Below are 57,671 nucleotides of genomic sequence, written 5' to 3'. Positions count from 1 at the left end.
CTGCATTCCTCACTCACCCAGAACCGAATTGTCGGCAGAAACGATGCGGAGAAGAAAAGAATTTTCAAGCTGGAGTTCATCGACATCCTGATTGCCATGTTCATTGCGGGCGCGGTTAATATGGCTATGGTGATCGTATCGGCGGCGACTTTTTTCAAGAACGGGCTTGCTGTCGAAGATTTGGATGCAGCCTTTCATCAATTCGGGCAACTGGTCGGTCCGGTTACGGCGATTTCCTTCGGCTTGGGTCTGCTGATTGCCGGACTCTCCAGCGCTTCTGTCGGCACAATGGCGGGCGACGTTGTCATGCAGGGGTTCATTAACAAGAGAATCAACCTGTATCTCCGCCGGGCGATTACAAGCATTCCGCCTCTTGCTGTTATCTTGTCGGGCGTCGATGCGACCCGAGCGCTTGTAATGAGCCAGGTTATTCTCTCCTTCGGCATCGCGTTTGCGCTGATACCGCTTATTATCTTCACCAGCGACCGCAAGCTGATGGGAGGGCTGGTTAACCGCCGGATCACTTCGGTGCTCGGCTGGGTTATTGCCGGTATCGTCGTCTCGCTGAACTTGTTCCTGATTGCCGAGACGTTGATTGCATAACACGTTGATTGCCAATCATCGAATTCGAGCTGCAATAGAAAAGAGACGGGTGTTGTCCGTAAAGGGCGGCACCCGTTTTTTGCTGGGGTGGGGTATAGCGCCGTTCGTCGTCGTGCAGGGGGATGTAGGGGGATGCAGGGGACGGCAGATTCGTCTCTTCAGTCTGCTTATGGCGGAACAAGCTGTGTTTCCTGCAAAACCTGCAGGCTTTTCCGATGAATTTCGCGGGGGAAGAAGAAAAGGCTGCAAATCTGCAGCCTTTCAGTGCATACGTGCCGGAACGGGGAGATAGGAGGTGAAATGCCTGCACTTTAGCAGGAAATGGGTTTTGGAGGAGGGTTTTCATGGAAAAAGATGTATGAACGCAGGAATTTCCGCAATCCACTAGCCAACCGACCAGCAACCAACCAACCAGCCAACCGACCAGCAGCCAACCAGCCAACCGGCAGACCAACCAGCAACCCAGCAACCGACCAGCCAATGAGCAACCCACCAGCCAACGAGCAGCCAGGCAGCCAACGAGCAGCCAGCCAGCCAACCGGCAGACCAACCAGCAACCCAGCAACCGACCAGCCAACGAGCAACCCACCAGCCAGCCAACCAACCCACCCACCAGCAGCAACCCACCAGCCAACCCACCAGCCAGCCAACCAACCCACCCACCAGCAGCAACCCACCAGCCAACCCACCAGCCCAACAGCCCACCGGCAGACCAACCAACTGTCCCCGCTGCCGAACGCCTTGCCTTGAATATGAACCGGTGTCCCGCTTAATTGTCATCCGCTCCAAGCTTCTTCAGCGGCCGCCCTAGTGACCTAATGGGAAATAAAATCCTCATTGCCCGTATTCCAGAATGCGTAAAAGCGCTGCGCGGTTTGAATCGGCGCTTGCAAATCACAGTCAGAGCAGGAGACAGCCCCACACTTACCCGGCTGTAGGGCCGAAGGAAGACGATTCCCCTTTTGCCACAGGAACCTGGATCTCCGTCAAATAATCCGCCGGATTCTTCTCCGACCATGGTCCCTTATGATAAATTGCCCGGGTCGGCCCCGCCATGCCATAACCGTTCTCCGACATCCACACGCCCAGCGCATGATAGGCCTTGCTCATCTCCTCAAATGGGCCGCTGTGAAACAGGACGGCCATTTGCGGCTCAGCTTCCAGCTCCTTCACACGGATGCGGTCCGTTTCGGCCGCTTCTCCCTCGATATGCAGCGTCACCTCGACATCCACATCATGCTCTTTGTACCCCTGATCGTGATAGATCGCGTAGCAGGGCTGGAGCATCTTGATGCCACTTACTTCCGCGAAACGCGAGATTTCCTCCCAGAGAACGCCTTCCGCGTTGTATGCCGGAATAATGTCTCTGAGAGACAGCACCCGGTAAGCCGGGACGCTTTTTAATGCGATGGTATAGTCCATAGTTGAATCCTCCTTGGTTAAATGTTCAAGCATTCTGCCGACGCGCAGCAGCTTCTCATTCTCTTGTTCAATCGCTTCCGCGATCTCACGCTTCCGTGTATCCAATAATTCAAGCAGACGCCGCGTGTTGCCGCTCTCCTTCAGCCATTCCCCGATTTCCGGAAAGCCGAAGCCCATTTCCCTGAGAGACTTAATGTGATGGACCGTTTCAATCTGGCCGGCGGAATAATAGCGGTATCCCGAGCTCTGGTCAATAGCCGCAGGGGGCAGCAGCCCAATCTCGTCATAGTACCTTAGCATACGAATGGAAACTCTTGTAAGTCTGGAAAAATCACCGATTTTTAGCATTAATCCTCCTTGTACCGTTATTCACAATCCGGATTGTACTCTAACTCTAAACCCTGCCACCTTGTGAGAGTCAATAGATTTGTGGAAATTCCTTATTAAGCTGCCGCGCTTGTACGTTAGCCGTCTCCCGCATGCTTCGCCCGCCATACTATGCAGGTATAAGAGAGGAGTTGATCTAATGGAAGCCTATTACAATTGTATGAGATGCAAGGGAAGAAAGGTTCGCATTTTGACGAGAGACGGCAAGGAGTATAGAGGCGTGATCAAGGACGTGGACAGAAATAACGTTTATCTGGAGACTGAGAGAGGCAGCATGAGAACATCGGGTTATTATCCGTATGGACCTTATTATTACAATAATGCTATTATCACCCTCAGCCTGTTTACTCTGCTCGCGATCGCGCTGATCTAACGTCAGCCGTTCTCCATTAACACCGAAGAGAGAATTATGCGAACCGTATATGAACTAAAAAAATGGCCTGACGTTATCTCCATATGGAGAAGCGCCGGGCCGTTTTGCGGATGGATAAAAGGAAGAGGCAGAGAACCGCTTATCCTTTGGTGTCTATGTGGTATGCGAACACACTGCCGAAACGTCCTCTATAGACGGGTTCGCCGAAAGCCTTTCTCCATTGTTCGAACAGCCGGGCGGAGGCGGTGCTGCGGACGATGATGTATTCGGGCTTGTCGTAGTCCGCAATGTCCGGCAAAATGTCGGAGAAGCCGTACATCGACCGCTCAAACGCGGTCCAGCCGTATGCGCCGAGCGATTCATCTGTAATGAACGGGTCCTGTCTGCCGTCGCACAGCACATCGCCGCCACGGTACATCACGTAGCCGGACGAGCCGTAAGGAGCCAGCACCTTCGGCCGTGCGGTTCCCGTATGGTTTTTTAGAATATAGGCCATTTCATCGACAGGATAGCTCCGGGTGTTCACGGCCGGCGGAGCGGTGAAGTTAATGATGCAGTTGACCAGCAGCCCCGCCGCCAGGGCGACGCGAATCGTACGGGGCTTCAGCCGGATATCTACCTTGCGCATCCAGGGAAAGGCTTCAAAGAATGCCCCCGCAAAATACGGAATGAACAGCCACATGAACAAATTCTGCTTGAAGTTCGACACCCCAAGGTACAGAATCCCCAGCATCAGGAAATACCGGAACGGCTTCCGGTACAGCGAGAAGGGCAGGGTCAGGGCGAAAAATAGCAGCAGCAGCGTTATGGCCGAGGTATCCCATTTGCCGAACGCAATCGGCTGCCATTCGTTAATCAGCATGTTGAAGTCGTTCTTGCTGACCGTCAATATGAACAGCAGGCTCTTGATGCCGCCCGGATTCGGAAGACCGGCGATCACCACCCCGGCAAAGACGAGGTTCCGGCGTTTATCCAGCTTTCCGGCGATCCAGGCTTCGAGAAAGGCCATGCCCGTAAACACGACGATGACGAGCCAGACGCCCGCATGGAAATTGGCGATTCCGAAGGAAAGGGCGATCATGGCCGCGGCGGTTTTTTTCATAGGCTGTATCTGGAATCTCCGCAAATACACAAAGAACCATACGATCATCCAGGAGGAGATCATCTGCGGTCTGCCCTTGAAATAGTTGTAGTAGATCCAGACCGAGATCAGCAGCACAAAAGGCAGAAGGAGGGGATGATCCTCCCTGAATCCCAGCTCCCTGCGCGATATCTTGGCCATTTGAAGCAGCCCGCAGATCAGGAGGAACAGACAGAGCGCCGTCAGCAGGTACACGCCCGGCCAGCCCAATGCTTCGTACAATCCGGCCGCAACGATCTGAAAACCGAATTCATGCGGGATATAAGGCAGCTTGTCTCCGTAAAACGTATGTATCGCGTGATGCAGCACCGTGTGATGCTCAAGCATGTACCGCCCAAGCTCGATGTGCCAGAAGGTGTCCGGATCATTATAGGAATACTTAGGGATCAGACCCAGGATCACCGCTGCAACGAGCAGGACGTAAGCGGATTTTAACCATTTTATTTTTCTCGGCAAAAGATTCCCCCCAATTCTCTGCATGAACGATAGCCGTTCCTTTATAACTATAACTGATAAAAGCTATAAGATGATACTAATTGACCTCTCTTCCGTACTATGATAGGTTCTAATGAGAGATACTTACATTGTGATAAAATTACTTGAAATTTATGATGAAAAAATGAGGCGGGTGCATATTGTTGGAACTTCATGTTACGAATAGTCCGTTTAGTCAGGAGCAGGCGGAGCTGCTGAACCGTCTTTTGCCAACGCTTACGGAGTCGCAGAGGGTATGGCTGAGCGGATATCTGACGGCTCTCGGAGCGGCTGCTGCTGCGCCTGTGGCAGGTGCTGCTGCAGGTCCGGCAGCCGTGCAGGCAGTGCCTGCGCAGGTAAGCGCAGCGCCTAAGGAAGTAACCGTGCTCTTCGGATCGCAGACAGATAATGCCCGCGGTCTGGCGAAGAAATTTGCCAAGAAGCTGGAAGAGTCGGGATACCTGGTAACCCTGTCCGCAATGAGCGATTTCAAACCGAATGGTCTTAAAAAGGCCCGGAATCTCCTTATCCTGGTAAGCACCCACGGAGAAGGGGAACCGCCGGATAACGCCATATCTTTTTATGAGTTCCTGCACAGCAAGCGGGCGCCGGAGCTTTCCGGGCTGCGCTATTCCGTGCTGGCGCTGGGTGATTTGTCTTATGAATTTTACTGCCAGACGGGCAAGGATTTCGATAAACGTCTGGAGGAGCTGGGCGGCAAGCGCTTGGTGCCGCGCGTCGATTGTGACGTAGATTTTAACGAACCGGCTGCCGAGTGGATGAAGGATGTCCTTTCTTCGCTTGGCGAAGGGACCGGTGTTCAGACTGCCGGAGCCGCTGCCGTATCGCTTGCGGATACCGGCGCCGAGCCGGAATACTCCAGAAGCAATCCGTTCTACGCCGAGGTGCTGGAGAATCTGAACCTTAACGGGCGGGGATCGGACCGGGAAACCCGCCATATCGAGCTGTCCCTTGAGGGATCTAATCTTAAATACGAGCCGGGCGACAGTATCGGGATCTTTCCCGAGAATCATCCAAGGCTTGTTGAGGAACTGATTCAGGCCATGGGCTGGCAGCCGGAAGAGAAGGTAGCCGCTGGCAAAAGCGGACAGCTTCCGCTTCGGGAAGCGCTGCTGCGCCACTATGAGATCACGGTGCTGACGAAGCCGCTGCTGGAGCAGGCGGCAGGGCTTGCGCCGGAGAGCGGACTTAAGGAACTGGCAGCGCCGGGCCATGAGCAGGAGCTTCGGGCATATGCCGAAGACCGGGACCTGCTCGATCTGGCGCAGGACTACGCATTAAAAGGAATTCCGGCAGGCGATTTCGTGAAAATTCTGCGGAAAATTCCCGCACGTCTGTATTCCATCTCCAGCAGCCCGGAAGCCTATCCGGACGAGGTGCATATCACGGTCCGCGCTGTACGCTACGAAAGCCAGGGAAGAGACCGGTACGGCGTGTGCTCCGTCGGGCTCGCAGAGCGGGTACAGCCGGGGGACAAGCTGCCCGTCTTCATTCAAAGTAACTCGAACTTCAAGCTTCCGGAGAATCCGGAAACGCCGGTCATCATGATCGGTCCGGGAACGGGCGTCGCGCCTTTCCGCGCTTTTCTTGGAGAGCGGGAAGAGACCGGAGCAGAAGGCAAGACATGGCTGTTCTACGGAGACCAGCATTTCGCCACGGATTTCCTTTATCAGGTCGAATGGCAGCGCTGGCTTAAGGATGGCGTGCTGACTCGGATGGATGTCGCCTTCTCCCGCGATACCGACAAGAAGATCTACGTCCAGAACCGTATGCTGGAACGAGCCGGTGAAATCTATCAGTGGCTGCAGGAAGGCGCGGCGGTGTATGTCTGCGGAGACGAGAAGAGGATGGCGCATGATGTCCATACCGCGCTTGCCACGATTCTTGAGCAGGTAGGCGGGCTCAGTTCCGAAGAAGCCGCCGAATATTTGACTCTTATGCAGCAGCAGAAACGTTACCAGCGGGATGTATACTAAGCCCTGTACCTAAAGAATCGCCGAGAGGAGTAAAGCAGCATGGCACTTAACGATAAATATCCGCCCCATGACGCTCCCCACAGCGATGTGGAGGATATTAAGCGCAGAAGCAATTATTTGCGGGGAAGCCTCGAAGAGACATTGGCAGATCCGATTACAGGCTCCATTCCCGAGGACGATAACCGTCTTATGAAGCACCACGGCAGCTATATGCAGGACGACCGGGATCTGCGGGCTGAACGGGCCAAGTCGAAGCTTGAGCCAGCCTATCAGTTTATGCTGCGCGTACGCGCGGCGGGAGGCGTGGTCACACCGAACCAGTGGCTGATGATGGACCGGATTTCCCACAAGTACGGCAACGGCACCATCCGCCTGACCACCCGGCAGTCTTTTCAGCTGCATGGCGTCATCAAATGGAATTTGAAAAAGACGATCCAGGAAGTGAACGAGTCGCTGCTGAGTACACTCGCCGCCTGCGGCGACGTGAACCGCAACGTCATGTGCAATCCGAATCCATACCAATCGGAGATCCATTCCGAGGTCTACGAGTTAGCGAGCAAGGTCAGCGATCATCTCGATCCGCGCTCGAGAGCGTACCACGAAATCTGGCTGGACGGCGAGAAGGTAGCGGGCAGCGAGGACGGAACCGAGCAGGAGCCGATTTACGGACCGGTCTATCTGCCGCGTAAATTCAAGATCGGGATTGCCGTTCCTCCGTCCAATGATGTGGATGTATTCTCCCAGGACCTGGGCTTTATCGCGATTATCGAAGATGGCCGCCTTGCGGGCTTCAATGTAAGCGTAGGCGGCGGTATGGGCATGTCCCACGGCGATCCGAAGACCTATCCGCAGGTCGCTAAAGTGATCGGCTTCTGTACGCCGGAGCAGCTTATTGATGTCGCCGAGAAGACGGTCACCATCCAGCGGGATTACGGCGACCGCGCCGTCCGCAAGCATGCCCGTTTCAAGTATACGATCGACGACCGGGGTCTGGATTGGTTCACAGGCGAGCTGACCGAGCGCCTGGGATGGGCGTTACAGGAAGCTAAACCGTACCATTTCGACCATAACGGCGACCGTTATGGCTGGGTTAAGGGGAGCGACGGCAAGTGGCATTTCACGCTCTTTATCCAGAACGGCCGGATCAAGGATGAGGAAGGCTATCCGCTGATGACGGGCCTGCGGGAAATCGCGAAGGTCCACACCGGCGACTTCCGTCTGACGGCGAACCAGAATCTGATTATCGGCGGCATCAGCAGCCATAAGAAGAAGAAAATCACCAGCTTGATCGAGGAGTACGGGCTGACCGACGGCATTCAATATTCGGCGCTGCGCCGGAATTCGATGGCCTGTGTGTCGCTCCCGACCTGCGGCCTGGCCATGGCGGAGTCCGAGCGTTACTTGCCCACGCTGCTGGACAAGCTGGAGCCGATGCTGGAAGAAGCCGGACTCCGTGATGAGGATATTGTCATCCGCATGACCGGCTGCCCGAACGGCTGCGCCCGCCCAATGCTGGCGGAGCTCTCGTTCATCGGCAAGGCCCCGGGCAAATACAATATGTATTTGGGCGGCGGGTTTGCCGGCAACCGGCTGAACAAGATGTACAAGGAGAACATCGGCGAAACGGAGATTCTGGAGACGCTCCGCCCAATCTTTAACCGTTATGCAAAGGAGCGGGAGAGCGGCGAGCATTTCGGTGATTTCGTCATCCGGGCAGGCTATGTCAAGGAAGTAACCGACGGACGGAATTTCCATTCCTAAGATGATTGGATGGGGGTTTCAATCAGCCGTAATTGGGGTAATGATAAGCAGGTGGGAAGTGGAAGGTATCAATTGTCAGATGGAAAGACATTCTGTGTAATTCCGAAAGGTAGTTGATTCACCCATGTACTATCTGAAAGGCAGAAGAAGATCTTTACGGAGATCCATTCTTCGTCGCTGGATTTCAGAAAATTACCCTAGAAAAAGGGTATTAGCATAAATCATTCACTTCTCACCTTGAATGCTCTGCGGCGCAGCCGCAGAGCTTGCTTTTTGTCTGGATAATGCCCTTTATCTTAACGCTGACGGTAGGCTTTTTTGTGGAATGATTCGATATATCGGAAAAGCGAGCGGCCGTCGTCCGTAACCGTCTCTCCGGGATTCAGCGGCAGCAGCATCGCCGTATACGGCTCGGGAACCCAAATATACTGATGGACGTACGCGGTCCGAATGAAGCCGCAGCGCTCCCAGAAATGAAAGCGTTCGGCATGCGCCGGTGTATCTCCGGCCTCCACCTCAATGATAATCGCAGAGACGCCGTGCTCCTTAACGGCCCAATCGCGGATTTTGCCGAGAAGCGTTCTTCCGATGCCCTGGCCGCGCAGATCCGCCCGGACGGCCATATAGTCGATGATCAGCTTTTTGTCCGGTTCAGACCCGGCCAGTCCAGTAACCGCCATAGCCCCGGCTTCCCCCTCGCACATCAAGACATGCATGGAAGCGATACCCTTTTCCAGCATATTTTTCAGCAGCCCCTCCGGTTTGGCCCCGCTTGGGAAAGCTTCCCGGTAGATCGGCCCGATTATGTTCCAATACTCATTATTCCAACCCGTCAGTGTGATAAATTCCTGCCTCATCTTAAGTGCCTCCGGCTTCAATCTTTGTTGACCGTATTCACTGCATAAAATATGATCTATTTATATCATACACAACGATACGGAGGAGAAGATGATGTACAATTCCATTATTTTTGATATTGACGGAACTTTGATTGATACCGAGGAAGCTGTGCTTAGAGGGCTGCAAACCATGCTCGAAACCGACTACGGCAGAGTGGTGGAGAGGGAGAAGCTTACATTTGTGTTAGGTCTTCCCGGCAAGGATTCGCTGCCACAATTGGGTATTGAGGATGTGGAGCGGGCGCATGACCGGTGGAATCATTTTATCCAAGAATTTTTTTATACGGCGAAGGTGTTTGACGGGATAGCCGAGCTGCTTGAAGGATTGAAGCTAAAAAAGGCGACTTCAGGGGTCGTGACATCGAAGACCTCTCAGGAAGTCATCGATGATTTTAACCCGTTCGGCCTTACGGAATACATGGCATATACGGTATGCTCAAGCGATACGAACAAGCACAAGCCGAATCCCGAGCCGCTGCTGAAATATCTCGAAATTTCCGGCGCGGACCCCAAAAAATCGATTTATATCGGCGACACCATCTATGATTACAAATGCGCCAGAGATGCAGGAATTGACTTCGGTCTTGCTCTGTGGGGCTGCATTAATCAGGAGAACATTGACGCCAAATACAAATTCGAAAAGCCTACGGATATCCTTGAGTTTGTCAAATCCGTAAAATGAGCGCAAAATAAAAAGGAGGCAGCGCATGAGTAAATTTTGGAGTGAAACGGTTAAGGGGATTACGCCCTATGTACCCGGAGAGCAGCCCGGAGCCAAAAAGGTCATCAAGCTGAACACGAACGAGAATCCCTACCCGCCTTCGGAACAGGTGCTCAGTGCCATGAAAGCCGCCGTATCCGGCCGGCTTAAACTGTATCCCGACCCGGAATGTGTGGGACTTCGGCAAGCCGCCGCCGACTACTATGGTCTGTCTATGGAGAATATTTTTGCCGGGAACGGCTCCGACGAAATATTGGCTTTTTGCTTCAAGGCTTTTTTCAACCCCGGAGAGACCATTTTATTTCCCGATATCACTTACAGCTTCTATGAAGTGTATGCCAGACTGTTCGATATCTCATATCAAAAAATTCCGCTGGACGAGCAGTTCGGCATACCGCTGGAACCTTTCTTTGAACAGAACGGCGGCATACTGATCGCCAACCCGAATGCGCCTACCGGCAAATTCACCTCCGTGGACAGCATACGGCAAATTCTTGTACATAACCCGGATAAGGTCGTCATCATCGACGAGGCGTACATCGATTTCGGCGGAGAGTCCTGCGTACCGCTGATTCCGGATTATCCGAACCTGCTCGTTGTCCATACATTCTCCAAGTCGCGCTCGCTTGCCGGGCTGCGTATCGGACTTGCTTTGGGGCAGAGCGAATTGATTGAAGGCTTGAACCGGGTGAAGAACAGCATTAATTCCTACACTCTGGATGCCGTTGCCCAAGTTGGGGGAGAGCAGTCCCTGCGGGACACGGAAACGTTTGAGCTCAATGTGGGCCGGATCATCAAGACCCGGGAACATACGGTCGAGGCGCTGCGGGCTTTGCAGTTCGAAGTGGTTGACTCGCGGGCCAATTTTATTTTTGTGACCCATCCTGTTATTCCGGCAGTGGAGTTGTTCGAGGCGCTCAGGCAGCAGGATATTATCGTCCGCTATTTCGCCAAGCCCAGGATCGACAATTATTTGAGGATCAGTATCGGGACGGATGAGGAAATGGAGGCTCTTTACCGGGCGCTGGAAGGAATATTGGCAGAACAGGCCGGTTGACGAAGAACGGACGCATAGCCTTGCGCGGAAAAATACGGCGTCCCCGTGGCGGTTCGTCCGCAGGTTAGCCGGATTCATAGAGGGGTTCAGGTCTTGGTGATGGCGCCAAGGCCTTTTTTGATTTGTGCTCAATGCGGGGAAAAACTAGCGTTCCTCCGAATAACCGCCGCCGCTTGCTCATATAGTCAGGTTATGGGAACGGTCGCTCATACCTTTGGAGAGCAATTACTGCGGCGAGAAGCGGTGCTTATAGTTGACAGTCGATTAGGGGGCTGTGCCTGGAAAATAAGCTTTCCCGGGCATAGCCTCTTTTGTCTTTCCACTTCCTAAGCGTGAAGGAGGGTTTCCGGTGATACGTCTCGATGGCGGGAGTCTGGCGCTGGAACAAGTCGCACAGGTGATTTACTCCAAAGAGCAGGTGGAAATCCGTGATGAGGCCTGGACCAAGATTAAGCGCTCAAGAGCGGTAATCGATTCCATTGTGGAGCAGGGGCAAAAAGTTTACGGCGTAACCACGGGCTTTGGGAAATTCAGCGACACTGTCATATCGGCCAAAGACGCCGAGAGGCTGCAAATCAATCTGATTCGCAGTCATGCCTGCGCGGTGGGCGAGCCGCTGCCGCCGGATACGGTCAGAACGATGCTGCTGCTGAGGGCCAACGCGCTTGCTAAGGGGTACTCCGGCATTACAGCTAGCGCACTGAAGCTGTTGGTTGATGTGCTGAACGCCAGAATCGTTCCGCTCATTCCGTCCCAAGGGTCGCTTGGGGCAAGCGGCGATCTGGCGCCGCTCTCGCATTTGGCTCTCCTGCTTGTAGGGGAAGGCGAAGCGATATATCAGGGAGAGCGATTACCTGGGGCAGAAGCGCTGCGCCGCGCCGGCCTGAAGCCTGTCACGCTGAAAGCCAAGGAAGGACTGGCGTTAATCAACGGCACCCAGGCGATGACGGCGATTGGAGTCATGGCTTATTTGGATGCGCAGCGGCTTGCCCTCCTGGCGGATGGCATTGCGGCGCTGACGCTTGAAGCTTTAAGAGGCATCACGGACGTCTTCGCGCCGGATTCTCATTTGGTTAGGCCTTACCCGGAGCAGTGTTTGGTCGCCGGGCGCATTTTAGGCATATTGAAAGGCAGTTCGCTTACGACTGTCCAGGGTGAAATCCGCATACAGGACGCCTATTCCCTCCGCTGTATTCCGCAGGTTCATGGCGCTGTACAGCAGGTGCTTACCTACGTTAAAGAGAAGCTGCTGATCGAGATTAATTCAGCCACGGATAACCCGCTTGTGTTCCCGGATACCGGGCAGGTTATTTCCGGGGGGAATTTTCACGGCCAGCCTATTGCTTTCGCAATGGATTTTCTGGGCATCGGCATGGCTGAAATTGCCAGTATTTCGGAACGCCGGATAGAACGGCTGGTTAATCCGCAGTTAAATGATTTGCCGGCCTTTCTGAGCCCCGACCCGGGGCTGCAGTCCGGCATGATGATTACCCAATATACCGCAGCTTCCCTTGTCTCGGAGAATAAAACGCTGGCGCATCCCGCAAGCGTTGACTCGATTCCCTCATCCGCGAATCAAGAGGACCATGTGAGCATGGGGACTACGGCGGCGCGGCAGGCGGCTGCTATCGTCGACAACGGCTATAAGGTGCTGGCGATTGAAGCGATCTGCGCCGCCCAGGCCGCTGAAATAAGGGGCGCTGAGCTGCTCGCTCCGGCAACCCGCAAGCTGCTGAACCTGATTCGTTCTGCCGTGCCTCCGCTGACGGAAGACCGGTCTATGAGCGGGGATATTGAGCGGCTGGCGCGCAGTATGAAGACGCAGGATTGGTTGTTAGAAGAAATTCAGTCGTAGCACGGTTACCAATTAGTGGGTACCAATTACATCATGTTGCCAAATTACACGAATAAGGGAGATCTATAAATGACAGACCATGACAGCATAATCCGTGCCCCGCGCGGCCGGAAATTAAATACGAAAGGCTGGGTGCAAGAAGCCGCTCTGCGGATGCTGATGAACAATCTGGACCCGGAAGTGGCGGAGCACCCGGATAAGCTCGTCGTATACGGCGGCATAGGGCGGGCGGCGCGCAACTGGGAAGCCTATGATCGAATTATTGGTTGTCTCAAGGAGCTTGAAGAGGATGAGACGCTGCTGATCCAGTCGGGCAAGCCCGTTGCCGTGTTCAAGACAACTAAAGATTCACCTCGCGTCCTTCTTGCCAACTCCAATCTGGTTCCGGCATGGGCGAACTGGGATACTTTCCACGAATTGGACAAAAAGGGGCTCATGATGTACGGCCAAATGACCGCCGGAAGCTGGATTTACATCGGCACGCAGGGAATTGTCCAGGGAACCTATGAGACATTCGCGGAAGCAGCACGGCAGCATTTCGGAGGCACATTGAAAGGCACGGTTACGGTAACAGCCGGTATGGGAGGCATGGGCGGGGCTCAGCCGCTGGCAGTCACCATGAACGGAGGCGTTGTTATCTGTATAGATGTAGACCGCACAAGTATCCTGAAACGAATCGGGACGCTGTACTGCGACCGGTTGGCGCCGGACCTTGACGAAGCGCTTGCCCTGGCTGCCGAAGCGAAGGCGCGGAAACGGCCTCTTTCCATCGGAATTGTGGGCAATGCTGCGGAAGTGCTGCCGGAAATGATCCGACGCGGCTTTATTCCCGAGATCATTACCGACCAGACCTCGGCCCATGATCCGCTTAACGGCTATTTGCCGGTAGGACTGACGCTGGAAGAAGGGCAGGCGCTTAGGAGCGTTAAACCGGAACTCTATATCAGGCAGGCAAAAGCGTCTATTGCGGTTCATGTACGCGCCATTCTCGAAATGAAGAGACGGGGGGCCGTCGCCTTCGATTACGGCAATAACATCCGCCAGGCAGCTTATGATGAAGGCGTTAAGGACGCTTTTACTTATCCCGGATTTGTCCCGGCTTATATCCGGCCGCAATTTTGCGAGGGGAAAGGGCCGTTCCGGTGGGTGGCGTTGTCCGGCGATCCCGAGGATATATACAAAACCGATCAAGTGATTCTACAGGAATTCGCGGGCAACGAAAGGCTGTGCAAATGGATTCGCATGGCACAGAATCGGGTGGCGTTTCAAGGTCTCCCCGCCCGCATTTGCTGGCTCGGCTACGGTGAGCGCGCCCGCTTCGGAAAGATCATCAATGAGATGGTCGCATCCGGTGAGCTTGGGGCGCCGATTGTCATCGGCCGCGATCATCTGGACGCCGGGTCTGTAGCCTCGCCTAACCGGGAGACGGAGAGCATGAAGGACGGCAGCGACGCCGTAGCCGATTGGCCGATCCTGAATGCCCTCGTCAATACCGCAGCGGGGGCGAGCTGGGTGTCGGTTCATCACGGCGGCGGAGTGGGCATGGGGTATTCGCTGCATGCGGGCATGGTTGTTGTAGCGGATGGAACGGAAGATGCAGCGAAACGGCTTGAACGCGTGCTGACAACAGACCCCGGTATGGGGATTGCGCGCCATGCGGATGCCGGTTATGAGCTTGCCGTGGACACGGCGAAGAAGAAGGGTATTAATATCCCGGGATTGCATTAAGGGGGGCCTAAAGTATGGGGAAATTAACCTATGTGAAATCTGCTTCCCAGCTGATTTGTATGGATGGAGGCCTCGGGCCGAGAACGGGCAGAGGCATGTCGATGCTGGGAATCACCGCGAACGGCAGCGTTGTTATTGAGGATGGTATCATCGTCTTTTCCGGTTCCGATACGCTGGCAGAGCACTATTTAAGTACACGCCAAGATGATGTTGAAATCATCGACGCCCGCGGAAAGGTGGTTACACCGGGGCTTATCGATCCTCATACTCATATCGTATTTGCCGGAAGCCGCGAGAATGAACTGGAACTGCGGCTGCAGGGGGCAAAATATATCGACATTTTGAAGCGGGGCGGAGGCATTCTGAATACGGCGCGGAGCACGAGAGAAGCTTCCGAAGAAGAACTGGTACGGCAATCCAAAGTCCGGCTGGACCGTTTCCTTCTGCACGGCGTCACCACGATTGAAGCCAAGAGCGGATACGGGCTAACTGTAACAGATGAACTGAAACAACTACGCGCTGCGCGGGCGCTTAACGACAGTCACCCCATTGATGTGGTTTCGACATTTATGGGAGCCCATGCGGTTCCCGAAGAGTACAATAATAATCCTGAGGGTTATGTCGATCTGGTTATTAACGAAATGCTTCCGGCAGTCGCCGAACAGGAATTGGCCGAATTCTGCGATGTGTTCTGTGAACAAGGCGTGTTCAGCATCGCTGAGTCCCGGAGGATTCTGGAGGCCGCAGGAAGACTCGGTTTCAAGTTGAAAATACACGCCGATGAAATTGCGGAGAATTTCGGAGGCGCGGAGCTGGCCGCGAGGTTGGGGGCCGTTTCGGCCGAGCATTTGCTGAAGGCATCGGAGGAAGGAATTCAAGCGCTGGCGAAGAGCGACACGATTGCGGTACTGCTTCCCGGAACAGCCTTGTTTCTGATGGAGCAGGCAGCCGCCGCCCGGAAAATGATTGCAGCGGGGGTAGCTGTCGCTTTATCCACTGACTGCAACCCGGGTTCATCGCCCACCGTTTCCATGCCCTTTATTATGAATGCCGCTTGTCTCACGATGAAGATGACCCCGGCTGAAGTATTGACGGCAAGTACGATTAACGCGGCTTATGCGATTGGCAGAGAGAAAGTAATGGGGAGTATAGAAATCGGCAAGCAGGGAGATCTGGTCTTGTTCGATGCCGATAATTACCGCCAGCTTCAATATTATTACGGGATGAACCTGGTGCACACGGTCATTAAGAAAGGGCAGGTGGTTGTAAAAGGAGGGGTCCTCGTTGATCGACAACAGCCTGCGTATTAACCCGGACAGACTTGAACGAAGCATTCAAGAACTGGCTGTCTTCGGACTGAATGAGCATGGAGGGCTGGACCGGACCGCCTTTACTCCCGCCGAACTGGAGGCAAGGGAGTGGCTAAAGGCGGCTCTTACAAGCGAAGGATTTAGCGTAAGGATTGATGCGGCGGCGAATATCTGGGGAAGAAGAGCCGGAGAGAATCTGGAACTGCTGCCGCCAATCGTCTGCGGCTCGCATATGGATACGGTTCCGAATGGAGGCAAATATGACGGAGCGCTCGGGGTGTTAATGGCGCTTGAAGTATTAAGAACGTTGGATGATGCGGGGATAGCTACCCGTCACCCCTTTGAACTGGTCTCGTTCAGCGCGGAGGAACCGAATCCGTTCGGACTGTCCACCTTCGGCAGCCGGGCTGCTGCGGGCAAGCTCACACGGGAGCAGATCATCCGGGTGAAGAACCCCGAAGGCAAGCTGCTCACGGAAGCTTTGGAAGAGGCAGGGGGAAGCCCGGAATGCTTTGAACAGGCGGCGCTTTCTAAGGAAGCCTTAAGTGCCTTCGTCGAAGTGCATATCGAACAGGGAAGACGCCTGATTAGCCGGAACATTCCGATCGGCGCAGTTACGTCAATAACCGGCATCTACCGTGAGGAGGTCACGGTTCGGGGAGAAGCCAACCATGCAGGAACCACGCTTATGGAAGACCGCAACGATGCCCTGACCGCAGCCGCTGAAATGATTCTCGCCGCCGAGAGCATCTGCCGGGCATTTCCCGATCGCGAGGTGGTCGGGACAGTCGGGCAGCTTAAAATCATTCCGAACGCCCCTAATATTATTCCGGCGGAAGCGGTATTTCTCGTAGAGTTCCGCGGGGAGTCCAAAGAGCAGATCGGGCAGGTCTTGACGGAATGGAATCTTCGGCTCGAATTATTGGCGAGACGGCGTCCGTCTGTAGTGACCCGAAAGGTTATCCTGGATCAGGCCCCCTCTCCCATGGACCGGACAATAATCGAAGCTATTGAAAGGCAGGCAGGGCTGCTGCATATTCCCTATCAGCGCCTTGGAAGCATGGCCGGTCATGACGCGGCCCATCTTGCTTCCATTACCCGAAGCGGAATGATATTCGTCCCCAGCGTAGGCGGCAAAAGCCATTGCCCGGAAGAAGAAAGCCGCATCTCCGACATTGAGCAGGCGGCTAATGTGCTGCTGCACACGCTGCTGGATTTGGATGCCGGCCTGGATACGGGAGGAAGACAACTTTGAAGCAGCTGTTCAAAGCGGACCTAGTCTATGCAGACGGCCAGTTCCGGCAGAATTGGGCGATTTACACCGAAGAAGGCAGGATCATCGAGACAGGTGAACAGTCCCTGCTAGAGCGTAAATATAACCATGCGCTGCCTGTTGACTGGACAGGAAAAGCCATACTTCCGGGTACGGTTAATGCGCATAATCACTCCTTCCAAAGCCTGCTGCGGGGAATCGCGGCGGACCGGCCTTTTTTGGAGTGGAGAGATCAAGCGCTGTATAAATATACGCCGCTCTTGGATGAGGAAGCGATCTATATCGGCGCTCTGTTTGCCTTTGGCGAAATGCTCAAGTACGGCGTCACGACGGTCAGCGATTTCTTTTATGTGCATGACGGGGGAACGGCCATGGACGAAGCCGTGATCAAGGCGGCCAAGGACCTCGGGATTCGGCTTGTGCTGGCGCGGACGATGTATGATTGGGCCGGAGCTCCGGCAAGCTACCGGGAAACGGTGCCGGATGCGGTTAAGCGTACCCGGGAGTTAGCTGTAAAATATCAGGGGAATCCCATGGTGGCCGTCCACCCTGCGCCGCACAGCCCTCACGCCGCTTCGCCGGAGATGATCCGGGCCGGTTACAAGCTGGCTGTAGAGCTGGATACACCTTTTCATATCCATGTTGCGGAGGAACCGTTTGAGGTAGAGGAGACGCTTGCCAAATACGGGCTGCGGCCGGTCCATTATCTGAATAAGCTCGGCATCTTGGATGAGCGGATGATCGCTGTCCATCTAGTGTGGCTGGAGGATTCGGAAATCCGCCTGCTGGGAGAGAAGCGCGCGGGGCTGGCTTACTGTCCTTCCAGCAATATGTTCCTATCGGATGGTGTTACGAATATTCCCGGCCTGCTCGCGGAGGGTGTACGGGTATCGCTGGGTACGGACGGCGCCTGCAGCAACAACCGGATCAGCGTTTTGGAAGAGATGAGAATGTGCTCCTTGCTCCAGAAAGTAACCAGATTGGACGGCACCTGCATTAACGCCGGGCAGGTCTTTCATATGGGCACCCAAGCCGGCGGTGAGCTGCTGCGGCTTCCCACAGGGGACATCCGGCCGGGAAATTACGCGGATTTTGTCTCTGTGGACCTGTATGATCTATCTCTGTCACCCGCTGCCGAGCTGTTCGCCAATGTCGTGTATTCCATGCAGCCGACTGCGATCAGGGATGTGGTGGTTGACGGCAAAATCGTAGTCGGCGGCGGCCGGCTTCTAACTATAAAGGAATCGGCAATCGTTCAGAAAATCAATGACCTTATAGGCAAGTGGCAATAAAAATTCGGCGCGTGATCGGACTTGATGGTTTATTTCATAGCCATATTCGGGTAGTATTATCCGAGTGTGGTTTTTTTGTTAATTTTAAGTTCTTTTTAAGGAAATGGGCGTATACTGTTTGTTTAAATGAGCTGAGGAGAGGGTAAGGATGCGTCATTATTTGCCCGGCAAACGGCTGGGAATCATGCTGCTGTCTTTTTTGATCGGCGGATTTATATTGAATTTCATTATGCAGGCTGCTTCGTTCAGCATGGATGTCGGAAGCGTTTTCGCTTGGATATCGAACTACTACTGGCTGTATGCTGCCGGCAGTCTGTTCTTTTTCTTCGTGCTGCTCGCTTTTGCGGCGGTTATTCCGAATTTGTACGCAGGTCCTTTAATTGCCTTTATCGCTTGTGTCATTCTGGGCATTGCTAATTATAAAAAGCTTACAACGACAGGGGAACCGCTGTTTCCGTGGGACCTTATGCTGGTCAAAAATGCTCAGGAGATGAGCAAGATTACCAAAGGCATGATTTCGCCGCTCACGCTTGTGCTGGCTGTGGTTCTCATTGCGGGTCTGATCTATCTGCTGCGCAAGCTTCCCAAGATCAGAATCGGACTGCCGCTGCGGGCAGGATTTACGATTATTTCGGCAATCATGATTGCCGGGTTTATCCTATTGGTCGACGGCCAGTCCACGCTTGCAACCTCCATTCACTATCAGAATATTTACTGGAACCAGAAAGTGAATTATACACAGAACGGATTTTTATTCGCTTTTACAGGCAATCTGAAACAGAATCTGATGGAGAAACCGGATAATTACAGCAAGGAAGCCATAACTAAAATCGCAGAAAAATACAGCGCGCTTCAGGGCAACAGCACTGCCGCAGCGCCAGCCGAGTCCCCCAATATTTTGTATATGATGGACGAAGCCTTCTTTGACCCGACGCGTCTTCCTACCTACACTTTCAGTGAAGACCCTTTGAAATTTATCCATCAGGAGCAGCAAAATACGCCGTCCGGCTATATGCTGTCACCCGAATTTGGCGGCAATACGGCCAATATCGAGTTTGAAGCGCTGACGGGCTTGTCGATGTATTTTCTCAATGACGGCTCCATTCCTTACCAGCAGCGGATCGTGAAAATGTCCTCACTGCCCTCGATCGTCAGCATCCTCAAAGATCGGGGATACCGGGCGCTCGCGCTTCATCCGTTCGATGAGACATTCTATAACCGGAACAAAGTGTACCCTGTTCTCGGGTTTGACCGGTTTACAAGCCAGGATCAAATGGCAAATGCCGAGCGCATCACACCGGACGGATATATCTCGGATATGGCCGCTGTTAAGGAAGCGGTGCGCGAGTTGGACAGCTCCGATCAGCCGACGTTCCTGCATCTGGTTACGATGCAGAATCATTTTCCGTTTGTCAAAGGCAATAACGGGCCGAATACGATAACGGTTAGCGGCGTGAAGCCGGAACGGAAGGACGAGCTTGAGACGTACGTCCAGGATGCGAAGCTGACCGACGAGGCGCTCGCCTATCTTGCCAAGGAGCTAAAGTCGTTGAAGCGGCCTACGGTTGCCGTATTTTGGGGCGACCATCTTCCAGCGCTCTCTGGGGACATCTATACGCAGGCGGGCTGGGATACGAATCCCAGACTGAAGCATGAGACGAAGCTGCTCTATATGGCCAATTTCGATATCGGCAAGCAGCCGTTGGGTACGCTCAGTCCCGCATTTCTCGGGCCGACTGTATTTGAACTGACGGGGCAAAAGATGCCGGCTTACTACAAGCTGCTGGACAAGGTGAAATCGGAGCTTCCCGGCTTAAGCAAAAGTGTACTGATCGGGCCCTCCGGCGTTGTCACCGGATTGAACGCGGAGCAGCAGGAGCTGTTGGATGATTACCGTTTAGTGGAGTACGACATGCTGGAAGGAGATAATTACTCGCAGGATTTGCTTTTTTAAAAAGGTAACCGGCAAAGCCCGCTGCCAGAGCTCTTACAATCCGCATATCCGCTGACGCTGCCTCATATTATGTTTTGGGGGAGCGCGGCAATTGTCCTTGGGAGAGGAAAACCGTCCGAACAGCCATCCTTGCTGAGGAATGGAGGCGGACGTAATGAGTCTGGACCAGCTCATTTCATTGCTCGTTCTTGTCGTTATGATTATAGAACTGGCTAACGGTAGGAAAAAATCATAACGCCATGCCCTTTTTGAAACCCGCAGCTATTGCGGGTTTTTCTTTTTGCAGGCTTTAGCATGAATACGCCATAAGAGCAAGATAAAAGCGCATATTCTTATTCTCCCAAGCTATAGTACGATAAAAAAGATTGTATCTAAATTTGGAGAAACGAGGGAGCGGAAATGATTAATGTAACGAAACTGCTTACCGGTATGAAGGGAGAAGGCGATGACCTTCGTTATACCGTTAAGCCGGGGCACAAACCGCATGGCGTTTCCGCGGGCAGAGGACCTGTCGTCGTATGGAATTCGACACGGGCATGCAACCTGACCTGCAAACATTGTTATGCAAATGCCTGTCCTGCCCATGATCCCGATGAAATGTCGACAGAGGAAGCGAAGGCGTTTATTGACGACCTGGCCGCATTCCAGGTTCCTGTCCTGCTTTTTTCCGGGGGAGAGCCACTGATCCGTAAAGATATTTTTGAGTTGATCTCTTATGCGTCAAGCAAAGGGCTGCGGCCGGTAATATCGACCAACGGCACTCTAATAACCAACGACAAGGCGAAACTGTTAAAAGAAGCAGGAATTAAATATGTCGGTGTAAGCCTGGATGGGCTGGAAGAGCGCCATGATGAGTTTCGCGGACGAAAGGGTTCCTTCGAGCAGGCGCTTCAAGGTATCCGCAACTGCTTATCCATCGGCCAGAAGGTAGGAGTCCGGTTCACCATCAGCAGACATACATACGAAGATCTGGATGGAGTCCTTGATTTGATCGAGCGGGAAAATATTCCACGGGCCTGCTTCTACCATCTCGTCTATTCCGGCCGCGGGAGCGCCCTGCAGCAGGAGGATGTTACCCATGAACAGTCCCGGCATGCTCTTGAACGGATTATGGCCAAGACGATAGACCTGCATGGTAAAGGCAAACAGGTTGAGCTGCTTACCGTAGATAACCATGCGGATGGAGTTTACTTATACCAGTGGATGAAGGAACACGACCCTGAGCGTGCGGATGAACTGCTTGGACTGCTTCGGAGAAACGGCGGCAACCGTTCCGGAATTGCCATCGGGTGTGTCGATTGGCACGGCAATGTCTATCCCGATCAGTTCACCAGAGATATCGAAATCGGCAATATCCGCAAGCAGAAATTCAGCGAGATCTGGCGCGACGCCGCTCATCCGCTAATGGCGGGCCTGCGCGACCGCAAACCGCTGCTGAAAGGACGCTGTAGTGAATGCAAATGGCTGGACGTCTGTAACGGAAATTTCCGCGCCCGGGCTTCGGTAAGCGGTGATTTCTGGGCGGAGGACCCATCCTGTTATTTAAGCGACCGCGAAATTGGAATCGTATAACACGGCAAAGGAAGGCTGATTACGCATGCTCGTTTCCTGGAATGTGACCAAGAAGTGCAACTTATACTGCGAACACTGTTATCGCGACTCTGGACCGGAATCTCCCGTAGAAGACCAGCTGACCACAGAAGAAGGCACCCGGCTCATTGATCAGATCAAGCAGGCCGGATTCAGGCTTCTCATCTTCAGCGGCGGCGAGCCCTTGATCCGCGAAGATCTTTGCGAATTGATCGCATATGCCTCATCCATCGGCCTTCGTCCCGCACTTGGCAGCAATGGCACACTTCTGACCGCCGCCAAAGCTGCCGAGCTCAAGGAAGCGGGGCTTGGGGGCATCGCGATCAGCATAGACAGCGCCACGCCGGAGTATCATAACCGGTTCAGGAATGCGCCGGAAGGCTGGCAGCAAGCATTGGAGGGCATTCGTTATGCCCGCGAAGCCGGGCTGAGAGTGCAAATTAACATGACGCTGACCGAGGGCAATATGGATGATTTCGAGCAGGTGGCTCAGCTTGCGGAGGAGCTGAAGGTTTCCTCTCTGCACCCGTTCTTTCTTGTTCCAACCGGACGAGCCGTCAATATTGAAGAGGACGGCTTGAAGCGGGAACGGTATTATTCGGTTCTGCGCAGTGTACTGTCCAAACAGAAATCAACCTCGCTTGAAATCAAGCCGACATGCGCTCCCCAGTTCATGCCGCTTGCCAAGAGCATGGGGCTTGAAATGCGGTACACGCGGGGCTGTCTCGCCGGGGTTGCCTATTGTTCGGTACTGCCGAATGGCGAGGTGCATATTTGCCCGTACCTGCCGGTCAAGGTGGGGAATGTTCGCGAGCAGCCTTTTGATGAAATATGGAGGGACAATCCGGTATTCCGGGATTTAAGGAACTTTGAGAAATATGAAGGAGAATGCGGCTCCTGTCCGGATGTCGGTATTTGCGGCGGCTGCCGGGCGAGATCGTACTATTACAGCGGCGGCAATTTCATGGCTGAAGAGCCGTGGTGTTACAAAAGATCGGCGGTGCTGTAGGCCGGGGAGGTGGAAACAGTGGAACTGGATGCGAAGGACCGGAAGCTGCTGAATCGGGTGCAGATCGAGCTTCCTCTGGTCAGACACCCTTGGAAGACTATTGCGGAGGAACTGGGATTACAGCAGGAAGATGTGCTGCTAAGGCTGGAAAGGTTGAAGAAAGAGGGATTCATCCGGCGGATCGGCGGGGTATTTAATCCGGCGGGGCTTGGATTTAGAGGCTGTCTGTATGCGATGACAGTACGGGAAGAGCTTTTTTATCAGACGGCTGCCGTTGTCAACAGCTTCAAAGGCGTTACTCATAACTACCGCCGGCGCAGCCGGCTCAATATGTGGTTTACGCTGACTTCCCGAACCGAGGAGGAACGGGGAGCCATTCTTGAAGCAATCTCAGAAGCGGCGGGCGGGCCGCGCCTCTACGAGTTTCCCTCCGAGCAGATATTCAAGCTGAAGGTCTTTTTGAATATGGAAGAAAAGGCTGCCGTATCAACCATTGCACCAGGTCCGAACCTAAATGGAGGCACAACCTTCAAACAGGAGCATTGTAAAATAGAGATTATGGATGTGCAGCTGATCCGCGAACTGCAGGGAGATCTTCCGTTGTCGCCCGAACCGTATACCGAGATTGCTTATAAGACAGGATGCAGCTTGGAGGAGTTGTTTCTGCGTTTGCAGACGCTGCAGGCAGGAGGAGCGCTCAGACGAATCGGAGCCGTTCTGAAGCATAGGGAAGCCGGCTTTTCAGCCAATGGCCTGTTCGTCAGCGTACTTCCTGAGGAGCAAATACCCGGGGCAGGGAAAAGGCTGGCCGGTTATGCGGAAGTCAGCCACTGCTACAAACGCCGGGAGCATCATGATTGGCCGTATAATCTGTACGCCATGATTCACGGATCAGACGAAGCATCTGTCCGGAAAGTTGCGGAGCATTTTGTACAGCAGGAAGGCATCAAGGATTACGACATTCTGTTCAGCACGGAAGAACTGAAGAAAACGAGCTTTTCGATCTAACCGCTGCATTTTAAAAAGGGCGAGGGATATCCATTATTATGAAACGCGGAGATCTGTACATCATATTGCTGGGACTGCTAATTGCCGGTTCCATTTACGGAATCAAATGGCTCCACATGGACCACAGCGCCTACAAACCGGGAGAGCTGATGGCTCGGATTACGGTGAACGGGAAGCTTTACAAGAACGTGGCATTAACCAAAGAAGTGCAAATTATCGACATCCAGACGGAATTTGGCCATAATACGCTCAAAGCCTTCGATTACGGGATTCAAATGACTTATTCCGATGCTCCAAAACGGATCGCGCTGGATATGGGGTTCATCTCCAAGCCTTATCAGCAAATTATCTGCATCCCGACCCGGGTTTATGTGGAAGTATTCAACCCGCACAAGCAGCCTTCAGACGATGAACTTGACGCAGTGATATGACGGGATCGTTTTACGCTTATTAATGGCTTATTATTTCTGTGAGAAACGACTGCCTTCTTCCCATGAGAACGGCGGAGCCGTTTCTTTTTACTTTTAGGACATATGTCCTTCCCAAAAAATCTCAGATATCATTTAATTAGGATCAGAGCTAACATCAGAGGAGAGGTTAAGAAATGAGAGGGCTGTTCTTTGCATTGTTGGGCGGGGCGTGTATTACGCTGCAGGGAGTGGCCAATTCCCGGATCAGTCAAGATATTGGAACCTGGCAGGCTGCCACAGTTACCCAGTTAACCGGGTTTATTATGGCCTTGCTGATCTTACTGTTCGTCCGGGACGGTAGACGCCAGGGGCTGGGGCAGGTTAAGCCGTTATATCTTATTGGCGGCGCGTTTGCGGCTGTCATTATTTTCAGCGAAGTGACGGCAATTCGCAAAGTCGGGGTTACTTTAACAATATCCGCGGTGCTGATTGCCCAGTTATGTCAGACCTTTTTAATTGATTCGAACGGATGGTTTGGCGTGGTGAAGCAAAAGATGAAGCTGCCGCAGTTCGTTGGCCTTGGAATGATGATCGCTGGTGTAATCATACTTGAATTTTGATAATATGATTACGCCGTAATTTAAGGACCACAAGGTCACAGGCTGGAGGTGAATGCGGATTATGAAAGAAATCCAGGATCATGAGCAGCTGCACTCTTTTTTACAAACTTATCAGTTGGAAACGATATTTAATGAGGCATTGATGCCGCATTTGTCGCTGTACCGCTTTGATCAGGGTGAACTGATCTGCTCCCAGGGAGAGCCTTCACAGGTTATGTACGTGCTTGTGAAAGGCAAGATTAAAGTATATACCACCTCCGAGGAGGGCAAAACCCTGATTATTTCGTTCAAGAAGCCGATTGAGGTGATCGGGGAAATTGAGTATATCCAGCATATCCCGATTATCCATACGGTGGAGGCGGTGTCGCCGGTCTATATGGTTGGCGTTCCTTATCGCATGCTTGAAAAATATGGATCAGACTACCCGCCGCTGCTGAACTTTTTACTGAAAGTCATCACCCGGAAGTTTTATGTGAAGTCTAACTTTTTAAACTTTAATATGATGCATCCGGTGGAGGTGCGGCTGGCCAGCTATCTGCTGTCGGTTTCCTATGACGATTCCGATTCCGAGATTCCGGGGCAGCTTAACAGCTTCCGCCTAATTGATGTAGCGAACTTTATTGGAACCAGCTACAGGCATCTAAACCGGATCATTCAAAAATTATGCACGGAAGGCCTGATTGAGCGCAGCAAAGGGTTTATCGTGGTTAAAGACAAGGATGGCTTAAGCGCGCTGGCCAATCAAAATATTTATGAATAGGAGGTATACGCGTAATGATTCAAGGGCTGTTACTCGCGCTCGTCGCAGGTTCGCTTGTAAGTATGCAGAATGTGTTTAACAGTAAAGTCAATGAACATACAGGGTCCTGGGCCACAACGGCTTTGGTGCTGGGAATGGGCTTTGCGGCTTCGCTGACTTTTGGCCTGATCTTTGAAGGGGGCCGGCTGTTCAGTCTGGAGAATATGAAGCCCTGGTACTGGATCAGCGGCGTAATCGGGGTGGGGGTCGTTATCTGTCTGACGCTGGGGATCCGGCTTCTTGGTCCTACGTATGCCATCTCCATCGTTCTGATCTCACAGCTCGGAAGCGCCCTATGGTGGGATTCGATGGGCTGGCTTGGCTTAAACAAAGTTCCTTTTACATTCAGACAGCTGCTCGGGGTGCTGGTCATTGTCGGCGGAATTTTGGTATTCAAATTAGGAGGCGGGCGTGTGCATCAGTCGGCTTCGGAAGAAACAAACGAGACTCCGCCATGCAAAATAAAGAATGAAGCGAGAGGCGCATAGGATGACAACCGTAATCGATAAAATCGCCTGGATATCCATGAATCAGGGCAAACTGTTATGCGCCCGTTCCCGAGGGAAGGATATCTACTACTTGCCCGGTGGAAAAAGAGAGTCCGGCGAGAGTGATACAGATACGCTGCTGCGGGAAATAGAGGAGGAGCTATCGGTTCGGATCAATCCCGAAACCGTCGCCTACTTCGGGACGTTTGAAGCGGAGGCTCACGGCAAGACTGGGGGGGTTCAGGTGAAAATGTCATGTTACACGGCCGAGTTCGAAGGAGAACTGCGTCCGGCTTCGGAAATCGGGGAATTGGCCTGGTTAACCTATAATGACCGGGGCCGTGTATCTGAAGTTACACAGATTATTTTTGATAAGCTGCATGAGATGGAGCGGCTGGACTGATCCTTCTGACATTGCAGGAGTAAAAACAAGACTTCGGAGTTCGGCTCCGAAGTCTTGTTTGTCTTTTGATTAATGATTCATACCAGCCATTCCCCCCATGATTTCCGGGTTGACCATACCAAATATCATCGCAATATGGGCCACAACGAGAAATCCGCTGACGAGGATAAAGTGAAGCTTCAATTTTCCTTCTGAGGAACGGTTGCGGGCGATTAGACCAAGATCAAGAAGGGCGAGGGGCAGTAAGAAGAATACACCGCTCAGGTAAAATCCTACAGCGACAACGTCCACCCAAGTGTGCCATTCTCCATTTACGGTTAAAGGAATAAACGCGGTGGGGAACAAGTAGAGAAAGATTCCTGTGAAATACAGTCCTGCGAGAATGCTGCAAATGCGGTTAAAGCTTCTCAGTCCGCCCTGCGTGTTTTTGCCAAAGAGGATAAAGAATTCGGTTACAGTGATCGTTTCGGCAAAGATCACGGGAATGGCCATGAATATAATCAAATTCCATGGCTGATTGTCCGCAAGCAAGGACATGTAATGCGTCATGCTCATTTTTTGATACTCCCCCAATAGAGATAGATTTAACTTATCCGGCTCATTGTATAAAAAATGTATGTGGAATTTATGAAGAACAAAGGATGGAGTGCGCTGATTGATTCGGGTTGGATTCTTTGTTAAGAGATATTCTTCACATTTTTGAGTGCCTGTTTTTGTCAGAATATATTGTATTGGCTACAGTTAATGATCTGGTACATCAGCAGATTACGAATGCGCATAAGTCATGGGGAAGAGTACATATTTCGGATGACGGCAATATTCTCCAGTATAACGGAAGAACATACAAGAATTATTCGCAGCATCTGAAGACCGAAACCCATGGCAGGAAAATAGGAGCAGACGGAGAGACCAGAACTTCATTTTACGAAATACCGGATATGGAAAGCGGCAAGTGGCTGGCAGTTCAAGACGATGAGCTGGCTTTTGCTTTTATATATAAAGGATTGAATGTTCCCGAAATCAGCCTGAAAGAGTTTAGCCCAACCGCCGTAGAGTTTAATGAGAACGGGAAGAAGATTAGTGATTCGGAAACAGTGTCAAAAGTAATAACAATGATTGAGACAAACGCTGCTTTCAATACACTGGACGATTACCGGCTGACCGATTCAAATATTACTTCTATTGAGCTGTACTCCGATAAGTATCCAAGCTTAATATATTTACCATGAACATTTAGCCCCCGGTAAAAATCCTTGTCCGGTTGGGGTCCCCGAGTGGTTCGCGACCGGACCAATCACCCCTAGAACAACGGCGACAGCAGCCGGGCGAAAATAATCTGCATTTTTTGTAACGTGCTGCGCTGTTCGAATTTCGACTGCAAAATCTCCTCGCTCACGCCAAGATCCCGGTAAAAATCTTGTACCAGGCGGTTAACGACCTTCCCGTCAAAAAAGACTGCATTGATTTCGAATTGGTTGCAAAAGCTGCGTATATCCATATTTGCGCTGCCGGAGAGCGCCAAGTCGTCGGAAATAATCAGTTTGGCATGGATAAACCCTTTCTGGTAGCCATAAAACCGGCCTCCCGCCTGAAGCAATTCCTGAACATAGGACAAAGTAGCGCAATAAACAAGGTTTTTATCAGGAACAGCCGGTATAATGATGCGAACGTCGACTCCTCTTGAGATGGCTGTTTTTAGAGCCAATAAGATGCCGGGATCGGGAATGAAATAGGGCGTCTCGATAAAAATCCGCCTCTTCGCCGAAACGATGAGGGAGAAAATAAGTTCCAGAATCATCTCGTCCGGGCCGCTTTTTACAATTTGTACAAGCTCATTCCCGTGTCTTTCCTGAATCGGATAATAGACGGGATCGGTTATGACTTGTCCTGTAACCAAGTGCCAATCGGTCAAAAATGTATATTGGACCCACAGTACCGCATCGCCTTTAATGCTAAAATGAGTGTCCCGCCAATAGCCGAATTTCGGATCTTCCCCCAAGTATTCATCTCCAATATTCAAGCCGCCGAAAAAGCCGATTTTGCCGTCCACCACCACGATTTTACGGTGATTTCGATAATTGAGCCGCTTATTGAAGAAAGAGGTTAGCAGAGGGAAAAAACACCCCGTTTCCACCCCGGCATCCCGCAGCCGTTTCAAATAGGCTTTTCCTAACCGGCGGCTTCCGATCCCGTCATAAATAAATCGTACTTTCACCCCTGCCTGCGCTTTCCGGGTCAACAATTGCTCAAACCTGATACCGAGACGGTCGTCGCGAATAATGTAGAACTCCACATGAATATGATGCTCGGAGGCGGCTATTGCATCCATCATTGCTTCAAAGGCTTTCTTTCCTTCGACGATAACCGCCGTTTCATTACAAGCCGTAATGGGGGCGACCGGTATTTTTTTAAGTAATGCATGTAAATTGTCATCTTGGACAAGAGTCTTCCCATGCAGCTCTTTCCGTACTCGCTGTCTGCATCGTTCAATGAGTTCGTCCTTTAATCGGTCCCAATGCCCTTTGTCTGTCCTCGAAAGAGCAGGGGGGCAAAGGTATTCTCTCGCTACAAATAAATACAGCACGAAACCGATTACCGGAAAAATAAACAAAACGATAAGCCAAACCACCGCTTTGTTAGGACGTTGATATTCGAAGATGATAACGAATGCGATTTGGATAATAAACAACAAGAGAGCCAAAACGATCCAAAGCAATGGTTTACTTCACCTCCTTGAAAGGGCATAAGCGGAAAAAAGACTCATGCCCGCTTCTACAGCAAAGCAGAGTCTTTTTTTCAAAAAGCGCTTCTCATTGTGAGATTATCTGAGGTCAGCCGAGAAAAACAGCTCATTATATAAGAAACCTTTTCTAAATCGGTTGATGACCTGTGAAGAAAATTCATTCTCCCGAAACAATTGAATGTATTCTTCTTCTTTCCGGATATACTCCCCATTGTCATAAAGATTCATAAACCAATTACTTAACGGTTTCTTTCGGCATAGACAAGGTTCCATAACGATGATTTTTCCGGTTGGTTTTAATATTCGCTTAAACTCCTTCATGTACTCTGTAATTTCTTCGGACGAAATATGGTGCAACACAGCGATGATGAGTATGTAATCGACAGACTCATTATCAACAGGAAGCATGCCGTTTTCAAGAACAAGAAATTTGTGAGTCGGATACAGCCGTCTCGCATAATGAATCCGTCCGGCGTCCGGATCGATGCCGAGATAGTGGTTCGGCTGAAACATCGAACAATTAGCCCCTGTACCCGAGCCAAAGTCAAGCACGACTTTGCCGTTAAACGCGAATCGGGTTTGGATTTGATCATGAATATATTTTTTGGTAAACCATTTCGGACGAACGAACCAATGGTAAAGCTGGGGTGAAGACGAAGTATTCAAAAGCTGCCACCATCTTTCCTGAAATTGAAGTCAACGACAATAATCTACCCCTTCAATCCGGGAAAAATTCAATAAAATTTTACATAATCATATCCCTAATTGGGCATTTTTATTTTTATCTTGCTAACCATTCGAGAGGGGAAAATTCAGTATGAGAATAACCGTTATTTTGACAATCGGCCTAACTTTAATCATGTCACTTACCGGATGCCAAGCGAAATCGGGAATGAACGTTGATATGCGATCCGAAACCGAGTTCAAGACAGCATCAGCGGGCAATAAGCCCATCGTAGCCATTATCATCGATTCTCTGATGGACAAGCCTTTGCAGGAAGCACTGAAACAGGGTAAAGCGCCGGCCTTGAAATATCTGATTGATCACGGGCGATATTTTCCTAAAGTTGTCAGTTCTTTTCCAACCATGTCCGTAACGATTGACAGCACTTTATTAACGGGTGTGTACGCGGATAAGCATCATGTTCCGGGGCTGGTGTGGTACTGTGACCATGAAAAGCGGATGATCTTTTACGGCAATGGGCCAAAAGAGGCTTTGAAGATCGATCAACTGCAAGTATTAACGGACAGCGTATATCAGTTGAACCAGGTTCAAGTGAGCAAAAAAGTGAAGACCATTCATGAGGAATTGGCCGACTCAGGCAAACATTCGGCTTCGATCAACGCAGTTATTTACAGAGGAAGAACGGAACGGAATCTGCAAGTACCCCAAACGATGGCGAAAACTACACGGCTGCCGGAGCATTATAAAGTTAACACGCCGGAGTTGTTTTCGCTTGCCGCGTTCACTCATCTAAATCCGGAAAATTCCCTGCATACGGCCTTATGGGAAAAGTACGGTATGAACGACAAGTTCACAGCCCGGGACATTGCTTATCTGGTAAAGAACGGGAAGCTTCCGGAAGTAACGATCGCATATTTTCCGGGAAACGATAGCGTTCATCACCGAAAAGGCTCGATGGCGCTCCAAGGTATTGAAAGGGCTGACCGGGCGCTGCAGCACGTTCTCGATTCATACGGATCATGGGAGGAGGCGGTGAAAAGAACCACTTGGATGATTCTGGGGGACAGCGCTCAAAGTGATGTATTGGAAAATCGGGACGAATTCAAAGTGGATTTGCGCCCTCTTCTGAACGGGTACCGCATCGCCAAGCTTGACCGGCCGGTCGGACAAGACGACCAAATCGTCATCGCGGCTAACGAACGGATGGCCTACATTTACGCCCTCTCGCCCAGTCTAAAGCTTTCTGAGATCGTGAAAGGGTTACAAACGGAAGCCAAACTCGACATTATAGCGGTAAACCAGGATCATTCGGTACGGCTTACGGCTGGAGGACAAGGTGATAACGTTCTGTCCTATCGTCCAGGAGGACCATATTTGGATGAGTACGGGCAAAAATGGTCGCTGTCGGGCGATCCCAGGCTCGCGGACATTTCCCTCAGTGAACATCGGATTAAATACGGAAAATACCCGGACGTGCTGGCCCGATTATATGGTGCGCTCCATTCCCATGAAGGACGATATGCCGTCGTCACGGTGAAACCGGGATACGAATTGGCTGGTGAAAGCTCTCCCACCCATCGCGGAGGAGGAGCACACGGATCGCTGCATGAGGCGGATTCCATCGTCCCTCTCATTGTTGCCGGAACGGATTCACAGCCGAAACATCTAAGAATCGTTGACTTGAAAGACTGGATTCTCCAGATGGCTGACCGATATTCGCTTAGGCAGAGTTGACTAATCAATCTCTAGCTTATCCCTGTAAGCCTGAGGGTGGAGTTGCCAATTAGCGGCTTGGGGCCAAAGGTATAAGCATGCACCGAAGGTCTAGAGGAAATATTGGATGGATAGGGATGGAGAACTGTTCTATGCTTGTCGCATAATGTCGAAACATCCGTGGATTTTTCCGAACGGGATAACCGGGACTTCAGTGTGACATACTCTAGCCATATTGCGCATGAAAGCGCTCTCTGTTACTTTATCAATAGAATAGTATATTTTTACAAAAAATGCATCCGATTGATGGTCATACTCCAAAAGCCGGGAGGGATCGCTATTGATCGACAACAAGCCTTCAGGGGCAAATATGGGCGGCCAGCATACCTTTTCCGTACCCTCGATTTCGCTTCCAAAGGGCGGTGGAGCGATAAGGGGCATTTCCGAGAAATTTGCCGCCAATCCGGTCACCGGCGCTGCATCGATGGCCATTCCCCTTGCGTTCAGCCCCGGCCGCTCAGGCTTCGGACCTCAGATTTCGCTTCAGCACGACTCCGGTATAGGAAACGGACCGTTTGGTTTCGGCTGGACTCTCTCCATTCCTTCCATCTCTAGAAAAACAGACAAAGGTTTGCCTCGTTATCAGGACGCCGAAGAATCGGACGTCTTTTTACTCTCTGGTGCAGAAGATCTGGTGCCGGTTCTCCGTCCCGACGGAAGCCGCTATGAAGAATCGTCGGAGGGCTATACGATTCACAGGTACCGCCCCCGCATCGAAGGAACGTTTGCGCGCATCGAGCGATGGACTGACAGAGCGACGGGCCAGATTCATTGGTGTACCTATACTCCAGACAATGCCGCCGCTGTATATGGCCGAACGGAGAACAGTCAAATCGCCGATCCGGACGAACCCGCGCATGTGTACTCCTGGCTTCTTTGCGAAAGCCGGGACGACAAGGGGAATGCCGCCTTGTATGAGTATGCGGAGGAGAATGACACGAACGTTGACTTCACTCTGGCCAACGAGTCCAACCGCATGCGTACAGCCAACCGTTATTTGAAGCGTGTCAAATATGGCAACAGAGTTCCGCTTACGCTTCAGCCGGATTTGAACGCGGCGGAGTGGCTGTTCGAAGCGGTCTTCGACTATGAGGAAGGCCACTTTGAAGATCTCGGTCCTATAAATGCTTCGGATCACGCTGAAGAGAAGGATCATATCGGTGAACAGCGGCTGGTTCTCGCTTCACTAGATTCAGGCTCCGAATGGGCGGCGCGGCCGGACCCGTTCTCGTTCTACCGCGCCGGGTTTGAGGTGCGTACCTACCGCCGCTGCCGCCGCATGCTTATGTTCCACCGCTTCGCGGAGCTTGGCAGCGAGCCGTGTCTCGTACGCTCTACGGAGTTTGAATATGCGGACTTCGACTATGGCTCCGCGCAGATCGTGCCGGCCGAATCCGAGCTTGCGCATCAGGGCAGCACGCGCGCGGCGTCCTTTCTCCGCGCTGTTACACAATCCGGCTATATCCGTGATGAGAGCCGGCCTGTGACCATGCGAAACGGAGCTATCTATGTCTCCTATATTCAACAATCGATGCCTCCGGTAGAGTTCGAATACAGCAAGTTGGATATCCGGCAGGACATACGGGAACTGGAGCCGGAAAGCATAGAATACCCGCCGCCGGGATTCGGTGCTGCGCCCTCACGGTGGGTGGATCTGGACCGGGAGGGACTGCCAGGCATCCTGACGGAACATGGCGGCGGCTGGTTCTACAAGCCCAATTTGGGCGGGGGGCGCTTCGGCCCGCAGGAAATCGTTGCCCCAAGGCCCGCCGCTGCGGATCTTCTTCACGGACGGCAGGGGCTGCTGGACATCGAGGGGAACGGCCGGATCGGACTTGCTGTGCTGGACGGTCCCGCGCCGGGAGTGTACGAACGAACCGGGGATAGGAATTGGGAGCCGTTCTCGCCTTTCCGGCGGCGGCCGAATATCTCCTGGGATGATCCGAACCTCTGCTTCATTGATCTGGACGGCGATGGCCGCGCCGACGTGCTGATTACAGAGAACGAGGCTTTCACATGGTATCCGTCGCTGGGAAAAGAAGGGTTCGGCCCTGCCCGTTCGGTTCGGCAGCCTTCCAGCGAGGAGCCGGGTCCGCGGCTCGTACTTGCGGATGGGGAGCAGTCGATTTATTTGGCGGATCTGTCCGGCGACGGACTCACTGACCTTGTACGTATCCGCAACGGCGAAATTTGTTATTGGCCTAACCGGGGCTATGGCCGCTTCGGCGCAAAGGTAGTGATGGACGGCGCCCCCCGGTTCGACCTTCCCGGCCAATTCGATCAGGCGCGCATCCGCCTTGCCGATCTCGATGGTTCAGGCATTACCGACCTTGTCTATTTCGCGCGGGAGGGCGTGCGCCTCTACTTCAACCAGTCGGGTAATCGCTGGAGCATTCCGGTTCAGCTTGACGATCTTCCCCTGACGGGAGAGGAACTCTCCTCTGCAGCGGCCGTCGATTTGTTGGGGAATGGGACGGCTTGTCTTGTATGGAGCTCGTCCATGCCTGGAGAGGCACGCCGGAGCCTCCGCTACATCGATTTGACGGGCGGCCGGAAGCCGCATTTGCTGGTTAGGTCAATCAATAATCTTGGAGGCGAAACGGAAGTTCAATACGCGCCTTCAACAGCGTTTTATCTAGCTGACAAGCTCGCCGGGAGGCCTTGGGCTACCAAGCTTCCTCTTCCCGTTCATGTGGTCGAGCGTGTGGAGACCCGGGATCACATTACCGGTTACCGTTTTGTCAACCGCTACGTTTACCATCACGGTTATTTTGATGGCGACGAGCGCGAGTTCCGCGGCTTTGCCATGGTGGAGCGGCTGGATACCGAATCGTGGACCGGGAATGAGGCGGGAGAGGGGGAAGACGAGGGAAGCGGTGCCGCTGCAATCAACCAGCCGCCGGTTACGACGCGCACATGGTATCATACGGGCGCCTGCTTCGACCGGGAACGTGTTCTTCATCAGCTGCGGGGAGAATATTACCGGGGCGAGCCGTTTACGCCAGAGTCGATGCTGCCGCCGGAGCTGGATGACCGGGAATGGAAGGAATGCCTGCGGGCGCTGAAAGGGCTCCCGCTGCGGCGGGAGGTGTACAGCTTCGATGGATCGGAACAGGCCCCGCATCCGTACAGCGCGGAGGAACACAATTACGAGATTCGGTTGATTCAACGGCATGGGGAGCAGAGGCACGCGGTATGTCTCCCTATCGGCTGTGAGTCCCTTTCCGTACATTACGAACGCAATCCGGAGGACCCGCGCATCGCCCACATGCTGAATTTGGAGACGGATGAATACGGGAACTCACTCAAATCCTGCTCGGTCGTATATGGCCGCAGCACCGCTGATCCAGCGCTGCCTGCAGAAGTGACCGCCGGGCAGCAGCGCCTTTATATCGCTTACGCGGAGACGGATTATACCGCCGATATCGACCGGACAGTCCCTGTTTCCGCATACCGGCTGCGAGCACCATTTGAGTCGAGAAGCTATGAAATAACGGGCCTGGCCCCCGCTACCGGATTGTTCCGATTAGCGGAGATCAGGATGGGGATTGCCGGAGCTGCCGCGATTCCCTACGAAGCGCAGGCCAGCGGCTTGGCGCCACAGAAACGTCTGTTGTCGAGAACCCGGACGGTGTATGCCGATGATCATTTGAATCCGCTTCCGCCAGGGCGTCAGGACACGCTCGGGCTGGTTCATCAAAGCTTTAGGCTTGCTTTTACACCGGGAGCTATTGCAACCTGCTACGTGGGGAACGTAAGCGAAGCTGATTGTATTCAGGCAGGTTATGTGCACCTGGATGGGGATGAGAACTGGTGGATTCGATCCGGCACCGCGTTGTATCCCACCGATCCTGCCGCTCATTTCTATATTCCCATCGGAATGAAGGATCTCTTCGGAGTGGAGACGAACGCCGATTATGATGGGTATGATCTGCTCGTGGAGCGGGTTAAGGTCAAACAGGTAGCCTGGAATGAAAGCATCGCAGTCAACGACTACCGCGTGCTGGGTGCGGTGATGTTGACCGATCCCAACAAAAACCGCGCCGCCGTGGAGATGGACGCTCTGGGAGTCGTCGTCAAATCCGCTGCCATGGGGAAGGAGGGAGGCGGAGACGGCGATTCGCTGGACGATCCGACCATACGGGTGGAATACGATCTGTATCAATGGATGAAAGGCCGCAAGCCTAATTATGTCCGCATGCTTGCCCGCGAGCTGCACGGCCCAGCCAATCCAAGGTGGCAGGAAAGCTACGTGTACTCGGACGGGAACGGGAGCGTGGTTATGATCAAGCGGCAGGCCAATCCCGGCAAGGCCCTGCGGGCGAGTCCGGGCGGCATCATCTTGGAGGTGGACGCCAATCCGCGCTGGATCGGCAGCGGCCGGACGATTCTGAACAACAAGGGCAACCCTGTCAAGCAGTATGAGCCTTACTTCAGCGCGACGCACGAGTATGAAGACGAGCGGGGCCCCCGGGAAATCGGTGTGACCCCGATCCTCTATTACGATCCTCTCGGGCGCAACCTGCGGACGGAGTACCCAAACGGCACTTATACCAGGGTCGAATTTGATCCATGGCATCAGAAGATTTACGATGCCAACGATACCGTCACAGACAGCGGATGGTATGCCAAGCGGGGGAGTCCGGACCCGGCGGCCGAGCCGGAGCCGCAGAATAATCCCGAGCGGCGCGCCGCCTGGCTTGCGGCCAAGCATGCGAACACGCCTGGAATCATCCGCCTCGACAGCCTGGGCCGTCCATTCTATACGGTGACCGACTATGGAGGCGGCAGGACCGCGGCCGTCCGTTCGGAGAGCGATCTGACGGGCCGTCTCACCAGAGTGTTCGACCAACTGGGGCGAGAGGCCGCAAGCGGATTTGTCAGCATGGCCGGTTCTCCCGTCTTTGGAGAAAGCGCAGAGAAAGGGCGCCGCTGGATTTTTCAGAATGCGGCGGGCGCAATAGTAAGGACCTGGGATGAGCAGGGCCGTCATTTTCGCACCGAATACGATTCTCTTCAACGTCCCGTCGGCATCTATGTACAGGAAGCAGGACAGTCGGAAATTCTGTTCAGCTATATGGTATATGGCGACCGGTATCCCGATGGTGAACAGCTGAACCTGCTGGGGGCGGTCCATCAGATTTTCGATCAGGCCGGTATGGTGCGGCTGGCGGAGGCGGATTTTAAAGGCAATCCCAAGCGGGTGGAACGAATTCTGTCCAGCGATTACAGCCAAAATTTAAATTGGGATATATTGTTGAATCAACCCGATTATACCGCTATTCAGGCGGCGGCAAACGCCGCGCTGGACACGAGTGAGGTCTTTCGGGCTTCCGCAGATTACGACGCTCTGAATCGCCCGACTCTGGTGACTCTCCCGGATCGCACCGTCGTCAAGCCTGTATACAATGAAGCGAGTGTTCTGGCTTCGCTTTCGGCGCAGATCGGTGGACAGGGCACTTTTATCGAGTTCCTGAAAGAGCAGGACTACGACGCAAAGGGCCGCCGTCTGAATGCGCTTTACGGAAATGAGGCGTGCAGCCGGTATTTCTATGATCCCAAAAGCTTCCGTCTGCTGGGCCTGGTAACCTTCGGGTCCGGTGATGACCCGAATACCGGGGCGCTGCAAAATCTGCATTACAGCTATGATCCGGTTGGCAATATTACACACATCAAGGATGAGGCCCGGCAAACGCATTATTTCAACAACGCTGTCGTCCATCCCGACAGCTTGTTCGAGTACGATGCGGCCTATCAGCTGATCCGGGCAGCCGGGCGCGAGCATGCCGGCGGCGTCAATGACGGAATCCGGACGGATGCCGATCTTGACTTTGTACCGCATCTGCCTCATTCCAATAACACGGAAGCCGTGCGCAGATACACCGAGGAGTATGAGTACGACCTTTTAGGAAATATTACGGTGCTGCGTCATCGTTATGCGGCCCAGGCGGGCATTGGCAGCGGCTGGACACGCCGTTACAAATATGGCTATGAGAATGATGCGGCCAATTCCACCAACAGGCTGGTTTCAACTAGCATGCCGGGTGATCCGGAACCGGGTCCATACAGTGGGAACTACAACTATGATGCCTTCGGCAACATGACCAAGATGCCGCATTTGGTGAGCCTGAGCTGGAATTTCCTCGATCAGTTGCAGAAGGCGGATTTGGGCGGCGGCGGCATGGCGCATTACGTCTATGATCTGGGAGGACAGCGAATCCGCAAAGTAATCGAGCGGGGCGGGAACCTGAACCTGGAGTGGATTTACCTGGGCGCGGTCCTGATCTGCAGGCGCAGGCGGAGAGATACGGGCGAGCTTCGCTTCGAGCGCTGGACGGTTCATCTTAGCGACAACACCGGGATTATCGCGCGGGCCGATACCAAGACCCGGGACGAGGACGGCAGCGATCCTGCCAATCCGCTGAACCTGCCGTTAATTCGTTACCTCTACTCCAATCATCTGGGCTCAGCGGTGCTTGAGACGGACGAAGACGGCAATCCCGTTTCCTACGAGGAGTACCATCCCTACGGGACCACGGCGTACCGCCTGGCGAAGCCCGGATATGACCTGAGTCTGAAGCGGTACCGCTTCAGCGGCAAGGAACGCGATGAGGAGACGGGCCTGTACTATTTCGGGGCGAGATATTACGCACCGTGGCTGGGAAGGTGGACAAGCAGCGACCCTGCCGGATTTGCAGCCGGATTGAACCTTTATCGCTATTGTTCGAATAATCCGGTCATGTGGCGTGATCCCAATGGCACAGAGGAGCAGCATACCGATTATTTGCTCAAGGATCTCGGTCTGGAGGGAGTTACGGATCCCAAGGAGTTCTCAAGCAAGCTTAGAGCCAGCGGCTATGACTTTACCGGCTATGACGATAATGGCAAGGCGGTAAGCCCTGACGCTTCAGGCAAAGGCGTAGGATTGGCCAAACGCGCCGGTGATAACTGGGATGTCGGCCGTTGGTTGAAAATACCCGGTACAGGCGATGGGACTAACGGACAGAACAGTTCTCCTGGCGCCGGGAAGGCGCCCCCGGGCGAAGCTGACAGCAAAGCGCCTCCACCCGATAAGCCGAAGACGGGAAGTCTTGGCAGCGGCGGCACTGAGCTAAGTCTCGCTGCTCCGGAAGCCGAGCTGTTTATATGGAAGCATTCATTCAAAAACGAAGGATTAAGCGGGAGCCGAAGAGGGTTCATTCTTCAAAATATGTATACCAATAATCCCCGTGTCTGGCAGACGGATAATGTGAAGGACTTTGACTTTGAACCGCCGGGCGGGAACAAGGTTCAGCAAATCAAATCTACGGACAGTACGGACGCCAAATACATCAGGCAGTTTACAAGAGATGCGACCCGGGCCGCAAGCGACGCGGTCACCGCCAATCCAACCGGGACAATGGCCGGAAAAAGACCGCAAGCGGTCATGATCGCTCCGACGGACGCCCCCAAGTCAGTGGAAACAGCCGTCGATGGGGCGCTGGCAGGCGCGCGCAAGCCAATACCCAACAATCCGCTTGATCCTCAGTATGTGAGGGGACTGCCCGGCTTGATTGGAACAGCCGGAAAGGTTCTGACGGTGGTGGGAACGGGATTGTCGGCCTTTTCGCTAGGTGCGGATATCGCGAGGGGCGACGCAGCCATGGGTGTTGGGGACGCGCTTGGAACGGTGGGCGGCGGACTGGAGATATACGCAATGACCACTGCGGGTGCTACAGTTGCAGGCTTTAGCGCATTAACTGTCGGGGTAGCTATTGGAGGCTTGGGCATAGCGGTTACATCAGGAGTAAGCGGATACAGAGCTTATCAGGCGGGTGACATGAAGGGTGCGGTAGCCGGGGGCGTAGGGGTCCTTGCCGGTCTGGCCATCGCGGCCGGAGCGATAGGAATATTGGCGGGAGTCGCGGGGGCGCCGCTGCTGCTTGCCGCTGGAGCCATTGCCGCTATCGGAGTCGGCATATTTCATGCCGGTCGTTTCTTCGATCTATGGTAGGGAGTGCAATAGATAATCGGTTGCATGGACCAAACAATGCAAGGCTTAAGAAACGGAGGATAAGCGATGAATAGAATCATCTTCCCACAAGGGTTGAAGATCTCTCCGGATACGCTCGGCGGCAGGTCGATTGGCGAATTGCAGTCTGCGCTTCAGAAGCTGAAGCTGGACATCTCTCCGAGCGACCTTGCCCGCAAAGAAATGGGAACCTCCACACAGGAAGCGATACGAACCGTTCAGGAACGGGTCGGCCTTCCTGCGGACGGGAAATTGACAAAAGAAACCGTGGCCAAACTGAACGCGGAGCTGGCGCATACCTTTGTGGCCGGGAACAAGACGCGGACGCAGCGTCTTCAGGAGCTGCTGCAGCGCGTGGGGCAGCCGATTGATCCCGAAGAAATTAGGAACCGGAGATTTGGACCCAGCACCGAGCAGGTCCTGAAGCGATTCCAGGCCAACATGAACCTGGCGCAGGACGGACGGGTATCGGATGAAGTTGTAGCCAGATTACGCGCTGAAGCGCTCAAGGCCCGTTTCAGCTCCAAGGGACAAGTGGCTGTGCTGCATCGAACCCTTCTGCGGGCGCTCCACACCGCCAAGCTCGGCGAGGTGCGGGTAGATCACGGCGAGCTGCGCGGAAGGCATATTGGAGCTTCAACCCGGGCCGCGCTTAAAGCCTTGCAGCAGAAGTATGGTCTGCCCTCTACCGGAGAGCTGGACCCTGACACCTATGACCGGCTGATTTCGCTTGCGGCCAGCATTCCGCAGCCTATTATGCGTATGAAGCCGGGGAGTGCGGGGGAGCTGAAGCCGATCCGAAAAACGGCAAGGCTCAATATGAAGGCCCGCCACGTCAACGATGTGCAGGAAGCTTTGGCTTATCTGGGGTACAGCATCAATGAACAAGAGTTCAAGAGCCAAACCTTCGGCAAATCGACCCGGGAAGCCCTGGTTGAGTACCAGCGTACCCGGTTACTGCCTGTAACCGGGCATGCCGAAGGTCCGACCTTGGAGAGTCTCAACCGCGATTTGCGTCAGGTCAACCCCCTGGCAAGCGAGAAAGAATATGCTTACCGCGTGCGCGGATCGGTACGCGACCCTCTCTGGGCCGGTATGGGCGGAATTAAAATACAGGTGTGGGAGAGGCTGATCGGCGGCCCGGGCGCTCTGCTTTCCGAACGTCAGACGGCTGGAAACGGATTTTTCGATATCCCCTATGAACCGCCGCGCGATTCGGCCACCAAGCAGATCAAGCGGTCGTTCTCCCTGGAGGTCAAAGCGCTGGGCGTCGGCAATCAGGAGATTGGCAGCCGTACGCTGGTCAACCCCACCATGATTTGCTGGGCCAATTTCACGCAGGGCGACGAGCCTTACCGCGGCATTTCCGAGTTCGAATCGCGCATGGCCGAGCTGAACAAGGCCATAGCACCCACAGCCGTAAAATCGCTCGTACAGACGGAGCAGAACCGGCAGATCAGCGAGGCGTCGCTGCGGGCCGGAATGGCTGCCGAAGACATCATGCGTCTCGTGCTCGCGCATCTCGCCGCCGACAAGCTCAAGCATCCGGTTCTGGGTCCTGAAGCCTGCTATGCCTATATCGGACAGAACCTGCCTCCCAGCCTGCCCGGCGATCTCATCGAGAGCACCGAGGACTGGGAGCTGATTGACCAGCTTGTCGAATCGGCCTGCGGCGGGCTGGTGTTCATGGACGGCGAACTTCAGGCGTCGGCTTTCGGGAACGCCATTACGCTGAATCTGATGCCAATTGCGGTAGTCTTGCAAAAGCAGGCCATCCTTGACGCTCTTGCGGCACTCAAGCGGACTTATGCGCTCGAAAAGCCGATTCTGATCGGCAATGGCAGCTTGCAGGCTCTTCTTGAGGCGTCGCCGGGGATGAAGCCGCACTCCGGCGCCGTTGCGGACACATTTATCAAGTTCAAAAGCCTCGGCCCCGATTTCTGGTCTCACTTAAGCGAGAACGCAGTCGAATTCGGCGGGAAAGAGGCCGTTGCGGAATTTGAAACGGTCGTTAACGTAGGCCATATCACCAAGAACTTCAAGCCCATGCTGAATCTGCTGAAGCAGAAGATCGCCGATCCGAATTTCACGCAGATTCAATCCGTCCGGGATCTTGCGAAGCTTACAACCGGGCAGTGGGAAGACCTGATTAACGAGAATGGAGGGCAGGTGCCTCCGAATACAGACGGCACGGATAACCAGGCTTCGACTTATGCCGCCACGCTGGCCAGTCAGAGCGAGCGGCTGTTTCCGGCCGTTGCGCTTGCTGCGGCGGTTAGCCGCAGCGAGAGTAATCCGCTGCCACATGCGGCTGAAGTTCAGAAACTGCTTGACCAGCATCCTGATCTTGAACTTCGCACAGCGAATCTCAATGTTTTTTTCGAGGAAAAGGGCATTACGGATTCGGACGTTCTTCAGGAAACCCGGGTGCTGCAGCGTGTACACCGGATTGCGCCTACCGCCATGGCCGGGCAAGCGCTGCTTGACCTGAAGATCCACAACTCGGCTCAAATCATGTCGCTCGGCAAAGCACAATTCGCGGAAGCCCTAACGGCTACCCAGCTGGTTGACAAGCGTACAGCGCTTACCGTCTACGGCTTGGCCGAGTATCAATATGCGCAGGTCCTGCAGCGAATCGCGGATTATCGCCTGGAGCTGCACGGTACGAATCCGCGCGCTATCATGGATTTTACTTTCACGCCGGAGGAACTGCCTTCGGCTTTAGCGGGGAGCTCCGATTTGGAGACCCTGTTCGGCTCGCTTGATTTTTGCGATTGCGCCGACTGCCAATCGGTGTGCGGTCCATCCGCATATCTGGCCGACCTTTTGCGCTACCTTGACAGCCATAACTCCGAGACAGCCGGCAAGACGGTAAAAGACGTGCTCTTCGGCCGGAGGCCGGACATCGGCAATATCAAGCTTAACTGTGAAAATACAGAAACACCGCTGCCTTATATTGATCTGGTGTGCGAAGTTCTGGAGAACGCCATTCCCGCGCCGAGTCCGAACTTCAGCTTTCAAACGACCCGAACCGCAGCGGAGCTGCGGGCTTTTCCGGAGCACGTCAAGGTTGACGCCTACAACACGCTGAAAGCTGCCAACTACCCGCTGGACAATGCCTTCAACCTGTGGCAGGAAGAGGCGAGGGGATATTTGCAGCATTTGGGAGTTCCCCGGTGGGAGCTTATGGAGGCTTTTCAGACGGTCCAGTCCGGGGCTGCTCCATCACCTTCCAATGTCAGCATTGCCGGAGAATATTGGGGGATGTCGACGCACGAAACGGGGATGGTTACTGTACTAGCGGGCACGGCAGCCAGCCAAACGGTATTTTGGGGATTTGATGCCAATCTCACCGAGATTGCCATCTCCGGCTTCATGCGCCACAGCCGTTTGAGCTATGGGCAGCTGCTCGACCTGCTCTGCGTACGCTGGATTAACCCCCCGGGCGATCCGGGTAAAATGGTGATTGAACGTCCTAACGCCACCTGCGATACCGATATGCAAAAAATAGTCAACCTCACCCCTGACCGCCTCGACAAAATGCACAGGTTCCTGCGTCTGTGGCGGCATACCGGCTGGGCCATGTGGGAGCTGGACCTCCTGATTCGAAATACCGTTCTTGGCGGCGGCATCATGAACCAGGAGCTGCTCGCGAGGCTTAAGCGGTTTCGGCAAGTTCAAGAGCGGCTGGGCCTGCCGGCAGATGAGACGCTGGCACTGTATGGCGATATCAATACTGAAATTCGGGTACAGCCAGACAAGCCTGAGCGCAGCATTGATCCGCTGTACAAGGTGATGTTCCTTAACCCTGCCGTGGTCAGTCCGGCCGACTCCGGATTCGTCCTGCCTCTTGACGGCAGCGGCCATCTACCGGAGCACAAGGCGACCCTGCTGGCGGCGTTCGCGTTAACAGAGGCAGACCTGGAACTGCTGCTTGCTAGACTGGGAAATAACAGCCTCACGCTTGCCAACCTGTCGAAGCTCAACCGCTACGTGGTCCTAAAGCGGGGGCTGGGAATCGGGATTAAAGATTTGCTGGCCATGGAATCATTGTCCGGCGCTGCCGATATTTTCGCTTCGCCCCAAACTACACTGGAGTTCATTGGGATGCTGGACTGGGTGGCGAAATCCGGCATGTCCGCGGATGAGCTGGACTATCTCTTGAATTTCAGGCCGGAATCGCCTTACGGCCTTCGTGAAGAAGCGATAACCGGATATGTGGCGGCTCTCCGTGAAGCGCTGCGCAGCAGCGCAGCCGCCCAGCGGGAAGGCACGATCATTTCGCAGGTTGCAGCGGCGTTTACGCTGCCCCCCGGACAGGTTCAACTGCTTCTCGGTGTGATATTGGAGGGGAAGACGCTCGGAGCGCATCTGAATGCTCCGGCTTTAACGCTAAGAGACGGCACCGGGGTGTACACGCTGGCGATTACAGCCGGAAATTTTCCTGAAATTTATAGAACTTACCGCTTGCTGCACAAGCTGGCCAAGCTGCTGACCCGCCTTAAGATGACCAGGGACGACCTTGGATGGCTGTTGCAAAAGGCCGGAGACTTCAATCTTCTTAACCCGGGCGTCCTGCCAGTGACCGGGAGCGCGGTACCTGCGGCGCCGCTGTTTCCCGCTTGGCTGGCGCTGTTCCAATGGCTATCCTTCAAAGGTCTGTATCCCGAACCGGAAGGGATATCCCTGCGGACAATATTTGATCTTGCGATGGCAGCCGCAACTCCGTCTAACGAAATAATAGAATCCATTGCCGAATTGACGCAGTGGAATTTAGACGATCTGAATGATCTGGCAGCAGGCCTGGGGCTTCAGCACGGCGGGGTGTCTTCCGATTACACGCGCATTGGAAGCTATCTCCGGCTCCTGGAATGCTTTAAGCTGATCAAGCGAACGGGCATCCGTGCGGGCACACTTCTTGCCTGGAGTAATCGTGATAACGATACGGGCGGCGCCCAGGCTTTGGTATCGCAGCAAATCCGTCAGGCCGTCAAGTCCAGATACGATTACAGCGTCTGGCTGGACAAGGCGGCGCCGATGGAAGACGCGCTGCGGGAGAAGAAGCGCAATGCGCTGATCAGCTATCTCGTGGAGACTTCGCAGCGTACCGCAAGCCCCGATATTGAGGTTGGCGGCAAAAAGTACGCCAACCCGTCCTATTGGCGTGATGCCAATGACCTTCTGGAATATTATCTGATAGACGTCGAGATGGGAGTCTGCCAGCTAACCTCGCGCATCAAGCAGGCTATTAGCTCGGTACAAATGTTCGTGCAGCGGTGCATGCTCGGTCTTGAGCAGCCTTTTGTCGAGGTTTCCCGGGCGGAGCAGCAGGAGACCGTCACAGACAACAGCTGGAGCCAATGGAAATGGATGAAGAGCTATCGGATCTGGGAAGCCAATCGCAAAGTATTTCTGTATCCCGAGAACTGGATCGAACCGGAGCTCCGCGATGATAAATCGCCGTTCTTTAAAGAGCTGGAAGCGGAAATCATGCAGAAAGACATCACCTTCGAAAATGCTCAAACGGTCTTTCTGAACTATGTGCAGAAGGTGCACGAGGTGGCGCGTCTTGAGATCACAGGGGTCTATTACGAGCTGGACGATACGGATCCAAGGGATAACTTGGCGCCCGACATCAATCTATTTCACGTAATCGGCCGGACCCGGGCACATCCTTCAATTTACTACTACCGACGGTTCGACCTGAATTATGGAGAGTGGACAGCCTGGGAAAAAATCGACGTGGACATCCAGAGCAACCAGGTGATTCCCGTCGTTTATAACCGGCAGCTGTATCTGTTCTGGCTGAGTTTTATCGAGAAGCCCCAGAAAGTAAAGAAGCAGCCGCCGGCCAAGCCCAGCAACGATACGAACGTACCCGAAACACCGAATCAGATCGAGATTCAACTGGCGTGGAGCATGCAAAAAGACGGCGGTTGGACAGCCAAGCGTGTATCCAAGCAAAAGCTTATCCATCCGTGGCAGCGCCCTCTCTATGCCTACAATCTGAAGCCGCGCTACAAGAGCCGGGAAAATCTGCTATGGCTGGACATTTACATCTCCCAGTCACCGGAGTTTAACAGCACTCGCTTTTGGGACGCTTACCGCAATACTCGGGAATATGTTACCGCTACCCATCCTTACGATGAGCGGGCAAGGCCGTGGCATTCTTCTTCGTTCGTGTTCGACGGAGAGGTGGTAGACGTCAAGATGAAGGGGCTGAACGGCCAGTACCATGTGCCGGACAGCAGCGGAGTCGCTACCGACGCACTGACGCAAACTAACTCGTATACTTACGTGCACGACAATTTCGGTGAAGAAGGACGGGCTATCCACAAGCTGTCAGGCCCGTATGAGATTGCGCCCCGGCTGCCTTTGCCGGCTGGCATGCATTATGACAATGTGCGGCTCGCAAATGACAAACGGCTGCTTAACGGAGGCAATGCCAATGTACTGCAGAACGGACATACCCAGACACTGCTGAGCGCGGCAAAATCACCGTTTGAAATCGTTTTTTCCCAGCATCAGATTGCCTTTGATACAGCGATGTGGGGAAGGGTTCCTTTGTTCTATCAGGATAATTTCCGTACATTCTTCATAAAGCCGGAATGGCAGCAGGTGATCGTCGGCTATAACCAAACGCTCCAAACGTATAATTATAACTTCTATCCGTTTTACCATCCGTATACTGCGCTGTTCATGCGAGAGTTGAACCGATCGGGAGTAGACGGGTTGCTAAACCGGCGCATCCAGCTCAGACCGCAGGAATACTATCCGGGTAACAACTTCAGCTTCGGCAGCTACAGTCCGAGTTCGGTCGCCAAGCCGGATAGTACAGTCAAGCATGATATCGTCGATTTCGAGCGCTATGGGGCGTACTCCATCTATAATTGGGAAATATTTTTCCATGCGCCCCTGATGATCGCTTGCAGATTGAGCGCGAACCAACGCTTTGAGGAAGCCATGCGGTGGTTCCACTATATTTTTGACCCGACCAATGTTGAGACGCCAAATGTTCCGCAGCGCTACTGGATCACCCGGCCGTTCTTCGAACAGAGCAGCGATGATTACCGGAAGCAGCGGATTGAGAATCTTCTCCGGAATATCGAACAGCACAGCGACGAACTGAAAGCCTGGAAGAATCACCCGTTTAAGCCGCATCTGATCGCCCGTTACCGTCCTGTGGCTTATCAGAAGGCCGTGGTGATGAAGTACTTGGATAACCTGATTGCCTGGGGAGACCAGCTCTTTCGGCGGGATACGATTGAATCCATAAATGAAGCCACCACGCTTTACGTGCTGGCGTATAAGCTGCTTGGAAGAAGGCCGGTGAAGGTACCGGGTGCCGGTCATGCGGATCGTTCATATAATGAGCTGACGGCTGACGGAGCCCTTGACCCGTTTGGCAACAAGCAGGTGGATGTCTTAATGGAGAACTTTACGGATGTGCCGGTTCGGGTAACCCGGACAGCGGAAGGGGCTGAGCCGCTGCCGCGCCTTGAGGTAGCCTATTTCTCCATCCCTAACAACGGAAGGCTGCTCGAATACTGGAATACGGTCGAGGACCGGCTGTTTAAAATCCGGCATTGCATGAATATTGAAGGGGCCGTAAGGCAGCTGCCGCTGTTCGAGCCGCCCGTTGACCCGGCGCTTCTCGTCAAAGCTGCGGCTGCTGGCGTGGACCTTGGCAGTGTGATGAGCGATATTGCAACTGCGCCGAGTCCTTACCGCTTCGAGCGGCTGGCGCAAAAGGCGGCGGAGCTGTGCGGCGAAGTCAAGACACTGGGGGACAAGCTGCTCTCTGTTCTGGAGAAATTCGACGCAGAGGGGCTTGCTCTTCTCCGCTCAACCCAGGAGATCCGGCTGCTTCAGGCTGTGCGTGAAGTGCGCATGAAGCAGGTGGAGGAAGCAAATGAGAGTTGGGCGAGCTTGGAGCTGAGCAAATTGATGGCGGCGCAGAAAAAGGAATACTTTACAAGCCGCGACTTGATCAGCCCTTGGGAGGGTATAGCTCTTGGGCTTGGCGGAATTTCGGCAGCGGCCCAGGCTGCGATCGCTGTCGGTTATGCCCTGGCAGGCGGCCTGGCGCTCATTCCCCGGTTTACAGCCGGTGCCGCCGGCTTCGGCGGTTCTCCGGAAGCCACTGTGGACGCGGCTGATGGACTCCGATTCTCAAAAGCAGCCGAGGCGGCTGTGATGACCTTAAGCGCTGTCGCCGCAGCAACGGACAAGCTGGGATCGCTGGCCTCCACGATGGGAGGCTACTGGCGCAGAAAAGAGGAGTGGGACTTCCAGGGCGGGCTGGCAGAGACGGAGATTCTCCAAATCGACAAACAAATAGCGGGTGCTAAAGTGCGTTTGGCCATTGCCGAGAAGGAGCTGGAGAACCACGAGCTGCAGATCGAGGAGGCCCATGCCGCTGACGAGTACATGCGGAGTAAATATACTAACCAGCAGCTATATGAATGGCAGATCCGCCAAGTGTCGTCTATCTATTTCCAAAGCTACCAAATGGCTTACGACATGGTTAAACGGGCGGAGAAGTGCTTTCAGTTCGAGACAGGCAATCCGGCGTCGACATTTGTGCAGTTCGGCTACTGGGACAGCCTGAAGAAAGGTCTGCTGGCCGGTGAGAGGCTGACGAACGACCTCCGTCGTATGGAGGCGGCTTATCTGGAATCCAATACGCGTGATTTGGAATTAACGAAGCATGTTTCGCTGGCTGAGTTTCTGCCTCTCAGCTTACTGGCACTGAAAGAGGGCGGTGCCTGCTCAGTAATTTTGCCGGAATGGCTATTTGATATGGATTATCCCGGCCATTTTTCCCGCCGCATCAAGACGGTCTCCATCAGCATTCCATGCGTAACGGGACCGTATACCGGAGTGAACTGCACACTGTCGCTGACCAATCACGGCATACGAATAAACGATAATGTGGCTGCGGGTTATGGAAATCCGCTGGCCGCCGGGGATATCCGGTTCTACAAGAGTCCCGTTCCGGTAACCGCAATCGCCACCAGTCATGGACAGAATGATGCCGGAATGTTCGAGCTGAACTTTGAAGATGACCGATATCTGCCTTTTGAGGGTGCGGGAGCGGTGAGTGAATGGCGGATCCAGCTGCCTCAGGAGAATAATCAATTCGATATGTCGACGATTTCCGATGTAATCATTCATCTCCGTTATACAGCCAAGGCCAGTGGAAATCTGGACCTGGTCAAAGCTGCCAAAGACAATGTAGCCGCCATCCTGCCGCCGTCAGGGAAGCGTCTCCTGGTACTGAACCATGAGTTCGGAACGGCCTGGCAGCGTTTCCTGCATCCGGTCGCGGGTGCCGAACAAGTGCTGACTTTTGCATTGGACCGCGAACATCTGCCATTCTATGCGCGCGGTAAAAGCAATATCAATCTAACCAAGATAGACCTATTCGTGGAAACCAAGGAAACCGGCAGTTTCAGCGCCAAACTGAAGGTTCCGGGCGCAGCGGCGGCGTCCGATGAGACGATGAATCCCGATCCGGCATTTGGCGGCTCACAGCACCTTGCCAAGAGCGGCTTTGCCGCCGGCGTGCCGCTGCTGGGCGAATGGCAGCTCCAAATCAAGAAGTCGGCGGACACTGACTTCAAATCGCTGCAGCCGGGCATCATCCGGAATGCCTATCTGGTTGTGGAGTTCAAGACATCATGAAGCCGGAGCGCACGCTGCGCCGCATTACGGAAATGATTGTCCACTGCTGCAGTCCGGATGAGGTTCTGCTGTTTGGCTCCTATGCCAAATGCCAGGATAACAGCGATAGTGATCTGGATATTTTGGTCATAGGCAATTTCCGCAGTTCTCCGTCTCTTCGCGGAAACGAGATTAAGCAATGGCTGCGGCGTTATCCCATCACTGTGGACCTGCATTTGATGACACGCGAAGAGATAGAAGCCGAGCTGCGGCAGCCGTACGGTTTCGTTCGTTCCATTCTCTCAAGCAGCGTGGTCCTGTACAGAAAAAAATGAACTTTGACAAATAAATATATTGAAAAAATATTAAAAATAGGTTAAAATGTTAGTATTCGGAAGAACTTAAAGTCGAAGTATTGTTGCGGAATGTTCCCAGGAGGAAAAGCTACGGCATAAAAAGACTTCTGATCTATTCGAGAGTCCCTCGGCCACTCTGTGCCTGAGGGCTTCTCTTCGTTTAGGAAACTAAACTTAACGGAGTTGATTGTTCATCAGCTCAATTAGCAGAAGAGTATGGACAAACTTTGCTTAAGTATTTTTTTACTCATTGGGTTGAACTGAGAACGACGGGACAATTTCATCTCATGAATGAAGTCTATAAGAGAAGCTTTACGCAAATATTTAATGAGAAGGCGATTTCATATGCTTAAATTCTATCGTACCAACCCTAAACAAGTGCTTCATGTTGGCGATTCGGCTTCGGATGTGCTCGGAGCTAGTAGAGAAGGCATCGTAACTTGCTGGATTAATAGAAATAATAGAGTTTGGGAGCATGATGTTAAACCAGACTACATAGTACAGTCATTGAATGAAATTGAAGAATTATTGATGACAAGAAAAAATTAGGGCGATAGTTCTAAACCTTAGGCTGAGCGTGCATCCATTCCAACTAAGGCAGAGTGCCTGTTTCGACAAGTAAAAGGTGGTAATTACTGACCATTGATTTTATATTCGATTATTGTCACAATAGAAATGCTATTATATATTACGAAATTGTTACTTTTATGTGGGCTAGGCCAGAGAAGAGTCAAGTGCCGCTGAATCTATAATTCGAGAGCCGATGCTTGATTTGAAAATAGGTCTTTTTTTGCATCAACAAAAGTATGTTCCCCGCCGATATAGAATTTGAACTACACTATAGATGCTGTACATAAAGAACGGGGAGGAGCTGAAAATGCCAGAAGGCCGTATTCACTTGGTTCAGAACGGGCAAAGTGTAAAGGATAATCTGAGCCCGGCAAAGGAACTGGCCTTGCGCTTGATTGAGCTGTCCGGCGGGCTGGACAATGTGTCGGAAGTAGCTCACTGTACAACCCGTATCCGCCTCAGGTTACAAGACAGCACCCGCGTGGATGAAGCCGGCCTTGCGCAAATCGAAGGGGTTCAGAACGTGTTCGTTCATACCGGACAGCTGCAAATTATTCTGGGACCGGCAATCGTCTTTAAGGTGCACCGTCAAATAGTTCGTCTTCTTCAGGACTCTGGACCCGAACATAAGCGGGAAGCGGAACGTCAGCACGGAACTGGCGAACCGGAAAGCCCCGTCCCCATCGCGGGGGCCGGCGATACCTCGCTTCCTTCCTTGCGGGGGGCATGGAAACGGAAAGTCTGGGCGCATCAGGCAGGAGAAGATTCATCTACGGAGCTGAATGACTCGGCAAAAAGGGGCTTGATTGGCCGGGTGATGGGGGCGGTCGGCTTTTTTTCCGATATCGTAGTGCCGATCATCCCGCTCTTCGTCGCGGTTGGCCTGCTTCTCGGCTTGATCAGCATGATCAAAGCCTTCGGTTGGGCGTCCCCTGACAGCACATGGTTTCGGACGCTATTATTGCTGACCGGCTCGGCCTTTCAAATCTTGGCCGTGATGTTCGGTTATCATGCGGCTAAGCGGTTTGGGGGCACCCCTACGCTCGGCGCCGCTATCGGAATTGTCATGACCCGGCTCGACTTATTGCATATGGCAGGAACCGGCGGAACAGCGTTACTTAACCCTGCAGATTTAACGAACACCCCGCAGTTTGGCTATCAAGGCACCGTAATTCCGATTATTCTTGCGGTATTGTTGATGACGCTGATCGAGAAGGGGCTGCGGCGGATTGTTCCGCCATCAACCACCATTTTGCTGGTTCCCTTTCTCAGCTTTGTCGTTGGAGGCGGCCTCGCTGTTCTGGTCATTGGGCCGCTTGCTGCGCATCTGGGCGGCTTTCTTAGCGGCTTGCTGGAAGAGGTGTACCGATTTGGGAGTACGGTATTCGGGCTGGTCCTTGGCGGGATCTATGGTCTTATCGTCTTGACCGGGCTGCACCACGGCATTCAGGCAATTGAAATCGGGCTTATTTCCAATCCAAACGTCGGGGTCAACTTTCTGCTTCCCATCTGGTCGATGGCGAATATCGCTCAAGGCGGGGCCGGACTTGCGGTGTATACAAGAACCCGGGACAGCGAGTTGAAAAAGATAGCGCTTCCCGCCTCGATTACCGCCTTTCTTGGGATTACTGAGCCGATCGCATTCGGCGTCAACCTGAAGCTTGGCCGCCCTTTCCTGGGCGCAGCGGCGGGAGGGGCGGCGGGAGGGGCTTATGTAGCCTTTCATGAGGTGGTAGCCAATTCGTTCGGATTGACCGGGATTCCGATGATCGCCTTTATTGTCCCGCCTGGACACATCAATTTCATTCATTATATGGTCGGTCTCCTGCTGGCTGCGGGAGTGGCCTTCGTAGTTACCTGGGTTCTAGGAGTCGACACGCATCGGCAAGAACAATGATTCAAATACCAATCGTAAAAGCACAGGAGAATATCATGAAAATCAAAAAAATTCTGAACAATAACGCGGTTGTGGTACACGACCTTGGAGAAGAAAAGATTGTCATGGGTTCCGGTATTGCTTTTCAAAAAGGAAAAAACGATATTGTCGATCCGTACCGCATCGAGAAAGTGTTCATTATGGACGATCCGGATCAATATAGCCATCTGAAGGAGATGTTTCGAACACTGCCCGAAGAGGAAATTGCCGTGTCGGAGAACATCATTTCCTTTGCGGAGAGCGAACTCTCAGTAACCTTCAAAAAACATATTCATATTGCGTTGACCGATCATCTCTCATTCGCTTTAAAGCGGCTTAGCAAAGGTATGGTCATTCAGAATACGCTTCTGCAAGAAATCCGGATTCTCTATCCGCAAGAATTCCAAATCGGGCTGCACGCGAAAAGAATCATTCGAGATAAATTGAATATCGAAATTCCGGATGACGAGGTCGGTTATATCGCCATGCACATCCATACTGCTTGGGTTAATGCCGGAGCTTCAGGGGCAGGTACGGACAGAGCGGCCTTAATCCGGGATATTGCCGAAGGAGTGGAACGTATCGCCGGTGTTTTTTTGAACCGGGCTTCTGCCACCTATGAGCGTCTGGTGAATCAACTCGAAAATATTCTTAGAACCGATGACAGCGGAAAGCTGTGCAATGAACTGGACCCTGAAATTGTCAGGATCGCCAAGGAACGCTATCACACGGCTTACGAGCAGGCAAGATGGATCGCAGGCCAGGTGGAAGAGGACTATGGCTATACGTTTGCCGACAGCCAATTGGTATTGATCGCCATGGAGATTAACCGGATGGGTACCCGGTTGAAGGATATGGCGAATTGAGTTTCTTCATTATAATGTATATAAAGTATTCTCATAAAAGAAACGGATCCGTCCATCGTGGAACGGATCCGTTTCTTATTCAGCCCCGCCTTCAAGCAACTTCACTATTGCAACGCTATCTTCTAATAAAGATGAAAATAATGTCGAACTGTTCAGGAATAATTAGGAATTTATGAGGATAGACCGAATGAAAACCCCTCCTTTTCACCTTATCCAAAAAGAGGAAATTTAGTCTATAGTTATTGTGTGCTGAAAAATATAGAATAGCCGTGACAACAAAACATTGTCGGGATTGTTACTGCTAAGCAGGCAAGACCTAAAAATCCGATTGGGAATTTTCCCAGAGGAATTTTTAGGTCTTTTTTCTGTTTGGCGGGAACAAAATATGAAGCAGAGAAGGAGACAGAGCATGAATATCAAAAAATTTGTAAAGCAAGCAGCAGCAGTAACTTTTACAACAGCTTTATTGGCAGGTGGCGGAACTTCAGCATTTGCGCAAGGGAATGATAGTACAGATTACAAAGAAGATTACGGATTTACCCACATCACACGCTTTGACATGCTGAAAATACCCGAGCAGCAGCAGAGTGAACAGTTCAAAGTGCCGGCGTTCGATGCATCGACCATCAAGAACATCGCTTCGGCAAAAGGTTATGATAAGTTTGGCAATCTGATCGACTTGGATGTATGGGATAGCTGGCCGCTGCAAAATGCCGATGGAACGGCAGCGAATTATAAAGGCTACGAACTCGTTTTTGCCTTGGCCGGAGATCCGAGAGACGGTAATGACACTTCGATTTACCTGTTCTATCACAAAGCCGGAGACAATTCGATTGACAGCTGGAAGAGTGCCGGCAGAGTCTTTAAAAACAGCGATAAATTCGATTCGGGCGATCCGATCCTCAAATATCAGACCCAAGAGTGGTCAGGTTCCGCGACATTGACCAGTGACGGCAAGGTGCGCTTGTTCTATACAGACTTCTCCGGCGCGACGTGGGATGGCGGAACGGGTTATGGCAAACAAACGTTAACTACGGCTCAAATCAACCTGTCCGAGCCGGACGCCGATTCACTGAAGGTGGACGGTGTTGAAGATTATAAATCCATCTTTGACGGAGACGGAACAACCTATCAAAATGTTCAGCAGTTTATCGATGAAGGAGCCTATTCTTCAGGCGATAACCATACGTTAAGAGATCCTCACTATGTTGAGGACAATGGTCACAAATACCTTGTATTTGAGGCTAATACAGGCACTGAAGTGGGTTACCAGGATGAGGATGCCTTCAATAACAAAGTCTTCTATGGCGGAAATAAAAAATTCTTCGAAGATGAGAAAGATAAATTGCTGCAAAGTCCGCAAAAACCGCTCGCTACGTTAGCGAACGGCGCTCTTGGCATGATTGAATTAAATGATGATTATACGTTGAAGCAAGTCATGAAGCCTGTAATTGCGTCCAACCTCGTAACGGATGAAATTGAACGTGCCAACGTATTTAAAATGAATGGCAAATGGTATTTGTTCACCGATTCCAGAGGATCGAAAATGACCATTGACGGAATCACTGCTAAAGATATTTATATGCTGGGCTTCGTATCCGAATCGCTTACCGGACCTTACAAGCCGTTGAACGACACTGGACTTGTGCTGCAATTGGATCTTGATCCTGCGGATCTTACCTTTACTTACTCTCACTTTGCCGTACCGCAAGCCGACGGTAAAAATGTGGTTATTACCAGCTATATAACCAATCGCGGTTTCTATCCGGAGCATCGTGCGTCCTTCGCGCCAAGCTTCCTGATGAGCATCAAAGGCAACAAGACTTCGGTTGTCAAAGACAGTATCCTTGAACAAGGACAATTGACGATCAACTAAAAATAAGCATAAGCCATCAAGCGAAATATACTCATACTGGGCGGTATGGGTCTATGGACCTATACCGCTTTGCTTTGCTAATATCGTGTTTTTTTGGCGGAGAATTGAAGAAAAGGTAGTCGATGTTAGCTTAAGATAAACCATATTGAATCCATCTAAACTGTTAATAATTAGTAATCATTTTAGGTATATATGAGGATAGACCGATAAGAGGAATACGTCTTTTAGCCTTAACCAAAACGGGAGTTTTAGTCTATAGTCAGACCATTGTTCAACAATATAGAATAACCGTGACAACAAAATATTACGGGATTGTTACTGTTTAGGCAGGCAAGACCTAGAAACTCCGATTGGGGATAGCAATACTATCTATTGATATCCTCATAGGAATTTTTAGGTCTTTTTCTGTTGGAGAGTAACAAAATTCAAAGGAGAAAAGGAGACAAGGTATGAACATCAAAAAGTTTGTGAAACAAGCAACAGCAGTAACTTTTACAACAGCTTTACTGGCAGGCGGGGGAACTTCTGTTTTTGCACAAGGGAAAGACAGCGTGGTTTACAAAGAAGATTACGGCATTTCCCACATCACACGTTTTGACATGCTGAAAATTCCTGAACAACAACAAAGCGAGCAGTTTAAAGTTCCGCAATTTGATGCATCGACTATTAAAAACATCTCTACCGCCAAAGGTTATGACCAATACGGCAACTTGATCGACCTGGATGTGTGGGATAGCTGGCCGCTGCAAAACGCCGATGGAACTGTGGCCAATTATAACGGCTATGAAATTGTTTTTGCTCTAGCGGGAGATCCTGCCAGAGGTTGGGACACGTTCATCCACATGCTCTATAAGAAAGTCGGCGACAACTCTTTTGACGCTTGGAAGAGCGCCGGCAGAGTATTCAAGGACACCGACAAGAATGTTCCTAACGATCCAATTCTGAACCTGCAAGGGGAAGAATGGTCCGGTTCCGCAACCTTGACCTCAGACGGTGAAGTTCGCTTGTTCTACACTAACCGTCATGGCTGGGACCCGGCACACGGCTTCTTCGGTAAACAAACCTTGACAACGGCTCAACTCAATCTGTCCGAACCGGATGCCAACACGCTGAAGGTAGATGGCGTAGAAGATTACAAGTCGGTCTTTGACGGCGACGGAAAAATTTATCAAAATGTTAACCAGTCTTTCGGCGGTGGTGACTATTCCGATAACCATACCTTGAGAGACCCTCACTACGTTGAAGACAATGGCCGCAAATACCTTGTGTTTGAAGCAAATACCGGAACGGAAGTGGGTTATCAAGGGGATGATTCCTTCTTTAACAAAGTCTACTATGGCGGAAGCAACAAATTCTTTGAAAATGAGAAGGATAAACTGCTGGTAAGCCCTAAAAAATCTCTTGCTTCTTTGGCCAACGGGGCGCTGGGTATCATTGAATTGAACGATGATTACACGCTGAAGACCGTTATGAAGCCGCTGATCGCATCCAATCTTGTTACGGATGAAATTGAACGGGCTAACGTATTCCAAAAGAATGGTAAATGGTATCTGTTCACGGATTCCCGTGGATCTAAAATGACCATTGACGGAATCGGCGCGAAGGATGTTTACATGCTGGGTTATATCTCGGATTCCTTGACAGGACCTTACAAACCGTTGAACGACAGCGGACTTGTTCTGCAAATGGATCTTGATCCTAGAGATGTTACTTGGTCTTACTCCCACTTTGCTATCCCGCAAGCTGATAGCAATAACGTGGTCATCACAAGCTACATGACGAACAGAGGTCTCTATCCGGAGCACCGTTCTACCTTTGCACCAAGCTTTGTGGTAAACATTAAGGGTGACAAAACTTCGGTTGTCAAAGACAGCATTCTTGAACAAGGTCAATTGACGATCAAATAACAACAGGATTTTACGCATAATTAAGAAGAGAAAATGTCAATTTACATTGGCATTTTCTTTTTTCTTAAAGCGAGGTGTTCACTTGAACAGCAACAAAGCATTTAGAAGACGATTCGCCATATGGATTTTTTGTTTAGCCGGTTTGATTGCGATAGGGTTAGCGGTTCATTTTTCAACAAATGACAACAAAGAGGCGACTATTGTTAATGAAGAAACTCCTCTATCCAATATAAAGCCTACTTATCGGGCAGCCTACCATTTCACAACTCCCGACAAATGGATGAACGACCCTCAGCGGCCGATTTATTTGGACGGCAAGTATCATTACTATTATCTCTACAATCGCGACTATCCTCATGGAAATGGTACAGAGTGGCGGCATGCGACTTCAACGGATTTGGTGCATTGGACAGATGAAGGTGTCGCCATTCCCAAATATACGAACCGAAACGGCGATCCTTGGTCGGGGTCGGTCGTTGTAGACACAGATAATACGGCAGGCTTTGGTAAAGGGGCTCTGGTGGCGATTGTAACACAACCCTCTGCTGATGGCGGGAAGCAGGAACAATATTTATGGTACAGCACAAATAAAGGGAAAAAGTTCACCTCTTATCGTAACGTTCCAGTCCTGCCGAATCCGGGAACACATGATTTTCGCGATCCGAAGGTTATCTGGGATCCGGAGTCCCGGAAGTGGATCATGACGATGGCGGAAGGAACGAAGATAGG

Annotated in this window: 39 protein-coding genes (2 of these 39 running past the window's edge); 32 read left to right on the top strand and 7 right to left on the bottom strand. The window is 52.5% G+C overall.

Annotation, left to right across the window (positions count from 1 at the left end; genetic code table 11):
* A protein-coding gene (locus PDUR_RS14325; RefSeq protein WP_042206863.1) for an Nramp family divalent metal transporter crosses the window boundary here: on the top strand, positions 1–603 show its final stretch. Its footprint begins 693 nt before the window's first position; only the last 603 of its 1,296 coding nucleotides appear in the window; its start codon lies off the left edge, out of view; it ends in the stop codon at positions 601–603.
* Between the two features lie 52 nt (positions 604–655).
* On the top strand, positions 656–895 hold the full coding sequence (locus PDUR_RS29165) for a hypothetical protein (RefSeq protein ID WP_169744913.1): 240 nt from the start codon (positions 656–658) through the stop codon (positions 893–895).
* A gap of 19 nt (positions 896–914) precedes the next feature.
* On the opposite strand, the gene PDUR_RS30090 is transcribed toward PDUR_RS29165, so the two are convergent.
* The gene (locus PDUR_RS30090) at positions 915–1,253 is read right to left on the bottom strand and encodes a DUF2207 domain-containing protein (protein WP_042206862.1); all 339 of its coding nucleotides are present in this window, start codon (positions 1,251–1,253) and stop codon (positions 915–917) included.
* Positions 1,254–1,527: 274 nt separating this feature from the next.
* Entirely contained in the window at positions 1,528–2,373 is an 846-nt protein-coding gene (locus tag PDUR_RS14315; protein ID WP_042206861.1) for a MerR family transcriptional regulator, read from the bottom strand.
* 178 nt (positions 2,374–2,551) lie between these two features.
* Here PDUR_RS14315 and PDUR_RS14310 point away from each other — a divergent pair, with 178 nt between their 5' ends.
* Positions 2,552–2,785, top strand: coding sequence for an LSm family protein (locus PDUR_RS14310; RefSeq protein ID WP_042206860.1), 234 nt, complete (start codon positions 2,552–2,554; stop codon positions 2,783–2,785).
* 139 nt (positions 2,786–2,924) lie between these two features.
* On the opposite strand, the gene PDUR_RS14305 is transcribed toward PDUR_RS14310, so the two are convergent.
* Positions 2,925–4,382 carry a hypothetical protein gene (locus tag PDUR_RS14305; RefSeq protein WP_042206859.1) on the bottom strand — a complete coding sequence of 486 codons (1,458 nt, stop codon included), beginning with the start codon at positions 4,380–4,382 and terminating at the stop codon, positions 2,925–2,927.
* A 182-nt stretch (positions 4,383–4,564) separates the two neighbouring features.
* Between PDUR_RS14305 and PDUR_RS14300 the strand changes: the two genes are divergently transcribed.
* On the top strand, positions 4,565–6,397 hold the full coding sequence (locus PDUR_RS14300) for an assimilatory sulfite reductase (NADPH) flavoprotein subunit (RefSeq protein ID WP_042209376.1): 1,833 nt from the start codon (positions 4,565–4,567) through the stop codon (positions 6,395–6,397).
* A 39-nt stretch (positions 6,398–6,436) separates the two neighbouring features.
* Positions 6,437–8,158 (top strand): assimilatory sulfite reductase (NADPH) hemoprotein subunit, encoded by a 1,722-nt coding sequence (gene cysI, locus PDUR_RS14295; protein WP_042206858.1) that lies wholly within the window; start codon positions 6,437–6,439, stop codon positions 8,156–8,158.
* Positions 8,159–8,454: 296 nt separating this feature from the next.
* Here the strand turns inward: cysI and PDUR_RS14290 are convergent, their stop codons facing one another.
* Complete coding sequence (locus PDUR_RS14290; protein WP_042206857.1) at positions 8,455–9,015, bottom strand: GNAT family N-acetyltransferase; 561 nt, start codon at positions 9,013–9,015, stop codon at positions 8,455–8,457.
* Between the two features lie 91 nt (positions 9,016–9,106).
* On the opposite strand from PDUR_RS14290, the gene PDUR_RS14285 reads away from it, so the two are divergent.
* From PDUR_RS14285 to PDUR_RS14210, 16 genes are all read left to right on the top strand, one after another.
* The gene (locus PDUR_RS14285; RefSeq protein ID WP_233277379.1) at positions 9,107–9,739 is read left to right on the top strand and encodes an HAD family hydrolase; all 633 of its coding nucleotides are present in this window, start codon (positions 9,107–9,109) and stop codon (positions 9,737–9,739) included.
* A gap of 25 nt (positions 9,740–9,764) precedes the next feature.
* Positions 9,765–10,835 (top strand): histidinol-phosphate transaminase, encoded by a 1,071-nt coding sequence (gene hisC / locus PDUR_RS14280; protein WP_042206855.1) that lies wholly within the window; start codon positions 9,765–9,767, stop codon positions 10,833–10,835.
* A 349-nt stretch (positions 10,836–11,184) separates the two neighbouring features.
* Positions 11,185–12,690: a histidine ammonia-lyase gene (gene hutH / locus PDUR_RS14275; protein WP_042206854.1), complete on the top strand. Its 1,506-nt coding sequence runs from the start codon at positions 11,185–11,187 to the stop codon at positions 12,688–12,690.
* Between the two features lie 69 nt (positions 12,691–12,759).
* A complete protein-coding gene (gene hutU, locus PDUR_RS14270) occupies positions 12,760–14,418 on the top strand; it encodes a urocanate hydratase (protein ID WP_042206853.1) in 1,659 nt (552 codons plus the stop codon).
* A gap of 14 nt (positions 14,419–14,432) precedes the next feature.
* The gene (hutI, locus tag PDUR_RS14265) at positions 14,433–15,728 is read left to right on the top strand and encodes an imidazolonepropionase (protein WP_042206852.1); all 1,296 of its coding nucleotides are present in this window, start codon (positions 14,433–14,435) and stop codon (positions 15,726–15,728) included.
* Positions 15,703–16,983, top strand: coding sequence for a Zn-dependent hydrolase (locus PDUR_RS14260; protein WP_233277378.1), 1,281 nt, complete (start codon positions 15,703–15,705; stop codon positions 16,981–16,983). The genes hutI and PDUR_RS14260 overlap by 26 nt, the downstream gene beginning before the upstream one ends.
* Positions 16,980–18,293, top strand: coding sequence for an amidohydrolase family protein (locus PDUR_RS14255; RefSeq protein ID WP_042206851.1), 1,314 nt, complete (start codon positions 16,980–16,982; stop codon positions 18,291–18,293). The genes PDUR_RS14260 and PDUR_RS14255 overlap by 4 nt, the downstream gene beginning before the upstream one ends.
* A 148-nt stretch (positions 18,294–18,441) precedes the next feature.
* Entirely contained in the window at positions 18,442–20,247 is a 1,806-nt protein-coding gene (locus PDUR_RS14250; protein ID WP_042206850.1) for an LTA synthase family protein, read from the top strand.
* Between the two features lie 399 nt (positions 20,248–20,646).
* Complete coding sequence (locus PDUR_RS14245; RefSeq protein WP_042206849.1) at positions 20,647–21,819, top strand: radical SAM/SPASM domain-containing protein; 1,173 nt, start codon at positions 20,647–20,649, stop codon at positions 21,817–21,819.
* A 25-nt stretch (positions 21,820–21,844) separates the two neighbouring features.
* On the top strand, positions 21,845–22,846 hold the full coding sequence (locus PDUR_RS14240) for a radical SAM/SPASM domain-containing protein (RefSeq protein ID WP_042206848.1): 1,002 nt from the start codon (positions 21,845–21,847) through the stop codon (positions 22,844–22,846).
* An 18-nt stretch (positions 22,847–22,864) separates the two neighbouring features.
* Complete coding sequence (gene ahbB / locus PDUR_RS14235) at positions 22,865–23,854, top strand: siroheme decarboxylase subunit beta (RefSeq protein WP_042206847.1); 990 nt, start codon at positions 22,865–22,867, stop codon at positions 23,852–23,854.
* Positions 23,855–23,892: 38 nt separating this feature from the next.
* Complete coding sequence (locus PDUR_RS14230; protein ID WP_042206846.1) at positions 23,893–24,285, top strand: NusG domain II-containing protein; 393 nt, start codon at positions 23,893–23,895, stop codon at positions 24,283–24,285.
* A gap of 173 nt (positions 24,286–24,458) precedes the next feature.
* Positions 24,459–24,884 carry a DMT family transporter gene (locus PDUR_RS14225; protein ID WP_042206845.1) on the top strand — a complete coding sequence of 142 codons (426 nt, stop codon included), beginning with the start codon at positions 24,459–24,461 and terminating at the stop codon, positions 24,882–24,884.
* Between the two features lie 61 nt (positions 24,885–24,945).
* Positions 24,946–25,644 carry a Crp/Fnr family transcriptional regulator gene (locus PDUR_RS14220; RefSeq protein ID WP_042206844.1) on the top strand — a complete coding sequence of 233 codons (699 nt, stop codon included), beginning with the start codon at positions 24,946–24,948 and terminating at the stop codon, positions 25,642–25,644.
* A 14-nt stretch (positions 25,645–25,658) separates the two neighbouring features.
* Positions 25,659–26,171, top strand: a complete 513-nt coding sequence (locus PDUR_RS14215; RefSeq protein WP_042206843.1) for a DMT family transporter — start codon at positions 25,659–25,661, stop codon at positions 26,169–26,171.
* 1 nt (position 26,172) lies between these two features.
* Positions 26,173–26,574 (top strand): NUDIX hydrolase, encoded by a 402-nt coding sequence (locus tag PDUR_RS14210; RefSeq protein WP_042206842.1) that lies wholly within the window; start codon positions 26,173–26,175, stop codon positions 26,572–26,574.
* 69 nt (positions 26,575–26,643) lie between these two features.
* On the opposite strand, the gene PDUR_RS14205 is transcribed toward PDUR_RS14210, so the two are convergent.
* Positions 26,644–27,129, bottom strand: coding sequence for a DUF6803 family protein (locus tag PDUR_RS14205; protein WP_042206841.1), 486 nt, complete (start codon positions 27,127–27,129; stop codon positions 26,644–26,646).
* A 176-nt stretch (positions 27,130–27,305) separates the two neighbouring features.
* On the opposite strand from PDUR_RS14205, the gene PDUR_RS14200 reads away from it, so the two are divergent.
* Positions 27,306–27,803, top strand: a complete 498-nt coding sequence (locus PDUR_RS14200) for a hypothetical protein (RefSeq protein ID WP_156130466.1) — start codon at positions 27,306–27,308, stop codon at positions 27,801–27,803.
* A gap of 71 nt (positions 27,804–27,874) precedes the next feature.
* On the opposite strand, the gene cls is transcribed toward PDUR_RS14200, so the two are convergent.
* Together cls and PDUR_RS14190 are read right to left on the bottom strand one after the other, a co-directional pair.
* Positions 27,875–29,290, bottom strand: coding sequence for a cardiolipin synthase (gene cls / locus PDUR_RS14195; RefSeq protein WP_042206839.1), 1,416 nt, complete (start codon positions 29,288–29,290; stop codon positions 27,875–27,877).
* A gap of 105 nt (positions 29,291–29,395) precedes the next feature.
* On the bottom strand, positions 29,396–29,983 hold the full coding sequence (locus PDUR_RS14190; protein ID WP_233277377.1) for a class I SAM-dependent methyltransferase: 588 nt from the start codon (positions 29,981–29,983) through the stop codon (positions 29,396–29,398).
* Positions 29,984–30,134: 151 nt separating this feature from the next.
* On the opposite strand from PDUR_RS14190, the gene PDUR_RS14185 reads away from it, so the two are divergent.
* From PDUR_RS14185 to PDUR_RS14140, 10 genes are all read left to right on the top strand, one after another.
* Positions 30,135–31,736, top strand: coding sequence for an alkaline phosphatase family protein (locus PDUR_RS14185; RefSeq protein ID WP_042206838.1), 1,602 nt, complete (start codon positions 30,135–30,137; stop codon positions 31,734–31,736).
* Between the two features lie 319 nt (positions 31,737–32,055).
* Positions 32,056–39,768: a SpvB/TcaC N-terminal domain-containing protein gene (locus PDUR_RS14180; protein WP_052410229.1), complete on the top strand. Its 7,713-nt coding sequence runs from the start codon at positions 32,056–32,058 to the stop codon at positions 39,766–39,768.
* 66 nt (positions 39,769–39,834) lie between these two features.
* The gene (locus PDUR_RS14175; RefSeq protein ID WP_042206837.1) at positions 39,835–49,473 is read left to right on the top strand and encodes a Tc toxin subunit A-related protein; all 9,639 of its coding nucleotides are present in this window, start codon (positions 39,835–39,837) and stop codon (positions 49,471–49,473) included.
* Entirely contained in the window at positions 49,470–49,787 is a 318-nt protein-coding gene (locus tag PDUR_RS14170; RefSeq protein WP_042206836.1) for a nucleotidyltransferase domain-containing protein, read from the top strand. The genes PDUR_RS14175 and PDUR_RS14170 overlap by 4 nt, the downstream gene beginning before the upstream one ends.
* A gap of 312 nt (positions 49,788–50,099) precedes the next feature.
* The gene (locus PDUR_RS14165; protein ID WP_081949526.1) at positions 50,100–50,357 is read left to right on the top strand and encodes an HAD family hydrolase; all 258 of its coding nucleotides are present in this window, start codon (positions 50,100–50,102) and stop codon (positions 50,355–50,357) included.
* A gap of 328 nt (positions 50,358–50,685) precedes the next feature.
* On the top strand, positions 50,686–52,275 hold the full coding sequence (locus tag PDUR_RS14160; protein ID WP_052410228.1) for a PTS transporter subunit EIIC: 1,590 nt from the start codon (positions 50,686–50,688) through the stop codon (positions 52,273–52,275).
* A 35-nt stretch (positions 52,276–52,310) separates the two neighbouring features.
* Positions 52,311–53,159 (top strand): PRD domain-containing protein, encoded by an 849-nt coding sequence (locus PDUR_RS14155; protein ID WP_042209370.1) that lies wholly within the window; start codon positions 52,311–52,313, stop codon positions 53,157–53,159.
* Positions 53,160–53,568: 409 nt separating this feature from the next.
* A complete protein-coding gene (locus PDUR_RS14150; protein WP_042206834.1) occupies positions 53,569–55,035 on the top strand; it encodes a glycoside hydrolase family 68 protein in 1,467 nt (488 codons plus the stop codon).
* Positions 55,036–55,484: 449 nt separating this feature from the next.
* Complete coding sequence (locus PDUR_RS14145; RefSeq protein ID WP_042206833.1) at positions 55,485–56,942, top strand: glycoside hydrolase family 68 protein; 1,458 nt, start codon at positions 55,485–55,487, stop codon at positions 56,940–56,942.
* A gap of 82 nt (positions 56,943–57,024) precedes the next feature.
* Positions 57,025–57,671, top strand: partial view of a glycoside hydrolase family 32 protein gene (locus PDUR_RS14140; RefSeq protein WP_042206832.1) — the 5' end (the start) only. 931 nt of this gene lie beyond the right edge of the window; only the first 647 of its 1,578 coding nucleotides appear in the window; it begins with the start codon at positions 57,025–57,027; the stop codon falls past the right edge of the window.

Origin of the sequence: Paenibacillus durus, assembly GCF_000756615.1 — a bacterium.
In the GTDB taxonomy this organism is placed as follows: Bacteria; Bacillota; Bacilli; order Paenibacillales; family Paenibacillaceae; genus Paenibacillus_AQ; species Paenibacillus_AQ durus.
Note: the sequence above shows the minus strand (reverse complement) of the source record. Positions and strands in the feature narration are given on the sequence as shown.

Bases quoted from the DNA above. Each gene is read 5' to 3' on its own strand.
- PDUR_RS14165 (WP_081949526.1), top strand. From the start codon at position 50,100: ATGAAGTCTATAAGAGAAGCTTTACGCAAATATTTAATGAGAAGGCGA.
- PDUR_RS14245 (WP_042206849.1), top strand. From the start codon at position 20,647: ATGATTAATGTAACGAAACTGCTTACCGGTATGAAGGGAGAAGGCGAT.
- hisC (WP_042206855.1), top strand. From the start codon at position 9,765: ATGAGTAAATTTTGGAGTGAAACGGTTAAGGGGATTACGCCCTATGTA.
- PDUR_RS14315 (WP_042206861.1), bottom strand. From the start codon at position 2,373: ATGCTAAAAATCGGTGATTTTTCCAGACTTACAAGAGTTTCCATTCGT.
- PDUR_RS14290 (WP_042206857.1), bottom strand. From the start codon at position 9,015: ATGAGGCAGGAATTTATCACACTGACGGGTTGGAATAATGAGTATTGG.
- PDUR_RS14175 (WP_042206837.1), top strand. From the start codon at position 39,835: ATGAATAGAATCATCTTCCCACAAGGGTTGAAGATCTCTCCGGATACG.
- PDUR_RS14170 (WP_042206836.1), top strand. From the start codon at position 49,470: ATGAAGCCGGAGCGCACGCTGCGCCGCATTACGGAAATGATTGTCCAC.
- PDUR_RS14250 (WP_042206850.1), top strand. From the start codon at position 18,442: ATGCGTCATTATTTGCCCGGCAAACGGCTGGGAATCATGCTGCTGTCT.
- PDUR_RS14285 (WP_233277379.1), top strand. From the start codon at position 9,107: ATGATGTACAATTCCATTATTTTTGATATTGACGGAACTTTGATTGAT.
- PDUR_RS14210 (WP_042206842.1), top strand. From the start codon at position 26,173: ATGACAACCGTAATCGATAAAATCGCCTGGATATCCATGAATCAGGGC.
- hutI (WP_042206852.1), top strand. From the start codon at position 14,433: ATGGGGAAATTAACCTATGTGAAATCTGCTTCCCAGCTGATTTGTATG.
- cysI (WP_042206858.1), top strand. From the start codon at position 6,437: ATGGCACTTAACGATAAATATCCGCCCCATGACGCTCCCCACAGCGAT.
- hutU (WP_042206853.1), top strand. From the start codon at position 12,760: ATGACAGACCATGACAGCATAATCCGTGCCCCGCGCGGCCGGAAATTA.
- PDUR_RS14310 (WP_042206860.1), top strand. From the start codon at position 2,552: ATGGAAGCCTATTACAATTGTATGAGATGCAAGGGAAGAAAGGTTCGC.
- PDUR_RS14220 (WP_042206844.1), top strand. From the start codon at position 24,946: ATGAAAGAAATCCAGGATCATGAGCAGCTGCACTCTTTTTTACAAACT.
- PDUR_RS14145 (WP_042206833.1), top strand. From the start codon at position 55,485: ATGAACATCAAAAAGTTTGTGAAACAAGCAACAGCAGTAACTTTTACA.
- PDUR_RS14160 (WP_052410228.1), top strand. From the start codon at position 50,686: ATGCCAGAAGGCCGTATTCACTTGGTTCAGAACGGGCAAAGTGTAAAG.
- PDUR_RS14205 (WP_042206841.1), bottom strand. From the start codon at position 27,129: ATGAGCATGACGCATTACATGTCCTTGCTTGCGGACAATCAGCCATGG.
- PDUR_RS14215 (WP_042206843.1), top strand. From the start codon at position 25,659: ATGATTCAAGGGCTGTTACTCGCGCTCGTCGCAGGTTCGCTTGTAAGT.
- PDUR_RS14185 (WP_042206838.1), top strand. From the start codon at position 30,135: ATGAGAATAACCGTTATTTTGACAATCGGCCTAACTTTAATCATGTCA.
- PDUR_RS14240 (WP_042206848.1), top strand. From the start codon at position 21,845: ATGCTCGTTTCCTGGAATGTGACCAAGAAGTGCAACTTATACTGCGAA.
- PDUR_RS14225 (WP_042206845.1), top strand. From the start codon at position 24,459: ATGAGAGGGCTGTTCTTTGCATTGTTGGGCGGGGCGTGTATTACGCTG.
- PDUR_RS14150 (WP_042206834.1), top strand. From the start codon at position 53,569: ATGAATATCAAAAAATTTGTAAAGCAAGCAGCAGCAGTAACTTTTACA.
- PDUR_RS14155 (WP_042209370.1), top strand. From the start codon at position 52,311: ATGAAAATCAAAAAAATTCTGAACAATAACGCGGTTGTGGTACACGAC.
- PDUR_RS14230 (WP_042206846.1), top strand. From the start codon at position 23,893: ATGAAACGCGGAGATCTGTACATCATATTGCTGGGACTGCTAATTGCC.